Annotated in this window: 54 protein-coding genes (2 of these 54 running past the window's edge); 22 read left to right on the plus strand and 32 right to left on the minus strand. The window is 59.1% G+C overall.

The features are described 5' to 3' along the window. The 3 genes from AC6CWS_RS11300 to AC6CWS_RS11310 form a co-directional block, all read right to left on the minus strand. On the minus strand, positions 1-801 hold the beginning of the coding sequence (locus AC6CWS_RS11300; protein WP_102004476.1) for a CBM35 domain-containing protein. Its footprint begins 1,392 nt before the window's first position; the window shows 801 of its 2,193 coding nt (coding positions 1-801); the start codon lies at positions 799-801; its stop codon lies beyond the left edge, outside the window. A 12-nt stretch (positions 802-813) separates the two neighbouring features. Then, entirely contained in the window at positions 814-2,151 is a 1,338-nt protein-coding gene (locus AC6CWS_RS11305) for a maltoporin (protein ID WP_065881959.1), read from the minus strand. 262 nt (positions 2,152-2,413) lie between these two features. Next, a complete protein-coding gene (locus AC6CWS_RS11310; protein WP_004151052.1) occupies positions 2,414-3,685 on the minus strand; it encodes a PTS sugar transporter subunit IIC in 1,272 nt (423 codons plus the stop codon). 177 nt (positions 3,686-3,862) lie between these two features. On the opposite strand from AC6CWS_RS11310, the gene AC6CWS_RS11315 reads away from it, so the two are divergent. The 9 genes from AC6CWS_RS11315 to AC6CWS_RS11355 all read left to right on the plus strand — a co-directional run bounded on the left by AC6CWS_RS11315 (position 3,863) and on the right by AC6CWS_RS11355 (position 11,346). Beyond that, positions 3,863-4,177 carry a PTS sugar transporter subunit IIB gene (locus AC6CWS_RS11315; RefSeq protein WP_048335108.1) on the plus strand — a complete coding sequence of 105 codons (315 nt, stop codon included), beginning with the start codon at positions 3,863-3,865 and terminating at the stop codon, positions 4,175-4,177. Positions 4,178-4,186: 9 nt separating this feature from the next. Then, positions 4,187-5,509, plus strand: coding sequence for a PTS sugar transporter subunit IIC (locus tag AC6CWS_RS11320; protein WP_065881961.1), 1,323 nt, complete (start codon positions 4,187-4,189; stop codon positions 5,507-5,509). 23 nt (positions 5,510-5,532) lie between these two features. Beyond that, a complete protein-coding gene (locus AC6CWS_RS11325; protein ID WP_002914983.1) occupies positions 5,533-5,847 on the plus strand; it encodes a PTS lactose/cellobiose transporter subunit IIA in 315 nt (104 codons plus the stop codon). Positions 5,848-5,897: 50 nt separating this feature from the next. After that, positions 5,898-6,716: an ROK family protein gene (locus AC6CWS_RS11330; protein WP_102004477.1), complete on the plus strand. Its 819-nt coding sequence runs from the start codon at positions 5,898-5,900 to the stop codon at positions 6,714-6,716. 56 nt (positions 6,717-6,772) lie between these two features. Further along, a complete protein-coding gene (locus tag AC6CWS_RS11335; RefSeq protein WP_065881965.1) occupies positions 6,773-7,735 on the plus strand; it encodes a LacI family DNA-binding transcriptional regulator in 963 nt (320 codons plus the stop codon). Between the two features lie 182 nt (positions 7,736-7,917). After that, positions 7,918-8,835, plus strand: coding sequence for a metal ABC transporter substrate-binding protein (locus AC6CWS_RS11340; protein ID WP_065881967.1), 918 nt, complete (start codon positions 7,918-7,920; stop codon positions 8,833-8,835). Then, positions 8,832-9,653 (plus strand): manganese/iron ABC transporter ATP-binding protein, encoded by an 822-nt coding sequence (locus AC6CWS_RS11345; RefSeq protein WP_044524512.1) that lies wholly within the window; start codon positions 8,832-8,834, stop codon positions 9,651-9,653. The genes AC6CWS_RS11340 and AC6CWS_RS11345 overlap by 4 nt, the downstream gene beginning before the upstream one ends. Beyond that, the gene (sitC, locus tag AC6CWS_RS11350; protein ID WP_023290804.1) at positions 9,650-10,498 is read left to right on the plus strand and encodes an iron/manganese ABC transporter permease subunit SitC; all 849 of its coding nucleotides are present in this window, start codon (positions 9,650-9,652) and stop codon (positions 10,496-10,498) included. The genes AC6CWS_RS11345 and sitC overlap by 4 nt, the downstream gene beginning before the upstream one ends. Beyond that, positions 10,492-11,346 carry a metal ABC transporter permease gene (locus tag AC6CWS_RS11355; protein ID WP_065881970.1) on the plus strand — a complete coding sequence of 285 codons (855 nt, stop codon included), beginning with the start codon at positions 10,492-10,494 and terminating at the stop codon, positions 11,344-11,346. Before sitC ends, AC6CWS_RS11355 begins: the two co-directional genes overlap by 7 nt. A 60-nt stretch (positions 11,347-11,406) precedes the next feature. On the opposite strand, the gene AC6CWS_RS11360 is transcribed toward AC6CWS_RS11355, so the two are convergent. Both AC6CWS_RS11360 and AC6CWS_RS11365 read right to left on the minus strand, forming a co-directional pair. Then, entirely contained in the window at positions 11,407-11,748 is a 342-nt protein-coding gene (locus AC6CWS_RS11360; RefSeq protein ID WP_023290806.1) for a nitrous oxide-stimulated promoter family protein, read from the minus strand. A 77-nt stretch (positions 11,749-11,825) separates the two neighbouring features. Continuing rightward, the gene (locus AC6CWS_RS11365; protein ID WP_004205627.1) at positions 11,826-12,119 is read right to left on the minus strand and encodes an Rdx family protein; all 294 of its coding nucleotides are present in this window, start codon (positions 12,117-12,119) and stop codon (positions 11,826-11,828) included. A 215-nt stretch (positions 12,120-12,334) separates the two neighbouring features. Here AC6CWS_RS11365 and AC6CWS_RS11370 point away from each other — a divergent pair, with 215 nt between their 5' ends. The 6 genes from AC6CWS_RS11370 to mutS all read left to right on the plus strand — a co-directional run bounded on the left by AC6CWS_RS11370 (position 12,335) and on the right by mutS (position 21,103). Next, positions 12,335-14,704 carry a TonB-dependent receptor domain-containing protein gene (locus AC6CWS_RS11370; protein ID WP_065881974.1) on the plus strand — a complete coding sequence of 790 codons (2,370 nt, stop codon included), beginning with the start codon at positions 12,335-12,337 and terminating at the stop codon, positions 14,702-14,704. Between the two features lie 70 nt (positions 14,705-14,774). After that, positions 14,775-15,806 (plus strand): hemin-degrading factor, encoded by a 1,032-nt coding sequence (locus AC6CWS_RS11375; protein WP_065881976.1) that lies wholly within the window; start codon positions 14,775-14,777, stop codon positions 15,804-15,806. After that, positions 15,803-16,621, plus strand: coding sequence for a heme/hemin ABC transporter substrate-binding protein (locus AC6CWS_RS11380; RefSeq protein WP_498256401.1), 819 nt, complete (start codon positions 15,803-15,805; stop codon positions 16,619-16,621). The genes AC6CWS_RS11375 and AC6CWS_RS11380 overlap by 4 nt, the downstream gene beginning before the upstream one ends. Further along, positions 16,621-17,616: a FecCD family ABC transporter permease gene (locus AC6CWS_RS11385; protein ID WP_065881981.1), complete on the plus strand. Its 996-nt coding sequence runs from the start codon at positions 16,621-16,623 to the stop codon at positions 17,614-17,616. The genes AC6CWS_RS11380 and AC6CWS_RS11385 overlap by 1 nt, the downstream gene beginning before the upstream one ends. Continuing rightward, positions 17,609-18,388, plus strand: coding sequence for a heme ABC transporter ATP-binding protein (locus AC6CWS_RS11390; RefSeq protein WP_065881983.1), 780 nt, complete (start codon positions 17,609-17,611; stop codon positions 18,386-18,388). Before AC6CWS_RS11385 ends, AC6CWS_RS11390 begins: the two co-directional genes overlap by 8 nt. A gap of 153 nt (positions 18,389-18,541) precedes the next feature. Then, positions 18,542-21,103, plus strand: a complete 2,562-nt coding sequence (gene mutS / locus AC6CWS_RS11395; RefSeq protein WP_065881992.1) for a DNA mismatch repair protein MutS — start codon at positions 18,542-18,544, stop codon at positions 21,101-21,103. 119 nt (positions 21,104-21,222) lie between these two features. On the opposite strand, the gene AC6CWS_RS11400 is transcribed toward mutS, so the two are convergent. The 4 genes from AC6CWS_RS11400 to AC6CWS_RS11415 all read right to left on the minus strand — a co-directional run bounded on the left by AC6CWS_RS11400 (position 21,223) and on the right by AC6CWS_RS11415 (position 24,074). Then, on the minus strand, positions 21,223-21,375 hold the full coding sequence (locus tag AC6CWS_RS11400) for a Hok/Gef family protein (protein ID WP_065882135.1): 153 nt from the start codon (positions 21,373-21,375) through the stop codon (positions 21,223-21,225). Between the two features lie 431 nt (positions 21,376-21,806). Further along, positions 21,807-22,043 (minus strand): non-oxidative hydroxyarylic acid decarboxylases subunit D, encoded by a 237-nt coding sequence (locus AC6CWS_RS11405; protein ID WP_032453899.1) that lies wholly within the window; start codon positions 22,041-22,043, stop codon positions 21,807-21,809. A gap of 10 nt (positions 22,044-22,053) precedes the next feature. Beyond that, positions 22,054-23,481, minus strand: a complete 1,428-nt coding sequence (locus AC6CWS_RS11410; protein WP_004205612.1) for a non-oxidative hydroxyarylic acid decarboxylases subunit C — start codon at positions 23,479-23,481, stop codon at positions 22,054-22,056. Beyond that, positions 23,481-24,074, minus strand: a complete 594-nt coding sequence (locus tag AC6CWS_RS11415) for a non-oxidative hydroxyarylic acid decarboxylases subunit B (protein WP_065881994.1) — start codon at positions 24,072-24,074, stop codon at positions 23,481-23,483. The genes AC6CWS_RS11410 and AC6CWS_RS11415 overlap by 1 nt, the downstream gene beginning before the upstream one ends. Before the next feature lie 172 nt (positions 24,075-24,246). On the opposite strand from AC6CWS_RS11415, the gene AC6CWS_RS11420 reads away from it, so the two are divergent. Further along, entirely contained in the window at positions 24,247-24,654 is a 408-nt protein-coding gene (locus AC6CWS_RS11420; protein WP_023290815.1) for a MarR family winged helix-turn-helix transcriptional regulator, read from the plus strand. Between the two features lie 8 nt (positions 24,655-24,662). Here the strand turns inward: AC6CWS_RS11420 and AC6CWS_RS11425 are convergent, their stop codons facing one another. Next, complete coding sequence (locus AC6CWS_RS11425; protein WP_065881996.1) at positions 24,663-25,550, minus strand: LysR family transcriptional regulator; 888 nt, start codon at positions 25,548-25,550, stop codon at positions 24,663-24,665. 108 nt (positions 25,551-25,658) lie between these two features. On the opposite strand from AC6CWS_RS11425, the gene AC6CWS_RS11430 reads away from it, so the two are divergent. Further along, positions 25,659-26,861, plus strand: a complete 1,203-nt coding sequence (locus AC6CWS_RS11430) for an MFS transporter (protein ID WP_065881998.1) — start codon at positions 25,659-25,661, stop codon at positions 26,859-26,861. Beyond that, on the plus strand, positions 26,858-27,235 hold the full coding sequence (locus AC6CWS_RS11435; protein WP_065882002.1) for a DUF4440 domain-containing protein: 378 nt from the start codon (positions 26,858-26,860) through the stop codon (positions 27,233-27,235). The genes AC6CWS_RS11430 and AC6CWS_RS11435 overlap by 4 nt, the downstream gene beginning before the upstream one ends. A gap of 52 nt (positions 27,236-27,287) precedes the next feature. Here the strand turns inward: AC6CWS_RS11435 and rpoS are convergent, their stop codons facing one another. The 13 genes from rpoS to cysG all read right to left on the minus strand — a co-directional run bounded on the left by rpoS (position 27,288) and on the right by cysG (position 38,513). Beyond that, a complete protein-coding gene (rpoS, locus tag AC6CWS_RS11440) occupies positions 27,288-28,280 on the minus strand; it encodes an RNA polymerase sigma factor RpoS (protein WP_002915106.1) in 993 nt (330 codons plus the stop codon). A 158-nt stretch (positions 28,281-28,438) separates the two neighbouring features. Continuing rightward, positions 28,439-29,569: a murein hydrolase activator NlpD gene (gene nlpD / locus AC6CWS_RS11445; RefSeq protein WP_023290819.1), complete on the minus strand. Its 1,131-nt coding sequence runs from the start codon at positions 29,567-29,569 to the stop codon at positions 28,439-28,441. A 125-nt stretch (positions 29,570-29,694) separates the two neighbouring features. Continuing rightward, positions 29,695-30,321, minus strand: a complete 627-nt coding sequence (locus AC6CWS_RS11450) for a protein-L-isoaspartate(D-aspartate) O-methyltransferase (RefSeq protein ID WP_023290820.1) — start codon at positions 30,319-30,321, stop codon at positions 29,695-29,697. Further along, a complete protein-coding gene (surE, locus tag AC6CWS_RS11455) occupies positions 30,315-31,076 on the minus strand; it encodes a 5'/3'-nucleotidase SurE (RefSeq protein WP_065882003.1) in 762 nt (253 codons plus the stop codon). Before surE ends, AC6CWS_RS11450 begins: the two co-directional genes overlap by 7 nt. Continuing rightward, positions 31,057-32,106, minus strand: a complete 1,050-nt coding sequence (gene truD / locus AC6CWS_RS11460) for a tRNA pseudouridine(13) synthase TruD (protein ID WP_065882005.1) — start codon at positions 32,104-32,106, stop codon at positions 31,057-31,059. Before truD ends, surE begins: the two co-directional genes overlap by 20 nt. Beyond that, the gene (gene ispF, locus AC6CWS_RS11465) at positions 32,103-32,582 is read right to left on the minus strand and encodes a 2-C-methyl-D-erythritol 2,4-cyclodiphosphate synthase (RefSeq protein ID WP_004181093.1); all 480 of its coding nucleotides are present in this window, start codon (positions 32,580-32,582) and stop codon (positions 32,103-32,105) included. Before ispF ends, truD begins: the two co-directional genes overlap by 4 nt. Continuing rightward, positions 32,582-33,292 carry a 2-C-methyl-D-erythritol 4-phosphate cytidylyltransferase gene (ispD, locus tag AC6CWS_RS11470; RefSeq protein WP_017899180.1) on the minus strand — a complete coding sequence of 237 codons (711 nt, stop codon included), beginning with the start codon at positions 33,290-33,292 and terminating at the stop codon, positions 32,582-32,584. Before ispD ends, ispF begins: the two co-directional genes overlap by 1 nt. A 19-nt stretch (positions 33,293-33,311) precedes the next feature. Next, the gene (ftsB, locus tag AC6CWS_RS11475; RefSeq protein WP_002915156.1) at positions 33,312-33,629 is read right to left on the minus strand and encodes a cell division protein FtsB; all 318 of its coding nucleotides are present in this window, start codon (positions 33,627-33,629) and stop codon (positions 33,312-33,314) included. Between the two features lie 140 nt (positions 33,630-33,769). Next, positions 33,770-34,096, minus strand: a complete 327-nt coding sequence (locus AC6CWS_RS11480) for a DUF3561 family protein (RefSeq protein ID WP_004205590.1) — start codon at positions 34,094-34,096, stop codon at positions 33,770-33,772. A gap of 50 nt (positions 34,097-34,146) precedes the next feature. After that, entirely contained in the window at positions 34,147-34,752 is a 606-nt protein-coding gene (cysC, locus tag AC6CWS_RS11485; protein ID WP_002915158.1) for an adenylyl-sulfate kinase, read from the minus strand. Further along, positions 34,752-36,179, minus strand: coding sequence for a sulfate adenylyltransferase subunit CysN (gene cysN, locus AC6CWS_RS11490; RefSeq protein WP_065882007.1), 1,428 nt, complete (start codon positions 36,177-36,179; stop codon positions 34,752-34,754). The genes cysC and cysN overlap by 1 nt, the downstream gene beginning before the upstream one ends. A gap of 9 nt (positions 36,180-36,188) precedes the next feature. Further along, complete coding sequence (gene cysD, locus AC6CWS_RS11495; protein WP_002915160.1) at positions 36,189-37,097, minus strand: sulfate adenylyltransferase subunit CysD; 909 nt, start codon at positions 37,095-37,097, stop codon at positions 36,189-36,191. 9 nt (positions 37,098-37,106) lie between these two features. Next, positions 37,107-38,513: a siroheme synthase CysG gene (gene cysG / locus AC6CWS_RS11500; RefSeq protein ID WP_074442586.1), complete on the minus strand. Its 1,407-nt coding sequence runs from the start codon at positions 38,511-38,513 to the stop codon at positions 37,107-37,109. Positions 38,514-38,759: 246 nt separating this feature from the next. Here cysG and AC6CWS_RS11505 point away from each other — a divergent pair, with 246 nt between their 5' ends. After that, positions 38,760-39,806, plus strand: a complete 1,047-nt coding sequence (locus AC6CWS_RS11505) for an aminopeptidase (RefSeq protein ID WP_032453906.1) — start codon at positions 38,760-38,762, stop codon at positions 39,804-39,806. Positions 39,807-39,874: 68 nt separating this feature from the next. Here AC6CWS_RS11505 and cysH read toward each other — a convergent pair whose 3' ends face one another. From cysH to cysJ, 3 genes are all read right to left on the minus strand, one after another. Continuing rightward, entirely contained in the window at positions 39,875-40,609 is a 735-nt protein-coding gene (gene cysH, locus AC6CWS_RS11510; protein WP_065882011.1) for a phosphoadenosine phosphosulfate reductase, read from the minus strand. A 98-nt stretch (positions 40,610-40,707) separates the two neighbouring features. After that, entirely contained in the window at positions 40,708-42,420 is a 1,713-nt protein-coding gene (cysI, locus tag AC6CWS_RS11515) for an assimilatory sulfite reductase (NADPH) hemoprotein subunit (protein ID WP_004205585.1), read from the minus strand. After that, a complete protein-coding gene (gene cysJ, locus AC6CWS_RS11520) occupies positions 42,420-44,219 on the minus strand; it encodes an NADPH-dependent assimilatory sulfite reductase flavoprotein subunit (protein ID WP_023290824.1) in 1,800 nt (599 codons plus the stop codon). The genes cysI and cysJ overlap by 1 nt, the downstream gene beginning before the upstream one ends. A 315-nt stretch (positions 44,220-44,534) precedes the next feature. Between cysJ and queD the strand changes: the two genes are divergently transcribed. Further along, the gene (gene queD / locus AC6CWS_RS11525; RefSeq protein ID WP_074442587.1) at positions 44,535-44,900 is read left to right on the plus strand and encodes a 6-carboxytetrahydropterin synthase QueD; all 366 of its coding nucleotides are present in this window, start codon (positions 44,535-44,537) and stop codon (positions 44,898-44,900) included. Between the two features lie 40 nt (positions 44,901-44,940). Here queD and queE read toward each other — a convergent pair whose 3' ends face one another. Further along, positions 44,941-45,612 (minus strand): 7-carboxy-7-deazaguanine synthase QueE, encoded by a 672-nt coding sequence (queE, locus tag AC6CWS_RS11530; protein ID WP_023290825.1) that lies wholly within the window; start codon positions 45,610-45,612, stop codon positions 44,941-44,943. Positions 45,613-46,090: 478 nt separating this feature from the next. Here queE and AC6CWS_RS11535 point away from each other — a divergent pair, with 478 nt between their 5' ends. After that, complete coding sequence (locus AC6CWS_RS11535) at positions 46,091-47,200, plus strand: SDR family oxidoreductase (RefSeq protein WP_023290826.1); 1,110 nt, start codon at positions 46,091-46,093, stop codon at positions 47,198-47,200. Between the two features lie 63 nt (positions 47,201-47,263). Here the strand turns inward: AC6CWS_RS11535 and eno are convergent, their stop codons facing one another. The 5 genes from eno to rlmD all read right to left on the minus strand — a co-directional run bounded on the left by eno (position 47,264) and on the right by rlmD (position 55,128). Next, positions 47,264-48,562 carry a phosphopyruvate hydratase gene (gene eno / locus AC6CWS_RS11540; protein ID WP_002915213.1) on the minus strand — a complete coding sequence of 433 codons (1,299 nt, stop codon included), beginning with the start codon at positions 48,560-48,562 and terminating at the stop codon, positions 47,264-47,266. A gap of 81 nt (positions 48,563-48,643) precedes the next feature. Then, positions 48,644-50,281 (minus strand): glutamine hydrolyzing CTP synthase, encoded by a 1,638-nt coding sequence (gene pyrG / locus AC6CWS_RS11545; RefSeq protein ID WP_023290827.1) that lies wholly within the window; start codon positions 50,279-50,281, stop codon positions 48,644-48,646. Between the two features lie 280 nt (positions 50,282-50,561). Continuing rightward, positions 50,562-51,353, minus strand: a complete 792-nt coding sequence (gene mazG / locus AC6CWS_RS11550; protein WP_032453910.1) for a nucleoside triphosphate pyrophosphohydrolase — start codon at positions 51,351-51,353, stop codon at positions 50,562-50,564. Positions 51,354-51,464: 111 nt separating this feature from the next. Beyond that, positions 51,465-53,702 (minus strand): GTP diphosphokinase, encoded by a 2,238-nt coding sequence (relA, locus tag AC6CWS_RS11555; RefSeq protein ID WP_023290829.1) that lies wholly within the window; start codon positions 53,700-53,702, stop codon positions 51,465-51,467. Positions 53,703-53,823: 121 nt separating this feature from the next. Beyond that, positions 53,824-55,128, minus strand: coding sequence for a 23S rRNA (uracil(1939)-C(5))-methyltransferase RlmD (gene rlmD / locus AC6CWS_RS11560; RefSeq protein ID WP_065882013.1), 1,305 nt, complete (start codon positions 55,126-55,128; stop codon positions 53,824-53,826). Between the two features lie 112 nt (positions 55,129-55,240). On the opposite strand from rlmD, the gene barA reads away from it, so the two are divergent. Then, positions 55,241-56,693, plus strand: the 5' portion of a protein-coding gene (gene barA / locus AC6CWS_RS11565) for a two-component sensor histidine kinase BarA (protein WP_065882018.1). It continues 1,298 nt past the right edge of the window; 1,453 of the gene's 2,751 nt are visible here — the first part of the coding sequence; it begins with the start codon at positions 55,241-55,243; its stop codon lies off the right edge, out of view.

Genomic DNA, 56,693 nt, shown 5'->3' on the forward strand with positions numbered 1-56,693 from the left:
CAGCGCAAAGGAATTGATTTTCTTATAGGTACCATCCACCACTAACTGGTGAGGGGCCCACTTTTTAATCCACGCCGCGGTCTGATGCAGGAAATCGGCGTTGGTATCCTCCAGCTCGTTACCGGTTTCCCAGGCCATGATCGCCTTTTCATCATAGTAGGCGCGACCGGTGACGGTATTTGTCCGGGTGATAACCTGGCGGATCACATCCAGATAGGCTTTGAAGGTCTTGCTATCGGTCCGATAAAAGTCTTCCGCTTTTTCATGATAGAACGCCGCCAGCTGCTCGCGCCCGCCCCACCACCACCAGTGGTCGATAAACGGCAGGATCAGACGCAATCCCTGTTTGTCCGCTTCGGCAATCATGTTGTCATACACCCGCATGGCTTTCTCATTCAGCCGCGGCATGCCGTCCGCCGTTTCCGGCGCCAGAATATGGGTCTCGCGCCCGCAGGCTTTATCAAATTCCTGCTGCACCGACAGCACGTAGACGCGCTGGGCTTTCGCCCCGGTTTGCACCATCGCCTGGATCCAGTTTTGCTGCTCCTGCGCAGTTGGCCATTTAAAGTATTGTCCCCAGCCGCGCGGGTCTGCTCTGCAGGGGCCGCGGGCGTCGTCTTCAATGCGGTGCAGCTCCGGCGCGTGGATCCCGGCGAAACGAAACACCTTGTCGCCGTCCTTGAGGGTGGCGCCGTCGCGAGTGATAAAGTGCGTAAAGTGCGAGCGCTCGGCGGCCAGCGCCCCGCCGGCTCCCAGCGCGGACAGCAGCCCCATCAGCAGCAGGTTTTTCATCGGCTTCATCGTTGTCTCTCCTTAGAACCAGACCTCGGCCTGTACGCCGAAGTTAACGGTGTCGGTAGAGCCACTGCGGGAATACCCGCCGGCGGTGATGGTATTGGTATCCCAGTTGTAGTTGCCGTCCAGCGCATCGGAGACACCTTTATCCCACTTCGCGTAGGTGACGAAGAAGCGCAGCTGCGGGCGTGCCCAGAAACCGGAGTCAAAGGTCAGGGTTGGCGCAACGGTGACTTTGGTCAGGCCGCCTTTGCCTTTGCCGTTGACCCCTTTGTAGTTTTTGTCATCCAGGTATTCGTAGCCCAGCTCGTACTGCATGGCAAAGTTGCGGGTGATCTGATGATAAGGGCGGATACCGGCGACCCACATCGAGCGTCCCCAGCCACGGTCATCTTCCGTCCACCAGCGGTAGTTTTTATCTTTCTGCCAGAAAGCGAAGGTCGAGATCTCCAGGTCGCCCATCGAGGCCACGCTATCCAGCACCACTCGCCAGGACTGAGTGTTTTCCAGATTGGCCCAGCCCCAGCCGTTTTTACCCAGCGAGTCACCCGCCGCCAGCCCTTTCCCGTACTGCAATGCGAGGCGGGAGTAGCCTCCGGTCAGGCCATAGAAACCGTCAAAGTTATAAATACCGGTCACGCCATAACCCTTCTCGGCGGAAGTCGGGTGGTTTTCGTTACGGTTCATATGGTGGCCGATCAGCTCCAGATCGAAGCCTGTCCCGGCGATCTTTTTCAGCCACAGGTTGAGGGAATAGTCATCCGGGTAGCCCTGATCTCCCTTATCCACCGGGTAGGCTTTGGTTTCATCGGTGGGTGAAAAGGCGTAGACCCCGGCGTCGAAGCGGGCGAAGCCGAGATCCATGTTGTCGAAGCCGCCGCCGGTGCCGTTGTACTGAATGTACTCCCAGTCGAACTGATGGCTGGAGGTGTTGGAGCTGCTGTAGCGCTTACCGGCCCAGAAGGTCATCTCCGGCGCAAAATCCAGATTGCTCAGCTCGGCGAACCCTTCGCGAAACTGTACGTCATGGCCATCGTCATCCTGACAGTTCCAGTCGGAGGTGCATTTCGACTGGTGAGTGAGGTTGGCCTGCACTTTCGCCACCACGCCGCTGTCCGCCGTCAGCGTCACGGTGGGGATCAGTTCGATCTTGGTGTCTTCTTCGTTGCCCAGTCGCCACTTACCGTCCGGCATCAGGCCGACGGAGTCCGCGCGGTTGCCATCGGAGTTCGCCAGGATCCCGGAGCGGATATAGCCATGCAGCGCAAAATCATACTTCGGATCGGCGCAGGCCAGGCTGCTGGCCCCTGCCAGCGAGAGGAGAGCCAGAGGTATTGAATGTTTCAGCTTTATCATTATTTTTTTCCCACGTTATGTTTGTTAACACGAACCGATAACGGAGGGGAAATTTACGGATCAAAAATGGAAATGTACATCCGTTAATGGAAAGCGCTTTCCATAATTGCCTATCTGGTTCACAAAATTCGCTCTGCGACGAATATATTCGTGAGACTGATCACATAAAATAACAAGAATGCCGCCGGGAGCCGGCAGCAGAGCGGAAGGAGGAGCAGGTGAATGAGTGCCGCCGGGGGATAAGCCGCCGACGGCGAGGGGGTCAGCGTTCGGTTTCCGCGAGCTGGCGTTCGTACACTTTGAAGAAGGGGCGATAGAGCATCCAGGCGTTAAACATCGCGAACAGGCTCATGCACAAATTTTTCCAGCTACCGTTCGCCGACCATGCTGCCCCCAGCGGGGAAGGCATCGACCATGGCAGCATCGCCACCGCGCGGTCGAGGATACCCAGCTGAGTTAAATACCATGCGATACAGGCATTTATCAGCGGAACAAAGAGAAACGGCAGTAAAAAAACCGGGTTCATGATTACCGGAAAACCAAACAGTATTGGCTCGTTGATATTAAACAGCGACGGCAGCAGGCCAATTTTTGCCACGCTTTTCAGCTGCCGCGAGCGGCTGCGCATCGCCATCAGCACCAGCGGCAAAGTGGAGCCAATACCGCCGATCAGCAGGTAAAAATCCCAGAACCCCTGCAGATAAATATGCGGCAGCGTTGGCGAACCCGCCGCCAGCGCCTGCTGATTTTCAAACAGATAGGTCATCCAGAAGGGGTTCATGATCCCGGTGATGATCAGCGCGCCATGGATACCGATAAACCAGAGTAAGTTACAGATAAATAAAGAGATCAGTACCGCCATCAGCGTGTCGGACGCCAGCACCAGCGGCCGCACCGCTTCGCTGATCAACTCCGGTACGATGCGTCCGGTGGTCTGCAGCAGTATGGCATTCATCACGCTTATCGACAGCATCACCACCAGCAGCGGGATCAGCAGTTGAAAGCCATTGCGGGTCATCAGCGGCACTTCATCAGGCAAGCGAATACACCAGCCTTTTTTGTAGAAAAAGCGAATTATCTCAATGGAATAGGTGCTGGATATCAGGGCGGTAAATATCCCCATACCGCCGAGATAAACATTGCTCACCGCAGTCTCGCGAAAGCCGATAAACAGCAGAAAAGCCAGACACCCGGTTAAACCGCAGAGCCGTTCCGGCAGACGGTACTGCTTGGCGAGACTGGCGCTGGCGCCGAAGGCGACAATCAGCGCCACCAGGCCAATGGTTAGCTGAAAGGTCGGCAGCAGGATAGGCCGCAGCAGCAAATAGACCTGGCCGAAACGCGAGGCGCCGTCTATGGAAACGGGCGGAAACAAAATGGGCACCAACAGGCTGCCAACAATCACAAAGGGCATCGCCAGCGCAAAGCTATCGCGCATCGCCGTAATGTGGTTGTTGCGCGTCAGAACATTCGCCAGCGGCGCCAGCCGCTGCTCGATGATATCCACGGCCACATTCATTAACTGAATGTTCATACTCCTACCTTTGCGAATGGTTGTCTCGCCGGGATGATCGCCCACAACACCGGAAAGTGAAAGCCTGCCATAGGTGATCATGGTCACAATTAATAAATCCACAAACGGAAAGCGCTTTCCGTAATGCATCCATTTTGACTATAGTCCGCTCATCCAACCTCATCAGGAGCGGTACTTATGAAAAAAATAATGTTGTGTTGTTCGGCAGGCATGTCCACCAGCCTGCTGATGAAAAAAATGATTGCCGAAGCCGAACAGCGGGATCTGCCGGTAGAGATCAATGCCTATGGCGTAGCGGAGTTCGCCGAACAGGTTGGCCATTATCAGGTGGTGCTGCTGGGGCCGCAGGTGAAATACATGCAGCAGGATCTGCAAAAACAGGCGGATAAATACGGTATCCGCGTCGAACCCATCAATATGATGGACTACGGCATGCAAAAAGGCGCCGCGGTCCTCGATTTCGCCCTTTCCCTCATTGAAAACAAGAACTAAGGAAAGAACATGAGCTCTCTGTACGCTAAACTGATCGATGTGATCGAACGGCAGATCACGCCTATGGCGGGGGCGATCGGCCAGCAAAAATACATCACCTCGATCCGCGACGGTTTTATTACCGCCCTGCCCTTTATGATCGTAGGCTCGTTTTTGCTGGTATTTATCTTTCCGCCGTTTTCTCCGGATACGACGTGGGGCTTTGCCCGCGCCTGGCTGCAATTTTCGCTCGATCATCGCGATGCGCTGATGCTGCCGTTCAACTTCAGCATGGGGGTGATGACCCTGTTCATTGCCGTCGGGATCGCCGCCAGCCTCGCCAAACACCATCACCTGGACTCGCTGACCGCCGGGATGCTGTCGCTGATGTCTTTTCTGCTGGTGGCCGCGCCGCTGAAAGATGGCCAGATCTCTACTGCCTACTTCTCCGGTCAGGGGATTTTCACCGCCATTCTGGTGGCCATCTATTCCACCGAGCTGTACGCCTTCCTCAAGCGGCATAACATCACCATTCGTCTGCCGCCGGAAGTGCCTGCCGGGGTGGCGCGCTCGTTCGAGATCCTGATCCCGGTGCTGGCGATCATTCTGACGCTGCATCCGCTGAACCTGTTTATCGAGGCTCAGCTGGGGATGATCATTCCGGAAGCGATCATGTCGCTGGTCAAACCGCTGGTCGCGGCTTCCGATACGCTGCCGGCCATTCTGTTGTCAGTGCTGGTCTGTCAGGTGCTGTGGTTCGCCGGGATCCACGGCGCGCTGATCGTCACCGGGATCATGAACCCGTTCTGGATGGCCAACCTGTCGGTCAATCAGGCGGCCATGGCGGCAGGTACCGCTATCCCGCACATCTATGTCCAGGGCTTCTGGGATCACTATCTGCTGATCGGCGGCGTCGGCTCCACCCTGCCGCTGGCGCTGATGCTGCTGCGCAGCAAGGCCGTGCATCTGAGGACGATTGGCCGGATGGGGGTCGTGCCGGGGGTATTCAATATTAACGAACCGATCCTCTTCGGCGCGCCGATCATCATGAACCCACTGTTTTTCCTGCCGTTCGTGCTGGTGCCGATGGTCAACGCGACCCTGGCGTACTTTGCGCTGAAGCTGGATCTCGTCAGCCGCGTAGTATCGATGACGCCGTGGACAACGCCGGCGCCCATCGGCGCCTCGTGGGCGGCGAACTGGAGCTTTAGCCCGGTGATCCTGTGCCTCATTTGTATGGCCACCGCCATGGTGATGTACCTGCCATTTCTCAAAGCTTACGAAAAACAGCTGCTGGCCCAGGAGCGTGAAAACGCCGTCGGCCAGGCTGACAACGCGGCGCAAACCGCTTAACGCTAACGATTCAGAGGATAATCATGGAATTAGAAGAACAGGTGATGGGGATCATCATCAACGCCGGCCAGTCACGTAGTCTGTGCTACGAAGCGCTGCACGCTGCTAAAGCGGGTGATTTCGCCACCGCCGACGCCAAAATGCAGGAAGCGGCGCACTATTCCCGCGAAGCTCACCTTGTACAGACCCAGCTTATCGAAGCTGACGAAGGCGAGGGAAAAACCAAAATGACGCTGGTAATGGTCCATGCTCAGGATCACCTGATGACCTCCATTCTGGCGAAAGAGCTGATTGCCGAACTGATTGCGATTTACCGCGCGCAACCACTTCACGCCTAGCGCGTTCCCCGGCCAGGCGCGCTGGCCGGGTCTGATTCCCCGAGGTCACTATGTTACATCTTGGAATAGATATTGGCGGCACCAAAATGGAAGCCGTACTGCTGGACCCGGCAGGCGAATGCGTCCAGCGCCTGCGCCGGCCGACCCACAAAGAGAGCTATGACGCCTTTATGCGTCAGCTGCTGACCCTGATTGCCGATATTCGCGCGGTCAGCCCCCAGCCATTCACCCTGGGGATCGGCCTGCCTGGGGCAATCGATCCGCAAAGCGGACGCATTAAAAACTGCAACTGCCTGGTGCTCAACGGCCACGATCTGCGCCGGGATATCATGCAGCAGCTTGGCCAGCCGGTGTGGATGGCAAACGATGCCGACTGCTTCACCCTTTCGGAGGCGGTAGATGGCGCCGGCGCCGGGGAGTGGGGGCATAATCCGCTGCCGGGCTATACTTCTGAGCGGGATGGCCCGCCGCAGCCCTGCTACTGCGGCAAAACGAACTGCATCGAAAGCTTTCTCTCCGGCACCGGCTTCGCCCGCCGCTACGGGGAACAAGCCCGTGCGGAAGCCATTGTCGCCGCGGCGCAAAACGGCGATCCGCGCGCGCTGGCCCACTGGCGACACTTTATCGATGCCTTTGCCCGTAGCCTGGCGTCGGTGATCAATATTCTCGACCCGCAGGTGATTGTGCTGGGCGGCGGTCTGTCCAACGTCAGCCAGATCTATCGCGATCTGCCTGCCGCCATCGTTCCGTGGATCTTCTCCGACAGCTGCCGCACGCAGATCAAACCGGCCCGCTTCGGCGACGCCAGCGGCGTGCGCGGCGCGGCCTGGCTGCCCCGTCTGCCCGGCGCCGTGGACGGGCCACGGTAGACACTTTTTTCAGCAGGTATGTTAAGCTAGGCGAAAATGTCCAGACAGAAAAAGCCATGCCAACGATTGATGATGTTTCAAGATTAGCGAATGTCTCAAGAGCGACGGTTTCCCGCGTGCTGACCGGCACCCGGGGCGTGCGCGAAGAGAGCCGGGAAGCTGTGCTGCGGGCCGTTGAAGAACTCAACTATCGCCCGAGCTTTGCCGCGCAAAACCTCGCCAGTCAGACATCCAGCCACGTTGGTCTGGTGATTTCCGCGCAGGACGAGAGCAACGGCGCGCGTCTGCTGCCGCTCCTCTCGCAGGCGCTGAAAGGGCTGAATAAAAGCCTGCTGGTCCAGTATGTCAGCGATCCGGTAGAGCAGGCGGCGGCGATCGACGATCTGCAGCGCCAGTGCGTGGCGGTGGTGGTGCTGGGCGCCGTTGCTACCGACGCGCCGCGCAACGTTATCGCCTTTGACCGTTTCGGCGTCGCCGGGAGCAACAGCCAGGGCTATGACTTCGCCTTCGCCACCGAAAGCGCCTGCCGCTATGTGATTGGCAAGGGACACCGCAACATCGCCCTGCTGGTGGACAGCGATAGCGACGATGCCAGCCGCCAGATGATGGAAGGCTACCGCAACGTTCTGCAGAACTACTCCATTCCTTTTAACCGCCAGCTGGTGCTGACGGCCAACGATGATGTCGAACAGGCGCTGCTGACCTTAATTAACAGCTTCAGTAAATACTCAGTCATTATCGTTAAACGCGACCGCTACGCGGCTGAGGCAATGCGCCTGCTGCGCGAATTCACCATCGCCGTCCCGCAGGAGGTCTCCCTGCTGAGCCTTGAGGATTCCCCGCTCGCCTCGCTGCTCTACCCACCGCTGACCTGCATCTCCTGGCCACTGGAAGCGCTGCTGGATAACTGTATTCAGCGTATCCGCAGCCTGATTGACGACCGGCCAACCTTCACCGCCGAGGGCCGCTCGCTGGCTGGCCGCCTGATCCCGCGCCAGTCGGTCGCCGATATCTCTTGATCTTCGCCCGGTTCGCGCCGGGCCAGCCTTATCTCTCCACTTTCTTATCGCTTTCGTTTCCCGGCTCATTATTAACCACGTATGCAAATAAGAATTATTTTCATTTATAAATAGCTTGTGCTATATAACATAGCAATGGCTATAAACGCTGGGAAATTAACCACATCATTGCGAGGGATCCTATGCTGCACCTGACACCGCTGAAATCATGGCTGCTGGCCAGCGCGCTGGCCCTGCTGGCCGCGGCGCCGGCCTCGGCGCAGGAGAAATTCAGGGTTATCACCACCTTCACGGTTATCGCCGATATGGCGCAGAACGTGGCCGGCGATGCCGCCGTCGTCAGCTCCATCACCAAACCGGGCGCGGAGATCCACGACTACCAGCCTACTCCCGGCGATATCAAACGCGCGCAGGGGGCGCAGCTGATCCTCAGCAACGGTCTCAATCTCGAACGGTGGTTTGCCCGCTTTTATCAGCACCTGCAGGGCGTCCCGGAGGTGGTGGTCAGCGAGGGGATCCAGCCGATGGGCATCAGCGCAGGCCCCTATAGCGGGAAGCCCAATCCCCATGCCTGGATGTCGGCAGATAACGCCCTGATCTATGTCGATAATATTCGCGATGCGCTGGTGAAATACGATCCGCCTCACGCCGACACCTATCGCCGCAACGCCGAGGCCTATAAAGAGAAGATCCGCCAGACGATGGCGCCGCTACAGGCCAGACTGGCGCAGCTGCCCGAGGATAAGCGCTGGCTGGTCACCAGCGAGGGAGCCTTCTCCTATCTGGCCCGCGACTATGACCTGCGCGAACTGTATCTGTGGCCGATTAACGCCGACCAGCAGGGCACTCCGCAACAGGTGCGCAAGGTTATCGACACCATGAAGAAAGAACAGATCCCGACCATCTTCAGCGAAAGCACCATCTCCGATAAACCGGCGCGTCAGGTGGCGCGCGAAGCCGGCGCCCACTACGGCGGCGTGCTGTATGTCGATTCGCTGAGCGCCGCCGACGGCCCGGTGCCGACCTGGCTCGACCTGCTGCGCGTCACCACCGAAACCATCGTCAACGGTATCCAGGACGGGATGAGGAAACAGCCATGAATACTGCGCAAGCGGGTCTGTATGTCGACCAGCTCACCGTCACCTGGCGCAACGGCCACACCGCCCTGCGCGACGCCTCGTTCAGCGTACCGCGCGGCTCTATTGCCGCGCTGGTGGGGGTTAACGGCTCGGGTAAATCCACACTGTTTAAAGCGCTGATGGGCTTTGTGCGCGTCGGTCACGGCGAGATCGCCATCCTCGGCCAGCCGGTCAACCGCGCGCTGCGCCAGAACCTGGTCGCCTATGTCCCGCAGTCGGAAGAGGTGGACTGGTCCTTCCCGGTGCTGGTGGAGGATGTGGTGATGATGGGCCGCTACGGCCATATGGGCTGGCTGCGGCGGGCAAAGCCGCGCGATCGCGAGATTGTCGATGCCGCGCTGGCCCGCGTGGGCATGAGCGAGTACCGCCATCGGCAAATTGGCGAGCTCTCCGGCGGGCAGAAAAAGCGCGTCTTCCTTGCCCGCGCCATCGCTCAGCAGGGCCAGGTGATCCTGCTGGATGAGCCTTTTACCGGCGTCGATGTGCAGACCGAAGCGCGGATCATCAGCCTGCTGCGCGAGCTCCGCGATGAGGGCTGTACCATGCTGGTCTCCACCCATAATCTCGGGTCCGTAAGTGAATTTTGCGATTACACGGTGATGGTAAAAGGCACCGTGCTGGCCAGCGGCCCGACAGAAACCACCTTCACCGCCGAGAATCTGGAGCGGGCTTTCAGCGGCGTACTGCGCCACGTCGCGCTCACCGGTGCGGAAGCGCAGATTATCACCGATGACGAGCGGCCGTTTATCAGCCGGCGCGCGGCGGGAGGCCCACGATGAGCTGGCTGCTGGAGCCGTTTGGCTATCACTATATGCTCAATGCGATGTGGGTGGCGGCGCTGGTGGGCGGCGTCTGCGCCTTTCTCTCCTGCTACCTGATGCTGAAGGGCTGGTCGCTGATTGGCGACGCCCTTTCCCACTCGATTGTGCCCGGCGTCGCCGGGGCCTATATGCTCGGCCTGCCGTTTGCCCTCGGCGCGTTTCTCTCCGGCGGCCTGGCGGCGGGCAGTATGCTGTTTTTGCAGCAGCGGTCGCGGCTGAAAGAGGATGCGATTATCGGCCTGATCTTCTCCTCCTTCTTCGGGATCGGGCTGTTTATGGTGTCGCTGAACCCGACGTCGGTGAATATCCAGACTATTATCCTCGGCAATATTCTGGCCATCGCCCCGGAGGATATTATCCAGCTGGCGGCGATCGGCTTTATCTCGATGGCGATCCTGCTGTTGAAGTGGAAAGATCTGATGGTGACCTTCTTCGATGAGCACCACGCCCGCTCGATTGGTCTGAACACCCGCGGCCTGAAGCTGCTGTTCTTTACCCTGCTGGCGGCCTGCACCGTAGCGGCGCTGCAGACCGTCGGCGCCTTTCTGGTTATCTGCCTGGTGGTCACCCCCGGCGCCACCGCCTGGCTGTTAACCGACCGCTTCCCGCGCCTGCTGGCCATCGCCGTCGCCATCGGCAGCCTGACCAGCTTCTTCGGCGCCTGGCTCAGTTACTACCTCGACGGCGCCACCGGCGGCATTATCGTGGTGGCGCAAACGCTGCTGTTCCTCATCACCTTTATCTTCGCGCCGAAGCATGGCCTGTTGGCCAACCGTCGCCGCGCCGGGGAGGCCGCATGCTGAATCTGATCCTGGCCCCGTTCCAGTTTCCTTTTATGGTCAACGCGATAACAGTATCGATGGTCGTTGCCGTGCCCTGCGCGCTGCTGTCGGTCTTTCTGGTACTAAAAGGCTGGGCGCTGATGGGCGACGCCATGAGCCACGCGGTCTTTCCCGGCGTGGTGCTGGCCTACATTATCGGCATCCCCTTCGCCATCGGCGCGTTTATCGCCGGACTGCTCTGCGCCGTGACGACCGGTTTTCTCGACGACAACAGCCGCCTCAAACGCGATACCATCATGGGGATTGTCTTCTCCGGCATGTTTGGCGCCGGGCTGGTGCTGTACGTAGCGATCCAGTCCGACGTCCATCTCGACCATATTCTGTTCGGCGACATGCTCGGGATCTCCCTCAGCGATATTGGACAAACGGCGGCTATCGCGCTGGTGATTGCGCTGATTATCGGGCTGAAATGGCGGGATTTTTTGCTGCACGCCTTCGATCCGACGCAGGCCAAAGCCAGCGGCCTGCGCGGCGGACTGCTGCACTACGGCATGCTGTGCATGATCGCCCTGACCATCGTCGCGACGCTGCAGTCGGTAGGGATTATTCTGTCGATTTCGCTGCTGATTGCCCCCGGGGCGATCGCGCTCCTGCTGGTACGGCGCTTTATCCACGCCCTGCTGCTGGCGGTGGCGGTAGCGGTCTGCTGCTCGGCGGGAGGGGTGTGGCTGGCGTTTTATCTCGATAGCGCGCCGGCGCCGACTATCGTGGTGCTGTTCAGCGCGCTGTTTGTGGTCGCCTTTGTGACAAGCACGATCCGGGATAGTCAGAAACAGAAGGCTTCATCACCCATCCCCGGTGGCGGCTAACGCCTTACCGGGGCTGCGCTTGTCCCCCGGCTGCGCGCAGCCCAGGCCGGGGAAAGGCCGCTATTTTTTCGGTCGATATTTTTCCGGCAGCGGCGGCACCGGCCGCCTGTCATCCAGCAGATGGCGAAGGGTCAGGATCGGGTGGCGCCAGAGCATTCGTGGCCCGGCCCAGCGCATAATCTGCTTCATCTCTTCGCGCTTCGCCGGCTGATAGCAGTGTACCGGACACTGCTTGCAGGCCGGTTTATTGTCGCCAAACACGCACTTATCAAGCCGCTTGTCGGCGTAGGCGTTCAGCGCCTGATAGTGTTCGCCGTCGTCGCGGGCATCCGGACAGCGGCGCTGATAAAGCCCAATCATCCGACCGATCGTCTGCTTTTCACGTTCGATGCGTTTGCCCACCGTCAACTTCCCTCTCCACAAAAAGATGCATCAATAATACACCTTTTAAACGGGCCACGCAGCCGCTTTCCTAACGATTAGGTCGGGTTAGCGGGTTTATCAACATGCCCCAATGCTTTTTCCGGGAAGCAGACATCGCGCACCCGGCGTTTCAGCTCTGCCGCATCCGGAAAGCCGCCATCCTGCTTGCGCTCCCAGATCTGCTGGCCGTCGATATCGATAGTGAAGATCCCGCCGGTGCCCGGCACCAGCGTCACCGAGGCGATATCGGTGCTGAAGGTGTGTAACAGCTCCTGCGCCATCCAGCTGGCGCGCAGCATCCAGTTGCACTGGGAACAATAGGTGATAGTGATAGCCGCTTTTGAATTCATCGTCATCTCGCTCAGGCTGAAAGGGCACAGTGTAAACAAAGTGCAGTTTAAATGAGGAATACATGAATATTTTGTTGCAAACGATAATACCTATCATTACCATTCGCAATCAACAAATGGAGTAAGACCCTATCCGCAACGGAAAAGACGGAGCAACCTGCAACTCTGGAAGTAACGCGTGAGCCGATACTAATAACGATCAAGGCGTGGCGACTATGTACAAATCGACTCCGTCAGCAGCAGGGTGTAAAAAACGCCTGCTGGTGACCTCTTTGCTTGCAGCAATTTATCAAACTTCTGCCATCGCAGCAGGCACTTCCGCCATCGGCGGCGAGGCGGTGGATGACACCTCGGAACAAATGACCGTCACCGCTCCCGCGCCGGCGCCGGCGCAAAAAGCCGGTAACGAGCACAGCATCAGCGCCCGGGAGCTGGAGGACAAAGGCGCTAACGACTTCGGCTCGATCATGCGCTATGAACCGCTCATCAGCGCCACCGGGGCCAGCGGCGGATCCGGCAACGGCAAAAGCGGCTTCGACCGCGGGGGCTACACCGGCTACAACATTCGCGGCATGGAGAGCAACCGCGTCGGTATCGACGTGGACGGTATCGCCCAGCCCAACGCCACCGGCCGCGGCTACGTCGGCCGCTCGGGGCTCAATACCTTCGGCATCGGCCGCGATTATATCGACCCGTATATGTACGGCAGCGTGGATATCCAGTCCGGCGCCACCTCGACGGAAACGGCCAACAGCGCCATCGGAGGGAATGTCTCCTTCCGCCCGAAATCGGCGGATGATTACCTGCGCCCGGGCAAAACCAGCGCCTTCGGCTATCGCAGCGGCTACGACTCCGCGGATCGCAGCTGGCACAACGGGGTGACCGTCGCCGGCGGCGATGAGTTCCTGCGCGGCATTTTGGTCTACAGCCGCCGCGACGGCCAGGAAACCGAAAACAACAGCGGCACCGTCGACGCCTACCCGGCGAACTGGCACTCCGATGCCTTTCTGGCCTCCGGGATCTGGCAGCCCAACGACGAGCACAAGCTAACCAGCACCTTCGACTATTACCATAAAACCAACCACACCCACTACGATACCTGGGACTCCAGCGGTAACAGCACCATCGGCACCGCCAACCAGACCAGCCAGACCCGACGCTGGGGCCTGAGCCTGAAGGATGACTGGACGCCGATGAATGACTACCTCGACAGCGTCTCCACGAAAATCTACTACCAGCATACCGAAGCCCATGACTGGACGTATATGCCGGACAGCATCACCCGCAGAATGCAGACGGTGAACTCCAACTACGACACCGACACCTGGGGCCTGCAGACCGCGCTGGCGAAAACCCTGGGCCGCCACGATCTGAGCGCCGGCTTTAACGCCAGCACCAGCAAAACCCAGCGGCCCTTCAGCCAGTCGCCGATCCCCAACGTTTACAGCGAGATCATGCAGCCGGAGGCGGACAGCCGCAGCTACACTCTCGGCGGCTTTGTCCAGGATAAGATCAACTTCGACCTTGATAGCCACAACTTCGCCATCATTCCCGGCGTGCGCGTGGTGCATCAATCGACGAAGCCGGAAAATCTGTCCGACCTTGCCGCCAACAGCAGTGCGCTGACCGAATCGTCGGTGGCGAATCTGTACGGTAAAAACAGCGATACCCAGGTTCTGCCGTCGTTGACCTTCCAGTACGACCTCACCCCGCGCCTGATGACCTACCTGCAGTACCAGCGCGGCGCGCAGTTCCCCAACGCCAGCCAGCTGTATGGATCCTGGAACCTTGGGTCCAGCTACGCCGGCAGCCAGCAGTATGCCCTGATCGGCAATACCGATCTGAAGACGGAAACCAGCGATAATCTCGAGTGGGGGCTGAAGGGGGAAGTTACCGAAGGCATCACCCTGCGCACAGCGCTGTTCTACAACAGCTATAAGAACTTTATCGCCTATACCCGCTATACCCGGGCGAATAATCCGGGCCAGTTCACTAACGTGCCGTCGAACATCTACACCATTTATCAGGCGGAAAACCGCGATAAAGCCTATATCTACGGCGGTGAGATCAGCACCAAATTTAACTTTGGCACCTGGTATGAGCAGGTGAACGGCCTGAGCGCCACCCTCGCCCTCGGCTATAGCGAAGGGAAATCGAAATCCAGCTACAGCGGCGATAAATACGTCGACCTCGACAGCGTAGCGCCGATGAAAGCTATCGTCGGCGTGGCGTGGGACGATCCGGCGAAACGCTACGGCACCGCCCTAACGGCGACCTTCGTCAAGGGGAAACAGGCGACCGCCACCAACCGCGAAAGCTACAGCAACAGCGGGTCCGCCATCGCCGATGCCAGCAGCGACTATATGCGCGTGCCGGGCTACGGCATGCTGGACTGGACCGCGTACTGGCAGGTAGCGAAAAACGTGCGCCTCAATGGCGGGGTCTACAACCTCACCGATCGTAAATACTGGGATTACCTGAGCAGCCGCAATATCGAGACCGGCACCAACCAGGACGCCAATGATAAAGCGCTGGCGGTCATGCCGGGCCGCACCTGGCAGCTTGGGGTCAACGTCGACTTCTGATTGCCCGAATAACAACTCACCTGCCCCGGCCCGCCGGCCGGGGATATTGAACATTGAGAAGGATATGATTATGCCCAATGCCCACCCCGATCTGTGGCAGCGCTACCAGGCCACCAAAGCGTCCAGCACCGCGAAATATGCCCGCGATATCGCCGCGGAAATGGGGATCAGCGAAGCCGAGCTGACCGCCGCCCGCCTCGGTCACGATGCCGTGCGCCTGATCGATGACGCCCGGGCGCTGATTGCCGCCCTGGAGCGCGTCGGTGAAACCAAATGCATCTGTCGCAACGAGTATGCCGTCCATGAGCAGGTGGGCCAGTTCACGCACCAGCACCTCAGCGGCCACGCCGGGCTGGTGCTCAACCCGCGCGCGCTCGATCTGCGTCTGTTCCTCAGCCAGTGGGCCAGCGCCTTCCATTTGAACGATAACGGTCGCCAGAGCATTCAGTTTTTCGACCACCACGGCGACGCCCTGCTGAAAGTCTATGCGACCACGCAGACCGACATGGCGGCCTGGGACACCCTGATCGCGGAACATCGGGTGGCGGCCCCGGCGCCGCTGGCCCTGCGCCCGCTGGAGCCGGTGAAATATGCCGAGAGCGCCGACGGCGCCGCCCTGGAGAACGACTGGCGCGCGATGACCGACGTACACCAGTTCTTCGGTCTGCTGCGTAAATATCAGCTTTCCCGCCAGCAGGCCTTCCGCCTGGTGAGCGACGACCTCGCCTGCCGCGTTGATCGCCATGCGCTGCCAGCGTTACTGGAGACGGTGCGCCAGGAGGGCAATGAAATCATGATCTTCGTCGGCAATCGCGGCTGCGTGCAGATCTTCACCGGCGCCCTGGAAAAGCTGGCTCCCATGCGCGGCTGGCTGAATATCTTCAATACCACCTTTACCCTGCATCTGCGCGAAGAGAGCCTCGATGAAGTGTGGGTGACCCGTAAGCCGACCTCAGACGGACACGTCACCAGCGTCGAGCTGTTCGCCAAAGACGGCACCCAGATCGCCCAGCTCTATGGCCAGCGCAGCGAGGGCCACCCCGAGCAGGCGCAATGGCGCCAGCAGGTGGATCGTCTGACCCGCGAAGGACTGCCCGCATGATGCGCTGGTTACTGCTTCTCATCGCCTTCCCGTTGCTGAGCCACGCCGCTGTGGAGCGGCTCGTCACCCTCGGCGGCGATGTCACTGAGATCGTCTATGCCCTTGGCGCGCAACAGAGCCTGGTCGCCCGGGACAGCACCAGCAGCTGGCCCCCGGCGGCGCAAAAGCTGCCGGATGTCAGCTACCTGCGGCAGCTGAACGCCGAGGGGATCCTCGCATTACGTCCGCAGCTGGTGCTAGCGAGCGCCCAGGCGCAGCCCTCGCTGGTCTTACACAAGGTGCAGGCGAGCGGCGTGAAGGTGGTTAACGTGCCGGGCGGCGAAAGCCTGGCCGCGATCGATAACAAAGTGGCCGTCATTGCCGAAGCGTTAGGCAAAACCCCGGCAGGCGACGCGCTGCGCCAGCAGCTTCAGCAACAGATCGCCGCCATTCCAACGCAGCCGGTTACTAAGCGGGTGCTGTTTATTCTCAGCCACGGCGGAATGAATACCCTGGTGGCCGGGCAACGCACCGCGGCCGATGGCGCCATTCGCGCCGCCGGGCTGCAGAACGCGATGCAGGGCTTCGACCACTATCGGGCGATGTCGCAGGAGGGGGTGGCCGCCAGCCAGGCGGATCTGGTGGTGATCTCCGCCGATGGTCTCAAAGGGATGGGCGGCGAAGCCGGGCTGTGGAAACTGCCCGGTCTGGCGCAGACCCCGGCGGGGCGTCATAAGCAGCTGCTGACGATCGACGATATGGCCCTGCTCGGTTTTGGGCCGCGCACCCCGCAGGCGATTATCGCGCTGCGTGAAAAAGCGGAGCATCTGCCCTGATGCGCCCTGCCCTCGCCCGCCGTTTGCTGTTGATGACGCTGCTGCTGATCCTGCTGACGCTGTTCGCCACCACCCTTGGCGCGATGCGTTTGCCGCTGGCCAGCCTGCTGCCCGCCGGGGATGAGATGCTGCGCCACATCTGGCTGACCATCCGTCTGCCGCGGGTGCTGCTGGCCCTGCTGGTAGGCGCGGCGCTGGCCCTCTCCGGCTGCGTGATGCAGGGGTTGTTTCGCAACCCGCTTGCCGACCCGGGCCTGCTGGGCATCAGCAGCGGCGCCGCCCTGGCGGTGGCCTGCTGGCTGGTGCTCCCGCTCTCCGCAACGGGGCTGATCGCCTTGTATATGCCGATGCTGGCGGCGTTTATCGGTAGCCTGGCGGTGATGGTGGTGATTTTTATCCTCAGCCGGGCGGAGGAGGGGTCGCTGTCGCGCCTGCTGCTGGTGGGGATCGCCATCAACGCGCTGTGCGGGGCGCTGGTCGGCGTGCTGGCCTGGCTGAGCAACGACGCCCAGCTGCGCCAGCTGTCGCTGTGGGGCATGGGCAGTCTGGGCCAGGCCGAGTGGCCGACACTGTTGGTGGCTGCGACCCTGATCATCCCGGCGGCGCTGGCGGTGTGGTGGATGGCCTCCCGCCTGAATTTGCTGCAGCTCGGCGATGAAGAGGCGCACTATCTCGGGGTCAACGTGCGGGCGCTGCAGCGCTGGCTGCTGCTGTGCAGCGCGGTGCTGGTGGCCGCGGCGGTGGCCATCAGCGGCGTCATCGGCTTTATTGGCCTGGTGGTGCCGCACCTGATGCGCCTGTGGCTGGGGCCGGACCATCGCGGGCTGATCCCCGGCTCGCTGCTGGCCGGCGCGATCCTGCTTCTGCTGGCCGACACCCTGGCCCGCACCGTGGCGGCGCCGGCGGAGATGCCTGTCGGTCTGCTCACCAGTCTGCTGGGCGCCCCCTGGTTTCTGTGGCTGGTCTTTCGTCGGGAGAACCCCAAACATGGCTAATGAATATTGCGCGCAGGGGCTGGCGCTTCGCCTCGGCCAGAGGCAGATTATCGACAACATCTCCGTCGCGCTGCGCGGCGGCGAAATGACGGCGCTTATCGGGCCGAACGGCGCTGGCAAATCCACCCTGCTGCGGCTGCTGACCGGGTACCTGACCCCGGATAGCGGCACCCGCCATCTGGCGGGCACGCCGCTGGAGGCGTGGTCACCCGAGGCGCTGGCGCGCCGGCGGGCGGTCATGCTACAGCGTACGGCCCTGCAGGCCGACTGGACGGTGGAAACGGTCATCGCCATGGGGCGCTCGCCGTGGGGCCCGACCGCGGACCCGGCGGAGCTGGCGGCGGTAATGGCCGTCACCGGCTGCGATGACCTTGCCGGCCGCCGCTATCCCGCCCTTTCCGGCGGCGAGCAGCAGCGGGTGCAGCTCGCCCGCTGTCTGGCGCAGCTGTGGCGCGACGGCACGCCGCAGGGCTGGCTGTTTCTCGATGAGCCCACCTCGGCGCTGGACCTTTACTATCAACAGCATCTGCTGCGCTTGCTCAAACGGCTCACCGCCGGCGGGCAACTGCACGTGTGCGTGGTGCTGCATGACCTTAACCTCGCCGCCCTGTGGGCCGACCGCATCCTGCTGCTTCACCAGGGCCGCCTGGTCGCCCAGGGGACGCCGCAGGAGGTGATCCAGCAGTCGGTTATCCATCGCTGGTACGGGGCGGATGTCCGCCTCGGCCAGCATCCGGACAACGCGGCCCCCCAGGTCTATCTGGCGCCGTAACCCCCGCGCGGCGCAACTGGAATCCGGATCGCGCCGCGCGCGTTCGTCAGTTTCCCTCGCCTGCCCATCTCCGTTATCATGTCTCATCCATGTGATAACGACGAAAACAACAAAATCGCAGCCATTTCAAATCAGGGATCTGGATAACACCCCATGAGCACAATTGACAATCTCGACGCCCATACGCCGATGATGCAGCAGTATCTCAAGCTGAAGGCGCAACATCCTGACATTCTGCTGTTTTACCGGATGGGGGATTTTTACGAGCTGTTTTATGACGATGCGAAACGCGCGTCGCAGCTGCTCGATATCTCGCTGACCAAACGCGGCGCCTCCGCGGGCGAACCCATTCCCATGGCCGGCATCCCCCACCACGCGGTGGAAAACTATCTTGCGAAACTGGTTAATCAGGGCGAGTCGGTAGCTATTTGCGAGCAGATAGGCGACCCGGCCACCACCAAAGGGCCGGTCGAGCGTAAAGTGGTGCGTATCGTCACGCCGGGCACCATCAGCGATGAAGCGCTGCTGCAGGAGCGTCAGGACAACCTGCTGGCCGCCATCTGGCAGGACAGCAAAGGCTTTGGCTACGCAACGCTGGACATCAGCTCCGGCCGCTTCCGCCTGAGCGAACCGGCCGACCGCGAAACCATGGCGGCAGAACTGCAGCGCACTAATCCGGCGGAGCTGCTGTATGCGGAAGATTTTGCCGAATCGTCGCTGATCGAAGGCCGCCGCGGCCTGCGCCGTCGCCCGCTGTGGGAATTTGAAATCGACACCGCGCGCCAGCAGCTTAACCTGCAGTTCGGCACCCGCGATCTGGTCGGCTTCGGCGTGGAAAACGCCCCCCGCGGCCTGTGCGCCGCCGGCTGCCTGCTGCAGTATGTCAAAGACACCCAGCGCACCTCGCTGCCGCATATTCGCTCCATCACCATGGAGCGCCAGCAGGACAGCATCATTATGGATGCCGCCACCCGCCGTAACCTCGAGATCACCCAGAATCTCGCCGGCGGCACCGATAACACTCTGGCCTCGGTACTCGACTGTACGGTGACGCCGATGGGCAGCCGGATGCTCAAGCGCTGGCTGCATATGCCGGTCCGCGATACCGCCGTGCTGGTGGAGCGCCAGCAGACCATCGGCGCGCTGCAGGAGCGTTATACCGAGCTGCAGCCGGTGCTGCGCCAGGTTGGCGATCTGGAACGTATTCTGGCGCGTCTGGCGCTGCGTTCCGCCCGTCCTCGCGATTTAGCCCGCATGCGTCATGCCCTGCAGCAGTTGCCCCTGCTGCGCGAGCAGCTGGCTGACGTTGACAGTCAGCCGGTGCAAAAATTGCGCGAAAAAATGGGCGAGTTTAGCGAACTGCGCGAACTGCTGGAGCGCGCGGTGATCGACGCCCCGCCGGTGCTGGTCCGCGACGGCGGGGTCATCGCTCCAGGCTACAGCGAAGAGCTGGACGAGTGGCGGGCGCTGGCCGATGGCGCCACCGATTATCTCGATAAGCTGGAGATCCGCGAGCGCGAGCGGCTGGGCCTCGACACCCTGAAGGTCGGCTACAACGCCGTCCACGGCTACTACATCCAGATCAGCCGCGGCCAGAGCCACCTCGCGCCGATCCACTACGTGCGACGCCAGACGCTGAAAAACGCCGAACGCTATATTATTCCTGAGCTGAAGGAATACGAAGATAAGGTGCTGACCTCCAAGGGCAAAGCGCTGGCGCTGGAAAAGCAGCTTTATGACGAACTGTTCGACCTGCTGCTGCCGCACCTTGCCGACCTGCAGGCGAGCGCCAGCGCGCTGGCCGAGCTGGACGTGCTGGTCAACCTGGCGGAACGCGCGGAAACCCTCAACTACTGCTGCCCGACCTTTAGCGATAAGCCGGGCATTCGCATCAGCGAAGGCCGCCATCCGGTGGTCGAGCAGGTGCTGAAAGAGCCGTTTATCGCCAACCCGCTGCAGCTGGCGCCGCAGCGGCGGATGCTGATCATCACCGGGCCGAACATGGGCGGTAAAAGTACCTATATGCGCCAGACCGCGCTGATTGCGCTGCTGGCCTATATCGGCAGCTACGTCCCGGCGCAGAAGGTGGAGATAGGCCCCATCGATCGCATCTTTACCCGCGTCGGCGCGGCGGATGACCTGGCCAGCGGCCGCTCGACCTTTATGGTGGAGATGACTGAAACCGCCAATATCCTGCACAACGCCACCGAACACAGCCTGGTGCTGATGGATGAGATTGGCCGCGGCACGTCCACCTACGACGGTCTGTCGCTGGCATGGGCCTGTGCGGAAAATCTCGCCAACAAAATCAAGGCGCTGACGCTGTTCGCCACCCACTACTTCGAGCTCACTCAGCTGCCGGAGAAAATGGAAGGCGTCGCCAACGTCCATCTCGACGCGCTGGAGCATGGCGACACCATCGCCTTTATGCACAGCGTGCAGGATGGCGCGGCCAGCAAGAGCTACGGCCTGGCGGTCGCCGCGCTGGCCGGGGTGCCGAAAGAGGTGATCAAGCGCGCGCGGCAGAAACTGCGCGAGCTGGAGAGTATCTCGCCCAACGCGGCGGCGACCCAGGTCGACGGCACGCAGATGTCGCTGCTCGCCGCTCCGGAAGAGACCTCGCCTGCGGTTGAGGCGCTGGAGAATCTTGATCCGGACTCCCTGACCCCGCGTCAGGCGCTGGAGTGGATCTATCGCCTGAAGAGCCTGGTGTAGGTCTCTTTTAACGTGAAAAAACGGCAGCGCCCTGCGGTGCTGCCGTTTTAACAAATGCAAAATGGGTGCGAGAGGATGCGTCCTGACAACCAATACGCGGGGTTTCCCCCGCGCTGATGCTATTTCTTCGATTCGTAAGCGAGAACAGCTTTAAACTCCATACTACGCTCTTTAATACTGAGTTCGCACAGCGAGCTGCGCACCAAAAGCGTAAATCCCAGTACCTTAATACACAGTACGACGATTGCCACAAGGGCATATTTTGTTAGCATGTCTTGCCTCCCTGCAAAGAAGAGACTAACATCTGAATTGTTCAGGTTCATCCGTCAGCCTCAGTTGATAGAAATATCTCCTGGGGCTTTCGTCTGTCTGGGGTCCTGGTCTTGCTCAAGGCCAGACAGCCTCAAGCACCCGCCGCTATTCTATACTCGTCATGGCGTGAAATTTATCTGCAAGGAATTAATCAGACGGATTTTATATTAATCTGGAAGCCGACTCGCAAAGTCGCCCCATTATATTACCCCTTTACATAATTTCTGGATTTAATGAGTAAATAACTTTTATCATTTTGCGAAATATAAAAAAGCCGACGGAGAGATTATCCCAGTCGGCGTGATGGTCGCAGGCAGTTTGCGCACGACCCAGTTTTAAAATGGCAGGTAAAATAACCTTAACAGGATAAGCCCTTAGCGGGCTCTTTTCATTAACGCTTATCTTCCGACAATAGCGGCGGGACGTGCGGCACCTGCGGCGCCTCATCAATATCTTTCTGCGTCATCCGGAACGCTTCAGGATAGTGCTCACGGCTGGTGCGGCGCAGCGGCTCGGTATCCCGCCAGGTATACAGACAGTGCTGGCACTGATACACGGTCCAGACTCCTTTCACCGGCGATTTCGCCATGACGTCAATCTTTTCATCGGCGCAACGTGGACAAATCATCTTCTTCTCCTTATTTACGGTTGGCCAGCATAGCGGTCAGTTTTTCAGCCCAGGCTTTGGTTTCCGGCAGATCCTGCACCGGCTGGCTGTAGTGGCCGCGAAGGTCCGGCGCAACCGGGGTGGTGGCGTCGATAATTAGCTTGTCGGTGATGCCCGCCGGGCTGGAGCCTGGGTCAAGTTCAAGGACCGACATGTTCGGCAACTGCACCAGGTCTCCCGCCGGGTTAACCTTCGAGGAGAGCGCCCACATCACCTGCGGCAGGTTGAACGGGTCAACGTCTTCATCAACCATGATCACCATCTTCACATAGCCGAGGCCGTGGGGAGTGGTCATCGCCCGCAAACCCACCGCGCGGGCAAAACCGCCGTAGCGTTTTTTGGTGGAGATAATCGCCAGCAGACCGTGGGTGTACATAGCGTTGACCGCCTGCACTTCCGGGAACTCTGCCTTCAGCTGCTGATACAGCGGCACGCAGGTGGCCGGGCCCATCAGATAGTCGATTTCGGTCCACGGCATACCGAGATAGAGCGATTCAAAAATCGGTTTGCTGCGATACGAGACTTTGTCGATGCGCACTACCGTCATGTTACGACCGCCGGAGTAGTGGCCGGTAAACTCACCGAACGGCCCCTCTATCTCACGCTTACGGCCTTCAATCACCCCTTCGAGGATCACTTCCGAACCCCAGGGCACGTCAAAGCCGGTCAGCGGCGCGGTGGCGATGGGATACGGGCTCTCGCGCAGCGCGCCGGCCATTTCATATTCTGACTGATCGTATTTCAGCGGCGTGGCGCCCATCAGGGTGATAATCGGGTCGTTACCGAGGGTAATGGCGATCGGCAGGTCTTCCCCGCGCTCTTCCGCTTTATGCAGATGCAGGGCGATATCGTGCATCGGCACCGGCTGCAGGCCAAGCTTGCGCTTGCCTTTCACTTCCATACGGTAGATACCGACGTTTTGCTTACCGAAGTTGTCAGGGTCAAGCGGATCGCGCGAAACGACACAGGCTTTGTCGAGGTAGAACCCGCCGTCGCCATCGTTGAGGCGGAACAGCGGCAGAATATCGAACAGGTTGATATCATCGCCATCCACGGTGTTTTCCGCCCAAGCCGGGTTGGCGCGGCGCTCTGGCGTCACCGGGAAGTTATCCCAACGGCGGATGAATTCATCAATCTGCTTTTTCACCGGCGTGTTGGGCGGCAGGCCCAGCGAGATGGCATGGTTCTGCCACGAGCCGATGGTGTTCATCGTCACCCGGGCGTCGGTAAAGCCGCGAATATTATCGAACCACAGCGCCGGGGCGCCGTCGCCGATGCGTCCGGTGGCATTGGCTGCCGCCGCCAGGTCTGGCTCAGCGTTCACCTCCTCACTGATTTTCAGCAGTTGTCCCTGGTCATCCAGCGCCTGCAAAAAGCTGCGCAAATCATCAAAAGCCATTATTCGATCTCCTGTGCTAATTGTTCTGCCGTGCGCAAGCCGTTCCAGCGGCGCGCTTTGTGATAGTCGAGGCCAAACTGATCCAGCACCCGGGTCACAATATGGTTGGTGATATCGTCAACCGTCTCCGGGTGGTTATAGTAAGCCGGCATCGGCGGCACCATCGCCACGCCCATACGGGACAGCGCCAGCATGTTCTCCAGATGGATCGTGCTGAGCGGCATTTCCCGCGGGACCAGCACCAGCTTGCGCCCCTCTTTAAGCACCACGTCCGCCGCGCGTCCCACCAGCCCCTCGGCATAGCCTGCGCGAATGCCTGCCAGCGTTTTCATACTGCAGGGAATCACGATCATGCCGTCGGTACGAAATGAACCTGATGAGATGGTGGCGGCCTGGTCGGCCGGGCTGTGGGAAAAGTCCGCCAGCGCGGCCACTTCCCGTGCCGTCCAGGGCGTTTCCAGCTCGATGGTGGTTTTGGCCCACTTCGACATCGCCAGATGGGTTTCCACCTCCGGCATATCGCGCAGCGCCTGCAGTAATGCCACCCCAAGCGGAGCCCCGGTGGCCCCCGTCATCCCAACAATCAGTTTCATTCCAGACCTCATTCAATTTGTTCGTACACGAACTTTATGCTTAAATTACCCTCTCCTGAGTCGAATGACAAGATCGTTCGTATACGTGCGCATTTTTAATCAAACAGGGAAAAGGTATAAAAAGGCGTACGAACGGCTATCATAGAGGTGACAGTTTTGTTACGGAGTATCCATGGAGTTACGAAACGAAGCATTCCACCTGCTGCGCCAGCTTTTTCAACAACATACCGCCCGCTGGCAGCAGGCGTTACCGGACCTGACTAAGCCTCAGTATGCGGTGATGCGCTCGGTTGCGGAGCAGCCGGGGATCGAACAGGTGGTGCTGATTGAAGCGGCGGTCAGTACGAAGGCCACGCTGGCGGAGATGCTCAGCCGGATGGAAGCGCGCGGCCTGGTGCGCCGGGAGCACGATCCGGCCGATAAACGCCGCCGTTTTGTCTATCTGACCGACGAAGGCGAGGCGCTGCTTAACCGTTCCATTCCGCAAGGCAATGAGGTCGATGACGAGTTTCTTGGCCGCCTGAGCGATGATGAACGCGAACAGTTCTCCCGGCTGGTGCGTAAAATGATGGTTCCCTGAGCAAGCGCCTAGCCGAGCTGCTCGCGCAGGAAGTCGATAAACGTCCGCACCCGGGTCGGCATATGCTGCGCATCGGGATAAAGGGCATACACTCCCTGCGGCGGGAAATGGTATTCCGGCAGGACAGCCACCAGCTCCCGCTGCGCCAGTTTACCGGCCACCAGCCAGGCTGGCAGCAAAGCGATGCCGCATCCGGCCAGAGCAAAGCTCATCAGCGCCGTGGCGCTGTCGGCTGAAAACCGTGGCGCGTTGACTATCGTAAAATCCACCTCTGCCTGTTCATCCGTTCGCAGCTGCCAGCGCAGCGGGGCCGGCAGACGCTCGTGAATAATCCAGTCAGCTTGCGCCAGATCGGACAGCGTCAGCACCGGATGGCTCGCCAGCCAGGCCGGGGAGGCGACGGGCAGGATCGCGAAACTGGCTATCCGCGTCGCCCGATAGCGGGAATCGGCCAGCGTACCGAGGCGTATCGCCACGTCAAATCGTTCGGAGATAAGATCCGCATGATGGGAGGACGAGACGTGCCGCACCCGTAGCGCCGGATGATGACGGGAAAACGCCGCCAGCGCCGGGATGATGACCTGCGCGCCATACTCCGGCGTGGTGGTGATCCGCAGCTCTCCGCTTAAACCGCTATGGCTGGCCCGGACCTCATCCTGCAGATTTTCCGCCGCTTTGAGCAGCGCCACCCCACGCTGATAGAACAGCGCCCCGGCGTCAGTGAGCCGCAGACGGCGCGTCGAGCGCAGCAGCAGCGTCACCCCCAGCTCATTTTCCAGTTGCCGTACGTTAAAGCTGACCACCGCCTTGGTCTGCCCCAGCGCCGCGGCGGCCTGGGTAAAGCTGCCGGCGTCCACCACGGCGATAAACATGGTCACGTGCTGAAGGTTTAGCATCGTCGTCCGGATGATTGTCAAAAATATTCAGACAGTATATCCCGATTCGCCCCGTTTATCCCCCGCGGCGCCGGGTTTACAGTAGCCGCCTGTCTGAGGGAGTGAATCATGACCTATCGCCACCGCGTTGCCACCGTTTTTCTGTTCGGCTTTTTTCTCGACCTAATCAATATGTTTATCGCCAGCATTGCCTTCCCGGCTATCAGCCACGAGCTGGCGGTGTCCGTCTCGCAGCTGGCGTGGGTCAGCAATGCCTATATTCTTGGCCTGACGGCCGTCGTACCGTTCAGCGCCTGGCTCAGCCAGCGCTGTGGGCCAAAACGGCTGTTTTTACTCTCGCTGGGGCTGTTCAGCCTCGGCGCGCTGGCATCGGGGCTGGCCCATAGCCTGGGTGAGCTGATTTTCTGGCGTACGCTGCAGGGGATGGGCGGCGGGCTGTTAATCCCCCTCGGCCAGGCGCTGACGTGGCCGCTGTTTCAGCCGCAGGAGCGGGCGAAGCTGTCGGCGGCGGTGATGCTGGTCGGCCTGCTGGCGCCCGCCTGCTCGCCGGCGATCGGTGGCCTGCTCGTCCAGGCGTTCAGCTGGCGCTGGGTCTTTTTCGCCAGCCTGCCTGTCGCCCTGCTTACCTTTATATTGGCGGCGCGATGGCTAAACGACAGCCCCGCTCCCGTCCGGCCGACCCGCTTTCTCCCGCTGTCATTGCTGGCCGATCCTCTCCTGCGCTTCGCCATGCTGATATATCTCTGCGTACCGGGGATGTTTATTGCCGTCAACGTGGTGGGAATGTTCTACCTGCAACGCGTCACCGGGATGGCGCCGGGGGCCACTGGCGCCCTGATGGTGCCGTGGTCGCTGGCCTCGTTTGCCGCCATCACCTTTACCGGCAGGTATTTCAACCGCTTCGGGCCGCGGCCGCTGGTGATGGTCGGCTGCCTGCTACAGGCGGCGGGGATGCTGCTGCTGCTGCAGGTCGATGCGCACAGCCCGCTGGCGCTGTTGATTCTCGCCTTTACGCTAATGGGCGGCGGAGGCAGCTTATGCAGCAGCACCGCGCAAAGCAGCGCTTTCCTGCATACGCCTGGCGAAGAGATGCCTGACGCCAGCGCGCTGTGGAACCTTAACCGCCAGCTCAGCTTCTTTGCCGGCAGCGCGCTGCTCGCCCTGCTGTTGAGGGTATTCCCGCCGGCCTACGCCTGGCAGGGCGCGTTTAGCTGCGCCGCCGCCATAACCCTGTTGCCGCTGCTGTTTTGCCTGCGGCTGAATAATCGGGCGATTATCCATCGCCTGCACACTACTCTGGAGAAGTCATGAACCCTTATCTGCAGGAAGTCGTCGACGCCCATGTCCTTATCGAACGCTGGTTAAGCCACGGGGAAGGAAGCGCTGAGGCGCTGATGAGCCGTTTTGCCGCCGAATTCACCATGATCCCTCTGAGCGGCGAGAAGATGGACTACCCGACGGTGAGCCGTTTTTTCCACCAGGCGGGCGCAAGCCGTCCGAAATTACACATTGTGGTGGATCAGGCGAAAATCATCAGCGAGTGGCACGACGGCGCCGCCGTGCTGTACCGTGAACGCCAAACGCTGGCGAATGGCAGTGAGAACGTACGCTGGTCGACGGCGATTTTTCAGCAAGCGGAAGGGAAAATTGTCTGGCGCCATCTGCAGGAAACCCGCCTCGGCTAGCGCAAAGAAAAAGGCCCCGTCTTTCGAGGGGGCCTTTTTGAGAGAAAAGATCTTATTCGCGGAAGAGCGCTTCGATATTCAGTCCTTGCCCCTGCAGAATTTCCCGCAGGCGACGCAGACCTTCCACCTGGATCTGACGCACACGCTCGCGAGTGAGGCCAATTTCACGGCCCACATCTTCCAGGGTGGCGGCTTCATAACCCAGCAGACCGAAACGACGCGCCAGAACCTCACGCTGCTTGGCGTTCAGTTCGAACAGCCATTTAACGATGCTTTGTTTCATATCATCGTCCTGCGTGGTGTCTTCCGGGCCGTTCTCTTTCTCATCGGCCAGAATATCCAGCAGCGCTTTTTCTGAATCGCCACCCAGCGGGGTATCAACCGAGGTGATGCGCTCGTTCAGACGCAGCATACGGCTGACGTCATCGACCGGTTTGTCCAGCTGTTCGGCAATCTCTTCCGCGCTCGGCTCGTGGTCCAGCTTGTGGGACAACTCGCGCGCGGTACGCAGATAGACGTTCAGCTCTTTGACAATATGGATCGGCAAACGGATCGTACGGGTTTGGTTCATGATCGCCCGTTCAATGGTCTGGCGGATCCACCAGGTCGCATAGGTCGAAAAACGGAACCCACGTTCCGGGTCAAACTTCTCAACGGCGCGGATCAGGCCGAGGTTACCTTCTTCAATCAGATCCAGCAGCGCCAGACCACGATTGCTGTAACGACGGGCAATCTTCACCACCAGACGCAGGTTGCTTTCAATCATGCGACGGCGTGAAGCGACATCACCACGCAGTGCGCGACGCGCGAAATAGACTTCCTCTTCCGCGGTCAGCAGTGGGGAATAACCAATCTCTCCAAGATAAAGCTGAGTGGCGTCAAGCACGCGTTGCGTTGCGCCTTGCGACAGCAGCTCTTCCTCAGCCAGATCGCTATCACTGGGTTCCTCTTCTACTAAGGCCTTCTCGTCGAAAACCTCAATTCCGTTCTCATCAAATTCCGCGTCTTCATTTAAATCATGAACTTTCAGCGTATTCTGACTCATAAAGGTGGCTCCTACCCGTGATCCCTGAGCAAAGCACCTTCCACGGCGCATCAACAAAAGACGCCAGGACGATTTCCCCTACTCCTCTCAGCGAGAGGCGCATAGACACCGCCCTGGCGCCTGTTAGCTAATGCTTCGCTTATCCGTACTTTGCCAAATTATCGCTGCGGTAAGTACTGCAGCGGGTTGACGGATTTCCCCTTGTAACGAATTTCAAAATGTAATCTTGTTGAGCTGGTTCCGGTGCTACCCATGGTAGCGATTTTCTGCCCCGCTTTGACTTCCTGTTGCTCCCGAACCAGCATGGTATCGTTATGAGCGTAGGCACTCAGGTAATCATCGTTGTGTTTGATGATAATAAGATTACCGTAGCCGCGCAGTGCGTTACCGGCATAGACGACGCGCCCATCGGCGGTCGCGACAATAGCCTGTCCCTTACTGCCTGCAATGTCGATACCTTTATTGCCGCCTTCCGCGCCACTAAAGTTCTCGATAACTTTGCCATCAGTCGGCCAGCGCCATGATGAGATCGGCGAACTGGTTGACGTACTGCTTGCAGTCGGCTGGGTTGTGCTCACCGTTGTAGGTGCCGTCACCGGCGCGACGACCGTCGAGGTCGTGGTCGCTGGTTTATTATTAGGCAACATCTTGGTAGCACTTTGTTCACCTGAGGATTCAGAATACGTAATAGTCGGTTGTGAAGCAACCACCGCGGTCGATTTTTGTGCAGAAGTTGTGGTGGCCGTCGCACCGCCGCTCGCCCTTGCGCTGGCCTGAGAAACGGCGTTTTCACCGGTGATCGGCTGGCCTGAAGCGTTGCCGACCTGCAGCACCTGACCGACGTTCAGGGCGTACGGGGCCGGGACATTGTTGCGTTGCGCCAGGTCACGGAAATCGTTGCCGGTGACCCAGGCGATATAGAACAGGGTGTCGCCGCGTTTGACCGTATAGGTACTGCCGCCGGTATAGCTACCTTTCGGAATATCGCCATATTTGCGGTTGTAAACGATCTTGCCATTCACCGTCTGCACCGGCTCCTGCGCCATTGGCTGCGGCTGAATGGTCTGGGTCTGCACCGGCTGGATCGGCTGCGCCTGAGGAGCAGACTGGACGCCGGAGGATGGCGGCGTAATCAACATGCCGGAATTGGTGCTGGAAGAAGCGGCACCGCCGGCAGAGCTAACCGGCGCAGGCGGATTATTGGTGTTGGTACATCCGGCCAGCCAGAGTGAAACCAGTGAAAGAGCCGCAATACGGCTGACGGTAAATTTGGTGCTTCCCGCGCTCATTTATCCCCCAGGAATATGTTAACTGCCAATATCTTGCTTACCGGGCGACGCCCGGCCAGGACACTGAAAAATGTGTCCACCCTACGCCTAAAGTCAGGCAAAAAAAACCTGGAATAATCCGGGTCTCAGGCCAGCTCCCCTTTCACCAGGGGAACAAAGCGAACGGCCTCGACGGTATCAATGATAAATTCGTTGCCCCGGCGACGGATCCGTTTGAGAAACTGATGCTCCTCGCCGACCGGCAGTACCAGCACGCCGTCGTCATCCAGCTGCGCCAGCAGCGCGGTCGGTATTTCCGGCGGCGCCGCCGTCACAATGATGGCATCAAACGGCGCCCGCGCCTGCCAACCTTGCCACCCATCGCCATGACGGGTTGAAACATTATGTAAATCAAGTTGTTTCAGGCGACGACGCGCCTGCCACTGTAAACTCTTAATTCGCTCTACCGAGCAAACGTGATGCACCAGGTGCGCCAGGATGGCCGTCTGGTAACCGGAACCGGTGCCGATCTCCAGCACCCGCGACTCCGGCGTCAGCGCCAGCAGCTCGGTCATCCGCGCCACCATGTACGGCTGGGAGATGGTTTGCCCCTGGCCAATCGGCAGCGCGGTGTTTTCCCACGCTTTATGTTCAAAGGCTTCATCAACAAATTTTTCGCGCGGGACGCGCGCGATCGCCTCGAGGACACGTTCATCGACGATGCCCTGCGTGCGCAGTTGATTCAACAAACTTTCAACACGTTTACTTACCATTGCCTGTCAACCCCGACACGTTCCAGCCAATCGGTGACCACCTCATGCGCCTGATGGGCGGTTAAATCGACGTGCAATGGCGTAACGGAAACATAGCCTTCATCCACTGCCGCAAAATCGGTGCCCGGCCCGGCGTCGCGCTTATCGCCCGGCGGGCCAATCCAGTAAAGGGTATTGCCGCGCGGATCCTTTTGCGGGATCACCTGGTCGGCAGGATGGCGGTTGCCGCAGCGGGTCACGCGGATACCTTTGATCTGGTCAAGGGGCAGGTCCGGGACATTGACGTTGAGGATCCGCCCGGTGCGCAGCGGTTCACGGCTGAGTCCGCGCAGGAGAGTGCAGGTCACCGCCGCGGCGGTGTCGTAGTGTTGATAGCCATTGAGCGACACGGCCAGCGCGGGGAACCCCAGATGGCGGCCTTCCATCGCCGCCGCCACGGTGCCGGAGTAAATGACGTCATCGCCCAGGTTGGGCCCGGCGTTGATTCCGGAAACGACGATGTCCGGACGCGGGCGCATCAGCGCGTTCACGCCAAGGTAGACGCAGTCCGTCGGCGTCCCCATCTGGACGGCGATATCGCCATTTTTATAGGTAAAGGTGCGCAGTGACGATTCCAGCGTCAGCGAATTCGAAGCCCCGCTGCGGTTACGATCGGGTGCAACCACCTGGACCTCGGCAAACTCCCTTAAGGCCTTCGCCAGGGTCTGTATCCCCGGCGCATGGATCCCGTCATCGTTACTCAGCAATATTCGCATAGTCACCCGTTGTATTGATAAGCTCCCTGACCACGCTGGTGGCGAAGCTGCCCGCCGGCAGCCCGAAACGCAGTTCAACGGTTACATCATCCCACCAGTTCCAGCTCAGCTGCTGCGGATAGAGGAGCATCGCCCGGCGCGCCGCCTCGACTTTCTCCCGCACCAGCAATGTCTGCAGCAAGGTTTCCTCGGCGATGGCGGCCTGCTCGGCGGCCAGAGCGTCGCGCTGGCTTCCCCAGTCGCCGCTGCCCGGCAGCGCAGCCGTGATCATCAGTTCGCGGTTATGCACCCGCGCCTGCGAAACCTCGAGTTCTTCCGGTGTGACGACAAACCAGCTCCCACGCCCCGCTAATTGTAGCGCATCGCCATCAACAACCTGATTAAATTCCGTTTTTTTTAATCTAATACTGACTTGCTGATTAAACAACGCGCTGCGGGCCGCCGACAACCAAAAACTGCGCTTATTGCGATCGCGCACCGGCGCGCCGCTCTCCGCCCAGCGCAGCGCGCCCTGCAGATTGCTGCCGCCGATGCCAAAGCGCTGAGCGCCGAAATAGTTCGGCACGCCCCGTTCAGCGATGGCCTGCAGACGCGTCTCCACCTCCTGGCGATCGCTTACCTCGCGCAGGATCAGGGTAAACTGGTTGCCCTTCAGCGCGCCTAATCGCAGCTTACGCTTATGGCGGGCATATTCCAGTACCTGGCAGCCCTCGAGCTGAAATTTGCTCAGATCCGGCATCTCTTTGCCGGGCACCCGGGCGCACAGCCACTGCTCGGTGACGGCGTGCTTATCTTTTTGCCCGGCGAAGCTCACTTCACGGGCATGGATTTTGAGGAATTTCGCCAGCGCATCGGCGACAAAGCGCGTATTACAGCCGTTTTTGAGGATCCGCACCAGCACGTGCTCGCCTTCGCCGTCCGGGGCGAAGCCCAGGTCTTCCACCACCAGGAAATCTTCCGGATTGGCTTTCAGCAGCCCGCTGCTCTGCGGCTTGCCGTGCAGCCAGGTCAGTTGGTCAAAGGCGATCATTTGTCGGCCTTACGCAGCAGCGCGACCGCTTCGCAGGCGATCCCTTCCCCGCGGCCGGTGAAGCCCAGCTTCTCGGTGGTGGTCGCTTTCACGTTGACGTCGTCCATATGGCAGCCGAGATCTTCAGCGATAAAAACGCGCATCTGCGGGATATGCGGCAGCATTTTCGGCGCCTGGGCGATAATGGTGACGTCGACGTTGCCGAGCGTATAGCCTTTGGCCTGGATGCGGCGCCACGCTTCGCGCAGCAGTTCGCGGCTGTCGGCGCCTTTAAACGCCGGATCGGTATCCGGGAACAGCTTGCCAATATCGCCGAGCGCCGCGGCGCCCAGCAGCGCATCGGTCAGCGCATGCAGCGCGACGTCGCCGTCGGAGTGGGCCAGCAGCCCTTTTTCATAAGGAATGCGTACCCCGCCAATGATGATTGGGCCTTCACCGCCAAAAGCGTGTACGTCAAAACCATGTCCAATTCGCATTAAGCTTTCTCCTGGTGTCGGGAACGGGTGAGGTAAAATTCCGCCAGCGCCAGATCTTCCGGGCGCGTCACTTTAATATTATCAGCGCGTCCGGCGACCAGCTGCGGATGGAAGCCGCAGTACTCCAGCGCCGAGGCTTCATCGGTGATGGTGGCCCCCTCGTTCAGCGCCCGGGTGAGGCAATCCACCAGCAGCTCGCGAGGGAAAAATTGCGGGGTGAGCGCGTGCCACAGGTCATTACGATCGACGGTATGGGCGACGGCGGTTTTGCCCGGCTCGGCGCGCTTCATGGTGTCGCGCACCGGCGCTGCGAGGATCCCGCCGACGCGGCTGGTTTCACAGAGTGCCAGCAGGCGGCTGAGGTCATCCTGATGCAGGCAGGGGCGCGCGGCGTCATGCACCAGCACCCACTGCGCCTCCGGCAACGCCTGCAGGCCGGCGAGCACCGAATCGGCGCGCTCGGCGCCGCCATCCACGACGGTAATTTGCGGGTGCTGGGCCAGCGGCAGCTGGCTGAAGCGCCGATCGCCGGGGCTGACGGCAATCACCACGCGCTGGACGCGCGGATCCGCCAGCAGCGCGGCGACCGCATGTTCGAGAATCGTTTTGTTACCGATTGAGAGATATTGTTTCGGGCATTCCGTTTGCATGCGGCGGCCGAAACCGGCTGCCGGCACCACGGCGCAAATGCCCGGAAAAGTGGCTGCCATGTTGTAATCCTGGGCCTGGTTATCGATTGTTCTGCTGTTGCCCCGATGCCTGGTTGCGTTTAGACGCATCCGGTACCAGACGATAGAAGGTTTCGCCCGGGCGGGTCATGCTGAGTTCATTGCGCGCACGCTCCTCGATCGCTTCCTGACCGCCGTTGAGGTCGTCAATTTCGGCAAACAGCTGATCGTTGCGTGCTTTTAATTTGGCGTTAGTCGCCTGCTGGGCGGTGACGTCGTCGTTAACCCGCGTGTAGTCATGCAGGCCGTTTTTACCGAACCACAGCGAATACTGTAGCCAGACCAGCAAAGCTAATAATAGCAGCGTTAGTTTACCCATCCTGCCCCCTGAAAAACGGCATCATCATCCCAAAACTCGCCCGGGTACGCTACCGGGGCGCGCGGACGATGCCGCGTAACGCGGGGACTGTACCATATTTTTGCTGCTGATACCCATGCTTGATTCATACCAGAAACGGGTTATCCCAACAGCCAGAGGAAGAGGAGCGCAAACATCAGCCCGACGGTCAGGATGGTCGCGCTGGCGCTATAGAGCAGTTTGCCATTGAGCAGAGAGTGCAGCGCAATACCGACCACCACCGCCACCGGCATCAACGCAAGGAAGAATGGCCAGGTGTAGAGGAGGAAGAAAAGTGTATTACTGCCATAGAGAAGGAAGGGAATACCCAGCGCCAGCAGCCATGAAATAAAGCCCACGGCAGCGCCCGACAAAGACCAGGTGGTCTCGTCGCCGGTCGCCGGAGGCGGTTCTGAACGAATAATACTGAGGTTCTGGGTATTGCGCATATCGAATCCTGTAGACCGGGCAACCGGCACCCCTCGATGCCGCTGCCGTTTCAGGATCTGATAATATCGCTCTGTTGCAGCAGGTCTAATAGTTGGTGCACCAAATTTGTTACCAATTGTTCACCATCCAGATGAATTTCCGCCTTTTCCGGTGCCTCATAGACCGAGTCTATACCGGTGAAATTGCGTAATTCCCCTGCCCGCGCCTTCTTATACAATCCTTTCGGATCCCGCGCCTCGCAGATGGCCAGCGGGGTATCGACGAACACTTCGATAAAGCGTCCCTCCCCCAGGCGCTCGCGCACCATCTGTCGCTCCGCGCGGTGCGGAGATATAAATGCCGTCAATACAACCAGCCCGGCATCGACCATCAGCCTGGCCACTTCACCGACGCGGCGAATGTTCTCTTTGCGATCCTCATCACTGAATCCCAGGTCGCTGCACAAGCCATGACGTACGTTATCGCCGTCCAGCAGATAGGTGCTGACGCCGCGCTCATGCAAGGCTTCCTCCAGCGCCCCGGCGACAGTGGATTTACCCGACCCCGAAAGGCCGGTAAACCACAGCACCACGCCGCGATGGCCGTGATGCTGTTCCCGCTGCTGCTGGGTCACAGGATGGGCATGCCAGACGACGTTTTCGTCATGCTGGGCCATTATTTGCCTCCCAGCAGGTCGCGGGCGTCCCAGTGCGGGAAGTGTTTGCGGATCAGCTGGTTCAGTTCCAGCTCGAAAGCGCTGTACTGCGATGCCGACGTCGACGCCTGCAGGTGCGGCTCGTTGACCATCCCGGCGCCGACGGTGACGTTGGTCAGACGATCGATAAAGATAAGCCCGCCGGTCACTGGGTTTTGCTGATAGGGATCCAGCACTAAAGGTTCGTCAAAGGTCAGCTCCACCAGCCCGATGCCGTTCAGCGGCAGAGCCTCGACTTCACGCTGGGTCAGGTTGTTAATATCCACCTGGTAACGGATAGCATCCACGCGGGCGCGGGTCTTCTTACCGGCGATTTTGATGTCGTAGCTCTGCCCCGGGGTCAACGCCTGCTCGGCCATCCACACCACGTCGATGCTGGCGCTTTGCACCGCCGGCAGCGTGGCTTGCGCGTCAACCAGCAGGTCGCCGCGGCTGATGTCGATTTCATCTTTCAGCACAATGGTAATGGCTTCCCCGGCGGCGGCTTCCTGCAGATCGCCGTCGAAGGTGACGATACGCGCCACGCTCGACTCGACGCCCGACGGCAGCACCTTCAGACGCTGGCCGACCTGCACGGTGCCGGAGGCAACCGTACCGGAGAAGCCGCGGAAATCGAGGTTCGGACGGTTAACATACTGCACCGGGAAGCGCAGCGGTTGGCTCTCCACTACCCGTTGGATCTCCACCGTTTCGAGGACTTCCAGCAGAGTCGGGCCGCTGTACCACGGCATGTTCGCGCTCTGGCTGGCGACATTATCGCCCTCCAGCGCCGACAGCGGCACAAAGCGAATATCGAGGTTGCCCGGCAGCTGCTCGGCAAAAGTCAGGTAAGCTTCACGGATCTCGTTGAAGCGCGCTTCGCTAAACTCGACGAGATCCATTTTGTTGACCGCCACCACCAGGTGTTTAATGCCCAGCAGGGTGGAGATAAAGCTGTGACGGCGGGTCTGGTCGAGCACGCCTTTACGCGCGTCGATCAGCAGGATCGCCAGATCGCAGGTGGACGCGCCGGTGGCCATATTGCGGGTGTACTGCTCGTGCCCCGGGGTGTCGGCGATGATAAATTTGCGTTTTTCCGTCGAGAAGTAGCGATAGGCCACGTCGATGGTGATGCCCTGCTCGCGCTCGGCCTGCAGGCCATCCACCAGCAGCGCCAGGTCCAGTTTTTCGCCCTGGGTGCCGTGACGCTTGCTGTCGTTGTGCAGCGAAGAGAGCTGATCTTCATAGATCTGGCGGGTATCGTGGAGCAGACGGCCAATCAGGGTGCTTTTACCGTCATCGACGCTGCCGCAGGTCAGAAAACGCAGCAGGCTTTTGTGCTGTTGCGCGTGCAGATAAGCTTCTACGCCGCCTTCATTGGCAATTTGTTGGGCAATGGTCGTGTTCATGGCGGCTCCTTAGAAATAACCCTGACGTTTCTTCAGCTCCATCGAGCCGGCCTGGTCGCGATCGATGACGCGCCCCTGACGTTCGCTGGTGGTGGATACCAGCATCTCTTCAATAATTTCCGGCAGCGTCTGCGCTTCAGACTCCACCGCGCCGGTCAGCGGCCAGCAGCCGAGGGTACGGAAACGCACCATCCGTTTTTCAATCACTTCGCCCGGCTGCAGATCGATACGGTCGTCGTCGATCATCATCAGCATGCCGTCGCGCTCCAGCACCGGACGCTCAGCGGCCAGATACAGCGGCACGATTTCGATGTTTTCCAGATAGATGTACTGCCAGATATCCAGCTCGGTCCAGTTGGAGAGCGGGAAGACGCGGATGCTTTCGCCTTTGTTAATCTGGCCGTTGTAGTTGTGCCACAGCTCCGGACGCTGGTTTTTCGGGTCCCAGCGGTGGAAGCGGTCGCGGAAGGAGTAGATGCGCTCTTTAGCGCGGGATTTCTCCTCATCACGCCGCGCGCCGCCGAATGCGGCGTCAAAGCCGTATTTGTTCAGCGCCTGCTTCAGCCCTTCGGTTTTCATGATATCGGTATGCTTGGCGCTGCCGTGGACGAACGGGTTGATGCCCATCGCCACCCCTTCCGGGTTTTTATGCACCAGCAGCTCGCAGCCATAGGCTTTGGCGGTACGGTCGCGGAACTCATACATCTCACGGAATTTCCAGCCGGTATCGACGTGCAGCAGCGGGAACGGCAGGGTTCCCGGATAAAACGCTTTGCGCGCCAGATGCAGCATTACGCTGGAATCTTTCCCGATGGAGTACATCATCACCGGGTTAGAAAATTCGGCGGCCACCTCACGAATAATATGGATGCTTTCCGCCTCCAGTTGCCGCAGGTGAGTGAGTCGTTTTTGGTCCATAACCGTTCCTTAAGCCAGATTGACCACCGAAGAGTTAAACCCCTCGGCGGATGATGTATGTTGAAACCAGGCGAGCTGCTGATGCAGCTGCACCACTTCGCCGACCACCAGCAGGGCGGGCATCGGGGCGTCTTTCGCCAGGTGTTCGAGTTGTTGCAATGTGCCGGTTATCGTCTGCTGATCGTCGCGGGTACCGCGGGAAATCACCGCTACCGGCGTATTGCTGTCGCGACCGTGGGCGATCAGCTGGGCGCTGATTTCCGCCGCCTTCATGGTGCCCATGTAAATAGCCAACGTCTGTTGGCTCTTCGCCAGCAGCGCCCAGTCGAAGGGAGCGCTGTCCGGCTTATAGTGCCCGGTGACAAAGACGGCGCTTTGCGCATAATCGCGATGGGTCAGTGGAATACCGGCGTAGGCCGTCGCGCCGGCGGCGGCAGTGACGCCAGGCACCACCTGGAACGGGATGCCCGCGGCGGCGGCAGCCTGCAGCTCTTCTGCGCCGCGGCCAAAAATAAACGGATCCCCGCCCTTCAGACGCACGACGGTTTTTCCTGCCTTCGCCGCCTCCACCAGCAGCTGATTGGTTTCATGCTGCGGCACCGAGTGCTCGCCGGCGCGCTTACCGACGCAAACCAGCTCGGCATCGCGGCGCACCAGTTCGAGAACCGGCTGGGTCACCAGATGGTCGTGGAAAACCACGTCCGCCTGCTGGATCGCCTGCAGGCCACGCAGGGTCAGCAGCCCGGCATCGCCCGGTCCGGCCCCCACCAGAATAATTTCACCTGTTTCGCGTTCAGGCTTATCCAGCTCATCCTGCAGCGCTTTTTCCGCCTCCGCAGCGTTGCCCGCCACCATCAGGCTGGCGAAGCGGCCGGTAAAGACCCGCTCCCAAAAGCGGCGACGCGCTTCGGTGGTCGTCAGACGGGTTTTCAGATGATTGCGCCAGTAGCTCGCCGATTCCGCCAGACGCCCGAGGTTCGTCGGCAGCAGCGCTTCGATTTTTTCGCGCAGAATACGCGACAGCACCGGCGCTTTCCCGCTGGAGGAGATCGCCACCAGCAGCGGCGAACGGTCGACGATAGAAGGGAAGACAAACGAGCAGAGCGCCTGGTTATCCACTACGTTGACCAGCCGGTAGCGCGCGTTAGCCGCCGTAAACACCCGCTGGTTAAGCGCCTCGTCCTCCGTGGCGGCAATCACCAGAAAGACATCATCCACCAGAGCGTCGCTAAATTCCGTCGCCCGCCAGCTAAGCGCCTGGCGCGCCGCCAGATCGGCCAGCGCCGGAGACAGCGTCCCGGCGACCACCTGCACCTGCGCCTGGGCGCGCAGCAGAAACTTGATCTTGCGTTCGGCAATCTCACCGCCGCCGATCACCAGCACGGGCCTTTGTTTCAGTTCGGCAAAAAGGGGCAAGTAATCCACGGGGTAACAACTCTCTTACAATCAGCGATACTGCGACTATAGGGTGCGCCTTAGAGCAAATGAAATTACGAAATGGAATGAGTTGTGACACAAAGGAATAACGCGGTGGAAATCTAAATATCAAAAAGTGCTTAACACGCTATTTTTCCGCTATTTAAGAGCAATTGAAATTGTTTAACCGCGGTCACAGTTTCATACTGTACGCGTCAAATTGTCTCGTTCGTGTAAGGACCCCTTATGTTTTCCGCGTTGTGCCGCCGTCTGCTTCCGCTGGCGCTCGGCACCGGTTTTGTTTTCGCCGCCGCCCCCGCATTCAGCGCGCTGGGCGACACCGCCAGTAGTCAGGCTCGCCATATCGCCACCGTCTTCCCGGGACGAATGACCGGAACGCCCCCGGAAATGCTCTCAGCTGACTATCTGCGCCAGCAGTTCGCCCGGATGGGCTATCAAAGCGACGTGCGGAGCTTCAATACCCGCTACATCTATACCGACAGCAACCAGCGTAAAAACTGGCATAACGTCACCGGCAGTACGGTGATCGCCGCCCATGAAGGCCAGTCTCGCCAGCAAATCATCATCATGGCGCACCTCGATACCTACGCGCCGCAGAGCGATAAAGACGTCGAAAACAACCTCGGCGGCCTGACGCTGCAGGGAATTGACGACAACGCGATGGGGCTCGGGGTGATGCTGGAGCTGGCGGAGCATTTAAAGAACGTCCCCACCCGCTATGGCATTCGCTTTATCGCCACCAGCGGTGAAGAGGAAGGTCGTCTCGGCGCGCAAAACCTGCTGCAGCGGATGAGCGAAGCGGAAAAGAAAAATACCCTGCTGGTGATCAATCTCGATAACCTGGTGGTGGGCGATAAGCTTTACTTCAACAGCGGCCGCCGCACGCCGGCCTCGGTGCGCAAGCTGACCCGCGATCGCGCGCTGGCTATCGCCCGCAGCAAAGGCATTGCCGCCTACACCAATCCGGGACTCAATCCGGCTTACCCGAAAGGCACCAGCTGCTGTAATGACGCCAGCGTCTTCGACAACGCGGGGATCCCGGTGCTGTCGGTCGAAGCGACCAACTGGTCATTAGGCAAGAAAGATGGCTATCAGCAGCGGAGCAAATCGCGCAGCTTCCCGCAGGGAATCAGCTGGCATGACGTTCAGCTGGATAATCAGCAATATATCGACAACGCGCTGCCGGGACGGATCGAGCATCGCGGGCGCGATGTCGTGAAAGTGATGCTGCCGCTGGTGAAAGAGCTGGCGAAGGTGGAGAAGAAAAGCTGACGGGTGCAAATGAACACGCGGCATCACCCGCGTGTTCTCTTTCACACTATTCCCTGAGGAAGCGCTAATCAACCCTCGTGCAATCCGCACTCGCGTTTAAGCCCGAAGAACCGGGTCTCTTCTTCTGCCATGCCCGGCTCCCATTTGCGGGTGGTGTGGGTATCGCCTACCGACAGATACCCCTGCTCCCACAGCGGATGGTATTTCAGCCCATGCTTTTGCAGATACTGATACACCGTCCGGTTATCCCAGTCGATAATCGGCAACACCTTGAACACCCCGCGCTGGACCGCCAGCACCGGAAGCGTCGCCCGACTGCCCGACTGCTCGCGGCGCAGACCGGCAAACCACGTCTGCGCGTTTAGCTCTTTCAGCGCCCGGTTCATCGGTTCAACCTTGTTGATCTCATTGTATTTCTCAATGCCCTCAACGCCCTGCTCCCACAGCTTGCCGTAGCGCGCCTCCTGCCAGGCCGCGCTTTCAGCCGCGCGGTAGACCTTCAGGTTCAGCTTGAGCTTGTCCGTCAGTTCGTCAATAAACTGGTAGGTTTCCGGGAACAGGTAACCGGTATCGGTGAGGATCACCGGAATGTCCGGGCGGATTTGATTTACCAGGTGCAAACTCACCGCCGCCTGAATACCAAAGCTTGACGACAGCACATAGTCTCCCGGCAGGTTTTCCAGCGCCCAGGCCACACGCCCTTCGGCGTCGAGCTTTTCCAGTTGGGCGTTGGTTTCCGCGAGAGCCAGAATACGTTCCACTTTCGGCAATGCATTAAGCGCGTTTAGATCGAGTACGGACATAAGAACCTCGTTTGCCTGTTTTGCCGGGCGGCACTGCGATTGCCCGGCCTACGGGTTTTACAGGCCCGGATCGCTACGCGCCACCGGGCACCAGGATGTTACTCCCAGAAATCGCGGGCTGGATCGAGCACCGGGCGAATGATGCCCGCACGCACCGTAAAGTCGCCGAAGCCTTCACCCGCTTCGCGCTCTTTCGCCCAGCGCCCTACCAGTTGGTCTAGCGAGTCGAGAATTTCCGACTCGGTAATGTTCTCACGGTACATCCGCGGGATGCGGGTGCCGCTGCGGTTACCGCCGATGTGCAGGTTATAGCGGCCTGGCGCTTTCCCCACCAGCCCCACTTCCGCCAGCATCGCGCGGCCGCAGCCGTTCGGACAGCCGGTGACGCGGGTGACGATATGCTCATCGCTCACGCCATGCTTGCTCATCACCCCTTCCACCTTGTCGATAAACGACGGCAGGAAACGCTCGGCTTCCGCCATCGCCAGCGGGCAGGTCGGGAAGGAGACGCAGGCCATTGAGTTTTCGCGCTGCGGGGTGACGGCATTCATCAGACCATGATCCCGCGCCAGCTTCTCGATCCGCGCCTTCTGATCTTCCGGTACGCTGGCGACGATCAGGTTCTGATTGGCGGTGATGCGGAATTCGCCCTGATGGATCTTAGCAATCTCCAGCAGACCGGTTTTCAGCGGGCGCCCCGGATAATCCAGAATGCGGCCGTTTTCAATAAACAGCGTCAGGTGCCATTTATCATCAATCCCCTTCACCCAGCCGATGCGGTCGCCGCGGCCGGTGAATTCGTACGGGCGGATCGGCTCAAACTTAATGCCTGCCCGGCGCTCCACTTCCGCCTTAAAGGTTTCAACGCCAACGCGCTCAAGGGTGTACTTGGTTTTCGCATTCTTACGGTCGGTACGGTTACCCCAGTCGCGCTGGGTAGTCACGACCGCTTCCGCCACCGCCAGAGTATGCTCCAGCGGCAGATAACCGAATTCGCTCGCCGTGCGGGCGTAGGTTTTTTTGTTACCGTGTTCGATAGAAAGACCGCCGCCCACCAGCAGGTTAAAGCCCACCAGCTTGCCGTTTTCGGCGATCGCCACAAAGTTCATGTCGTTGGCGTGCAGATCGATATCGTTCTGCGGCGGGATCACCACCGTGGTTTTAAACTTACGCGGCAGATAGGTCTGACCGAGGATCGGTTCTTCGTCAGTGGTGGCGACCTTTTTCTGATCCAGCCAGATCTCGGCATAGGCGCGGGTGCGCGGCAGCAGATGCTCGGAGATCTTTTTCGCCCACTCGTAGGCCTCAGCGTGCAGCTGCGATTCGTACGGGTTGGAGGTGCACAGCACGTTACGGTTCATATCGTTGGCGGTGGCCAGCGCGTCCAGCCCCACCGAGTGCAGCATCTGATGCACCGGCTTGACGTTCTTTTTCAGAATGCCGTGAAACTGGAAAGTCTGCCGGTTGGTCAGGCGAATACTGCCGTAAATGGTGTTCTCGGCGGCAAACTTATCGATCGCCTTCCACTGGGTGGTGGTGATCACCCCGCCCGGCAGACGGCAGCGCAGGAGCATCGCATGACGCGGCTCCAGCTTCTGAGCGGCGCGCTCCGCGCGGATATCGCGATCGTCCTGCTGGTACATACCGTGGAAACGGATCAGCAGGAAGTTATCACCTTTAAAACCGCCGGTCAGACCGTCGTTTAAATCTTCCGCAATGGTGCCGCGCAGGTAGTTGCTCTCGAGCTTCATACGCTCGGCATCGGTCAGTTTACCTTCGACCACTAAAGGCCCCGGATGTTTTTCGCTCATTAGTAGACATCTCGCTGATAACGGCGCTCAACGCGCAGCTCACTTAAAAATTCGTCCGCCGCTTCGGCGTCCATCGCGCCGTATTCGGCAATCACTTCCAGTAAAGTCTGTTCCACGTCTTTCGCCATACGATTGGCGTCGCCGCAGACATAAATGTGGGCGCCATCATTGATCCAGCGCCACAGCTCAGCCCCCTGCTCACGCAGTTTGTCCTGCACATAGATTTTTTGTTGTTGATCGCGGGACCAGGCCAGATCGATACGGGTCAGCAGACCCTCTTTCACATAGCTCTGCCACTCCACCTGATAGAGGAAATCTTCGGTGAAGTGCGGGTTGCCGAAGAACAACCAGTTCTTACCTGGCGCCCCGTCCGCTGCGCGCTGCTGCATGAAGGCGCGGAACGGCGCAATACCGGTGCCCGGGCCAATCATGATCACCGGCGTCTCCGGGTTAGCCGGCAGACGGAAGTTGTCGTTGTGCTCGATAAAGACGCGGACTTCGCCATCCTCTTCCACGCGGTCGGCGAGGAAGCTGGAGGCGCCGCCAGCCCGGGCGCGGCCTTCGATGTCATAGCGCACCACGCCCACGGTGACATGCACTTCGCTCTCCACTTCCGCCTGCGAGGAGGCAATAGAGTACAGACGCGGCGTCAGCGGGCGCAGCAGACCGATTAACGCCTCGGCGTCCAGCTGCGCGGGGGAGAAACGGACCATATCGACGATTGGCGTCGCGGCGGCATACTGCTGCAGTTGAGCTTTATCGCCCACCAGCGGCAGCAGCGATTCGCTGCGGGTCAGGGTGGCGTAGTTTTCGACGATAGTCGCGGTGTTAACCGTCAGCTCAAAATGCCACTGCAGGGCTTCCGCCAGCGGCAGGGTTTTGCCCTCGACGGTCACCGGCTCGTCGCCTTTCAGCCACAGCAGCTCCACCAGCTCTTTCACCAGCTGAGGATCGTTTTGATACCAGACGCCCAGGGCGTCGCCCGGCTGATAGCGCAGACCGGAATCACCGAGGTCAATTTCGATATGGCGTACATCTTTTTCTGAATCGCGGCCGGTGATTTTCTGGTTGACCGACAGGGTCGCCGTCAGCGGAGCCTCTTTGGTGTAGGGACTGGTGTGAATGTCGTTCACTGCGCCGCTGGCGGACAGCTGAGCGGGCGCGGCGACCGGCGCACGGGCCTTCAGCACCTCAACGACGCGCGCGCGCCATTCAGCGGCCGCGGCCTGATATTCAACGTCGGCGTCGACGCGATCGAGCAGGCGTTCCGCGCCAAGTTCGGCCAGCTTGCTGTCGAAATCTTTGCCGGACTGGCAGAAGAATTCATAAGAGGTATCGCCGAGGCCAAAGACGGCGAATGCGGTCCCGTCCAGCTTCGGCGCTTTCTTCGAGAACAGGAACTTATGCAATGCGACCGCTTCTTCCGGCGGCTCACCTTCCCCCTGGGTGGAGGTCACGACCACCAGCAGTTTTTCAGCAGCAATTTGTTTGAATTTATAATCGCCTGCATTCACCAGCTTCACGTTCAGCTTCGCCGCCAGCAGATCGTCGCGCAGCGCTTCGGCGACGCGGCGAGCGTTGCCGGTTTGCGAGGCGGAAATCAGCGTGATCGTCGGGACCTCGGCGGCCGGGGCGGGAACGGCGGCTGCCGCGCCGGACTGCTGATTCAGCACGCCCCAGAAATAGCCAGACACCCAGGCGAGCTGAGTGGGCGTGAAGTCAGTGGTGGCCGCCTGAAGGCGCGCCAGTTGCTCCGGGTTGAGCGGCAGCAAGTTGGAAGGTGGGGCCTGTGTCGTCATGCGTCGTTTGTTCCAGTAAGCAAAGCTGTTATTCGCACCTGTCAGCGCGACAAAAACAGAAGAGAATAGAAGGTTAACGGCGGGCATAGTAACAATTAAAGAAGGGATGGAAATAATAAATAACCAAATGGACTAACCTGTTTTAGTTGTAGTTATTAACAACAAAATCGATTAAATAACTATTTGAAATATCACAACTTAATTCACTTAACCCAGATAAATGTGTCGATTTTCTGTTCAGGGCCGTTTTAGTTAATGCGAAAAAATGTACTTTCCGGTACCCTACGGCGGTTTTTTTCGTCCTGTTGAGAGTCAATGATGTCCACCACGCTGTTTAAAGATTTCACCTTCGAAGCCGCCCACCACCTGCCGCACGTCCCGGAAGGACACAAATGCGGTCGCCTGCATGGCCACTCCTTTATGGTGCGTCTGGAGATAACCGGTGAAGTCGATCCCCATACCGGGTGGATCATGGATTTTGCCGAGCTGAAGGCTGCCTTCAAGCCGACCTACAATCGCCTGGACCACTATTATCTGAACAATATCCCCGGTCTGGAAAACCCTACCAGCGAAGTGCTGGCCAAATGGATCTGGGATGAGATGAAACCGCGGGTACCGCTGCTGAGCGCGGTGATGGTGAAAGAGACCTGCACCGCCGGCTGCGTCTATCGCGGCGAGTAAGCGAAAAAAAGCCCGGTCAGTACGCTGCCGGGCTTTTTTATCAGGCGATATTCAGATATTTATGCGTCTGCATGGACAGGCGCCAGTTACGGGCGATGCAGGTGTCGATACACAGGCGCGTCGCGTCTTCTTTCTGGCTGATTGGCTGCAGGGCGATGATCCGCGGTTTGTCATCGCTCAGCGTTTCCAGCAGCTCGTCCAGCGCTTCGATGTCGCGGACGCGCCCTACCGGATGTTTGATCTCATCCGCCCGCTGCAGGGCCTGAGACAGCACGTCATACCCGCCGCGCATATTCACCTTCGGCGATACCGTCACCCAGGTATGAGGCGTACAGCGAACTTCGTGAGTGCCGCTGGTTTCAATCTGGCAGCTAAAGCCGTTTTGCTCCAGCAGCGAGGTTAACGGCGTTAAATCATGAATGCAGGGCTCACCGCCGGTAATGACCACGTGGCGGGCAGTCCACCCCTGACGACCGATAATCGCCAGCAGATCTTCACTGCTTGCCGGCCCCCACTTATCGCTCTCTTTGGTTTTCGCCAGGATGCTGAACAACGACACTTCCCGATCGGCCAGTTTGTCCCAGGTATGCTTGGTGTCACACCACGCGCATCCTACCGGGCATCCCTGCAGACGAATAAAAATGGCAGGCACGCCGGTGAAGTAACCCTCGCCTTGCAGGGTCTGGAACATCTCGTTAATCGGGTACTGCATAGTCATCTCTGTTTAGGGTGATAAACGCTTATTATCGCAGATTTCACTGTCCAGGTCTTGTCCTGCGCTGCGATCGTTTTTTCCCTCACGGCGTCGCTTACTCTCCCCGGAGGTTATTCATTGTTAATTAGAAGCATGCCTCTGTTTTCGTTTATTTCATTAGTGTGGTAAGGATTAAAATAAACGGCGCGCCATGCCACCGTAAAGAAAGATGTAACAGAAGATGTTTTTCGCGTTATAAACCAGAATATATTAAATGTCAGTATAAACACAAAAATACCTTTAAATACAGCAGTGTACAAACTGATACATGAAAGAGTGAATTATTTATCTGGTCTGAGAGTCGAATCCAATCCACCGCCGAAAATAAGCTTAAGCCCCTCTTAATAAAGTCCTGTTGCCCGCCATTTTTTATTTAATCGTCGTTTACTTTGTCCCTCCTAGAATCCCGCAGACCAACCATAATGAGATAGCGTTTATGACCACATTATTCATTACCGGCGTCACCGGTTTTCTGGGCGGCGCGGCGTTAGAGAAAATACTCCATCAGGATAGCCAGTTAGATCTGCTGCTGCTGGTGCGTGCCGACAGTCCCGACGCAGGCCTGGAGCGGGTCAAGGAGAACATGCGTAAGTTCAACATCGCCGAGGAGAAACTGGCGATGCTGCGCCCGCAGCAGATCCTGCTGGGCGATCTCGCCTCTCCGGAGCATTTTCTTAACGACCCGCGGCTTGAGCAAGTCACCCATGTCCTCAACTGCGCCGCTGTCGCCTCGTTTGGCAGCAACCCGCTCATCTGGAAGGTTAACGTTGCGGGTACGCTGCGTCTGGCGCAACGGATGGCGCAGGTGGCGGGTCTGCAGCGTTTTCTGCACGTCGGCACCGCAATGTCCTGCTCACCGGAGCCGGATTCGCTGGTCGCCGAGAGCGCGGAGTTTCGGCAGCGCGCCGAGCATCTGGTGGAATATACCCACTCGAAATCGGCCATCGAGCAACTGATGCAGCAGCACTGCCCTACGCTACCGCTGGTCATTGCCCGCCCTTCTATTGTGGTGGGCCATACCCATCATGGCTGCCGGCCTTCCAGCAGTATTTTCTGGGTGTTCAGCATGGGGCTGATGCTGCAGAAATTTATGTGCGCGATGGAGGATCGGATCGATGTTATTCCGGTGGACTACTGCGCCGATGCCCTGCTGATGCTGCTTAACCAGCCGCTGGCCCGCGGCGAGGTGGTGCATATCTCTGCCGGCGAGGAGAACAGCGTGAAGTTTGCCGAAATCGACCGGGCGATGGCCCTGGCGCTGGAGCAGGCGCCGGTGGGAGACAAGTACGCCCAGGTGAGCTATGAAACGCTGGTCAAAATGCGTCGCGAACTGAAAGGAATTTTTGGGCCATGCAATGAGCGACTGATGCTGAAAGCGATGCGTTTATATGGCGCGTTCGCCACGCTGAACGTGCGCTTTAGCAACGACAAGCTGCTGAGCATGGGGATGCCAAAACCGCCGCGCTTTACCGATTACATCGACCGCTGCGTGGAAACCACTCGCGGGCTGTCGATCCCTCAGCAAATGGCCGTCGACTTTAAATAATAGCCGCAGGCATAAAAAAAATGCCAGCCCGAAGGCTGGCATGGTTATTTCACAAAGACAGGATTAAGCCTGGCCTTTGATCTCTTTACGACCGTTGAACGGCGCTTGCTCACCCAGCGCTTCTTCGATACGAATCAGCTGGTTGTATTTAGCAACGCGGTCAGAACGGCTCATAGAACCAGTTTTGATCTGGCCTGCAGCGGTACCCACAGCCAGGTCGGCAATGGTCGCGTCTTCAGTTTCGCCAGAACGGTGAGAGATGACAGCGGTGTAGCCAGCGTCTTTCGCCATCTTGATAGCCGCCAGAGTTTCGGTCAGAGAACCGATCTGGTTGAATTTGATCAGGATGGAGTTAGCGATGCCTTTTTCGATGCCTTCTTTCAGGATCTTGGTGTTGGTTACGAACAGGTCGTCACCAACCAGCTGGATTTTGTCGCCCAGTACTTTGGTCTGGTAAGCGAAACCTTCCCAGTCAGATTCGTCCAGGCCATCTTCGATGGAGACGATCGGGTACTGTTTGGTCAGCTCTTCCAGGAAGTGAGTGAACTCTTCAGAGGTGAACGCTTTGTTGCCTTCGCCGGCCAGAACGTATTTACCGTCTTTGTAGAATTCAGACGCTGCGCAGTCCATCGCCAGGGTGATGTCTTTGCCCAGCTCGTAGCCTGCAGCTTTAACCGCTTCAGCGATAACAGCCAGCGCTTCGGCGTTGGAACCCAGGTTCGGCGCGTAGCCGCCTTCGTCACCAACGGCAGTGTTCATGCCTTTGGACTTCAGCACTTTCGCCAGGTGATGGAACACTTCAGAACCCATGCGTACTGCTTCTTTCAGGGTCGGCGCGCCAACCGGCTGAATCATGAATTCCTGGATGTCGACGTTGTTGTCAGCGTGCTCACCGCCGTTGATGATGTTCATCATCGGAACCGGCATGGAGTATTTGCCCGGAGTGCCGTTCAGTTCAGCGATGTGCGCGTACAGCGGCAGGCCTTTGGAGGCAGCTGCTGCTTTGGCGTTCGCCAGAGAAACGGCCAGGATTGCGTTCGCACCGAAGTTAGATTTGTTTTCAGTACCGTCCAGGTCGATCATGATCTTGTCGATGCCAGCCTGATCTTTGGCATCTTTGCCCAGGATTGCCTGAGCGATCGGGCCGTTTACCGCAGCAACAGCTTTGGTTACGCCTTTACCCAGGAAACGGGATTTGTCGCCATCGCGCAGTTCCAGCGCTTCGCGGGAACCAGTAGAAGCACCTGACGGAGCAGCTGCCATACCGACGAAACCACCTTCCAGGTGTACTTCGGCTTCAACAGTCGGGTTACCACGGGAGTCGATGATTTCACGACCGATGACTTTAACGATTTTGGACATTAGGTTTTCCTCAGTACAAGTTAAACTAAAACTCCAGACAAACAATGCACCCGGATGGGTGCATTGCCGTTCTAACTCTTTTTACTTCGCCTGGCGTTTCTGGTACTCGCTGGCGGCTTTCACAAAGCCGGCAAACAGCGGGTGTCCATCACGCGGCGTCGAAGTAAACTCCGGGTGGAACTGGCAGGCCACAAACCACGGATGGTTCGGCACTTCGATGATCTCGACCAACTGATCATCCCCGGAACGGCCCGCAACGCGCAGACCGGCAGCTTCAATCGGTTTCAACAACATGTTGTTGACTTCGTAGCGGTGACGATGGCGCTCGGTGATGGTCGGCTCGCCGTACAGCTGGCGTACCAGAGAATCATCATCCAGCTGGCACTGCTGCGCGCCCAGGCGCATGGTGCCGCCCAGATCGCTCTTCTCGGAGCGGACTTCGACGTTGCCATCTTCGTCACGCCATTCGGTAATCAGGGCCACAACCGGGTATTTACAGTCTGGCACAAATTCCGTCGAGTTGGCGTTTTCCATACCCGCTACGTTGCGCGCGAACTCAATCAGCGCAACCTGCATACCCAGGCAAATGCCCAGATAAGGAATATTGTTCTCACGCGCATAGCGCGCGGTGGCGATCTTACCTTCCACACCACGGTAGCCGAAGCCGCCCGGGATAAGGATAGCATCTAAATCCTTGAGGATTTCGACGCCGCGCGTTTCCACATCCTGCGAATCGATCAGCTTGATGTTGACGGTAACGCGGTTTTTCAGACCACCGTGTTTCAGCGCTTCAATCACCGACTTGTAGGCGTCCGGCAGTTCAATGTACTTACCGACCATACCGATGGTGACTTCGCCTGCCGGATTGGCTTCTTCATAGATTACCTGTTCCCATTCGGCCAGGTTTGCTTCCGGACAAGTTAAGCTGAATCGTTTACAAATATAATCGTCCAGCCCCTGAGATTTCAACAGGCCTGGAATTTTATAAATGGAATCGACGTCTTTCAGAGAAATAACAGCCTTTTCCGGAACGTTACAGAACAAAGCAATTTTCGCCCGTTCGTTGGCCGGAACAGCGCGATCGGAGCGGCAGATCAGGATGTCAGGCTGAATACCGATGGAGAGCAGCTCTTTCACGGAGTGCTGAGTCGGTTTGGTTTTGACTTCGCCCGCGGCGGCCATGTACGGCACCAGAGTCAGGTGCATAAACAGGGTATGCTCGCGGCCAATCTCTACCGCCATCTGACGAATGGCTTCGAGGAACGGCAGGGATTCGATATCGCCGACGGTACCGCCAATCTCCACCAGCACCACGTCATGGCCTTCGCCGCCCGCCAGCACACGCTCTTTGATAGCGTTGGTGATGTGCGGAATAACCTGAACGGTCGCGCCCAGGTAGTCGCCACGGCGCTCTTTGCGCAGCACGTCAGAGTAGATACGGCCGGTGGTGAAGTTGTTGCGGCGAGTCATCTTGGTACGGATGAAACGCTCGTAGTGGCCCAGGTCCAGATCGGTTTCTGCGCCGTCTTCAGTAACGAACACTTCCCCATGCTGGATTGGGCTCATGGTGCCCGGATCGACGTTGATATACGGATCCAGTTTCATGATGGTCACGTTGAGACCACGGGCTTCAAGAATGGCTGCCAGGGAGGCTGCGGCAATGCCTTTACCCAGAGAGGATACGACCCCGCCGGTCACAAAAATATAGTTCGTTGTCATGCTGAACCTGAGAAGTTAGGGTAAAACGATGGAATAACCAGGACGGGAAAGTAGTATACCCGAACATGCGTGACGCCACAAACTTTCATTCTTCCCCTCCCCTTCGTTCTTCAAGTTGCACCTGTGTTGCGACCCGAACAACTCGAAGAGGCAGGCTACATGGTGTTTCAACGACATAACGGAAAGAGAAAATAGACGCTTTTGGCGAAATGTTTTTGACGTAAATCAAGCGCTTGTTATTTATAAAATCACACAAATCGCGCTTGATCACGAAAACTCGTTAGAGATCAGTTTCCTGGCGTTTTACCTGTTGCCATACTTCTTCCATGGTATCGAGGTCGACGCCGGTCATTTCCAGGCCGCGGGCAGCGACAATGCGCTCGACTTCGCGGAAGCGGCGCTCGAATTTGAGGTTCGCCTTCTGCAGCGCCACCTCGGCTTTGACCCCTAAATGGCGGGATAAATTCACCGTGGCGAACAGCAGATCGCCCACTTCCTCTTCCAGTTTCGCTTCATCCACCACCGCCTGCTGCGCTTCATGCATCACTTCATCAATTTCTTCGTGCACCTTGTCGAGCACCGGGCCCAGCGAGGTCCAGTCAAAACCGACCGCCGAGCAGCGACGCTGGATTTTATGTGCGCGCATCAGCGCCGGCAGGCTATGCGGAATGTCGTCCAGCGCCGAGTGCTGGGCTTTTTCCGCCCGCTCCGCGCTTTTGATCTGCTCCCAGCGGGCCAGGACTTCGCTGCTGTTTCCCGCGGTGGCATCAGCGAAGATATGGGGATGGCGGCGCTCCAGCTTGTCGCTGATGGCGGCGCAGATATCGTCAAAGTTAAAACGTCCCTCTTCCTGCGCCATCTGCGCATAGAACACCACCTGGAACAGCAGATCGCCCAGCTCACCGCGCAGGTCGTCAAAATCCTCTCGCGAAATGGCGTCCAGCACTTCATAGGTTTCTTCGAGGGTATAGGGGGCGATGGTGGCAAAGGTCTGCTCTTTATCCCACGGGCAGCCGTTTTCCGGGTCGCGCAGGCGGCGCATGATGCCGAGCAAGCGGTCGATTTGGGTCATGTGACAATCCTGGAAATGTAAAAAATAGTCGGCCGGATAAGGCGTTTCGACCTTATCCGACGTGGCGAAATTGCCGGATGGCGGCTTCGCCTTATCCGGCCTGGAGACGAATTAACCGCCGTGCAGACGGCGCGCGTCAATGACATCAGGCACCTGGTTCAGCTTACCGAGCACCCGGCCCAGCACCTGCAGGTTGTAAATCTCGATGGTCATATCGATGGTGGCCAGCTGCTGACGGGTATCGCTGCGGCTGGCAACGCCCAGCACGTTCACCTTCTCATTGGCGAGGATGGTGGTGATATCGCGCAGTAACCCGCTGCGATCGTTCGCCTCCACCCTGACCACCAGCGAATATCCGGCCGAGTAGCTTTCGCCCCATACCGCATCGACGATGCGCTCCGGGGCATGCGACTGCAGTTCAGCGAGCTGATCGCAGTCGGCGCGATGCACGGAAATCCCGCGCCCCTGGGTGATAAAGCCGACGATCTCATCGCCCGGGATCGGCTGGCAGCAGCGGGCAATATGGTGCATCAGATTGCCAACCCCTTCCACCACCACCCGGCCATTGTCCTTGGTGCGGTTCTGCGGAGCATAGGTTTTCTGCTGCAACTGCTTCAGCGCTGCCGCATCCTGCTCGGCGGCGCTCGGTTTATTGAACTGCGCCTGCAGGAAGTTGACCATCTGGTTGAGACGGATATCGCCGCCGCCGATGGCCGCCAGCAGTTCATCGAGCTCGTTGAAGTTGTAGCGCGGCAGCAGGTGCTTTTCCGCATCCTTCAGGCTGATGCCCAGATGCTCCAGCTCGTCGTCAAGGATCTGTCGGCCGGCAAGAATGTTCTTGTCGCGGTCCTGCTTACGGAACCAGGCGTGAATTTTGGAGCGTCCGCGGCTGGTGGTGACATAGCCGAGGTTAGGGTTGAGCCAGTCGCGGCTCGGGTTCGGCTGCTTCTGGGTAATGATTTCGATCTGATCGCCCATCTGCAGCTGATAGGTGAACGGCACGATGCGGCCGCCAATTTTGGCGCCGATGCAGCGATGACCGACGTCGCTGTGGATATGGTAGGCAAAATCGAGCGGCGTCGACCCCGCCGGCAGGTCCACCACGTCGCCTTTCGGCGTAAAGACATACACCCGGTCGTCAAAGACCTGGCTGCGCACTTCGTCGAGCATTTCGCCGGAGTCGGCCATCTCTTCCTGCCAGGCAATCAGCTTGCGCAGCCAGGCGATACGGTCCTCATAGCCGCGGCCGCCGCTGGTCCCCGCTCCCGCGCCCTCTTTGTACTTCCAGTGCGCGGCCACGCCCAGCTCGGCGTCTTCATGCATCTGCCGGGTGCGGATTTGAATCTCCACGGTCTTGCCGCTCGGCCCCAGCACCACGGTATGGATAGACTGGTAGCCGTTGGGTTTCGGGTTGGCCACATAGTCATCGAACTCATCCGGCAGGTGACGGTAGTGGGTATGAACGATCCCCAGCGCGGCATAACAATCCTGCAACCGCTCGGCCACGATGCGCACCGCGCGTACGTCAAACAGCTCGTCAAAGGCGAGGTGTTTTTTCTGCATTTTGCGCCAGATGCTGTAGATATGCTTCGGCCGACCATAGACCTCGGCCTTGACCCCTTCGGCTTTCATTTCTGCCCGCAGGTGGCCGACGAACTCGTCGATATAATGCTCGCGGTCGATACGGCGTTCGTGGAGCAGTTTGGCAATGCGCTTGTACTCTGCCGGGTGCAGGTAGCGGAAGCAGTAATCTTCCAGCTCCCACTTCAGCTGGCCGATACCTAAGCGGTTAGCCAGGGGAGCATAGATATTGGTGCACTCTTTCGCCGCCAGCACCCGCTCATCTTCCGGCGCGTCCTTGACCTCGCGCAGATGCGCGATACGTTCGGCAAGCTTGATAACCACGCAGCGGAAATCGTCAACCATCGCCAGCAGCATGCGGCGAATGTTATCCACCTGCTCGGAAGATACCGAGTCGGTATGAGTGGCTTTCAGCTGACGGATGGCGGCCATGTCCCGTACCCCGTGAATCAGGGTCACGACCGATTTACCCACGCTCTCCTGCATGACCTCTTCGCTGACGACTTCGCCATCGGCCAGCGGGAACAGCAGCGCCGCGCGCAGGGTATCGATATCCATACTCAGGGTGGACAGGATCTCCACCATTTCGACGCCCCGCCACAGCAGCAGGTCCGCCAGCGGGTGTCCTTGCGTTTTTTCGCGACAATAATCCCAGGTTTCGGCTAAGCGCTCACACGACTGCTGGCTGGAAATCCCCAGACTCGCGATCCATTTCTTCGGGTCAAATTCACCAGCTTTATTAAGATGTGCACTTCTTACCGCAACCATTGTCCTCTCCTTAAGGGACCGGCCTGCCGAAGTCGGCAAGCCTCAACTTTCTACATGTCATCCTGCAGGTCGCGTCAGCATTGATGGCCGGGGCGGCTCTTCTGCGACGTTGTGAATGACCTTATGTAAGCCTGCGCTCAAACAACACTATTGATTCCAGATGACCGGTATGCGGGAACATATCCAGCATCGCCAGGCGTTGAATCTGATATCCAGCCTGCAACAGGGTTTCGCTGTCTCGCGCCAGCGTCGCCGGGTTGCAGGAAACATACACCACCCGCCGCGGCGCCAGTTTTATAATATGCGGCATCACGCCCGGCGCGCCGGCGCGGGCCGGGTCCAGCAGCACTTTATCAAAGCCATGCTTCGCCCAGGCCTGGCGGGTGACATCCTCTTCCAGATTTTCATGGAAGAAGGTGACATTTGATAAACCATTGAGGGCGGCATTTTCCCGCCCCTTCTCCACCAGCGCCGGCACCCCTTCCACCCCAACCACGTGGGCGGCGCGAGTCGCCAGCGGCAGGGTAAAATTGCCCATCCCGCAGAACAGATCCAGCACCCGGTCCTCCGGCTGCAGATCCAGCCACGCCAGCGCGGTACGCACCATCTGCTGATTCACGCCGTCGTTGACCTGGATAAAATCCCGCGGACTGAACACTAAGCGTAATCCGTCTGAGGTATACCATGGCGCTTCGCCGTGAATATGTTCCAGTATCTCGCTTTGCGGCGCGAGGTACAGGGAAAGACCGTGAGTTTGCGAAAAACGTTCCAGTTTTTCCCGGTCAGCCGCCGGCAGCGCAGCGGTATGGCGCAGCACCATCAGTGGGCCGTTGTCCGCCAGCACCAGCTCGACGTGGCCAAGATGGCGTAATGCGCTCAGCGCGCTTAAGCACTCGCGCACGGCGGGCAGCAGCGCCTCAAGCTGGGGCACCAAAACAGGGCACTGCACCACATCGACGATCGCTTTATCGCTGGCCTGACGAAAACCCATCTGCAATTGTTGGGTCTTTGGCTGATAATTCAAGCTTAAGCGCGCGCGCCGGCGATAGCCCCACGGCTCGCCGGCGATGATCTCATCCACCTCGCGCTTCATCAGGCGCGCCAGCGCGGCGCGTTTACTTTGCTGCTGAAGCGTGATGCTGGCATGCTGCTGTTGGCAGCCGCCGCAAACGCCAAAATGGGGGCAGCGCGGCGCCTGGCGCTGCGGGCTGTCGGTCAGACGGCGTTTCACCTGGGCGCGGGCGTACTGCTTTTTGTCTTCCACCAGCACCACCTCTGCCTGCTCCTGCGGCAGCACGCCGCCGACGAACAGCGCTTTCCCCTGGTGGCGGGCCACGCCCTGGCCAAAGGGATCGAGGTCGTTGACTGTAACGGTTATGATCTGGCGCGTCGTCACACGCCGTTTTGCAGAGTAGAATTGCGCCATCGTAGAGAGTTGTCTCAATCAAATAAAACGAGCTCGTTCAGAGCGGCAGCGCCGCGAGGCGCACCGACGCGCACCGAACGATGATGTCTATATTCTCCCATAATGGAACCACATGACCAACTACAGCCTGCGTGCTCGCATGATGATTCTGATTCTGGCGCCAACCGTCCTGATAGGGCTGTTGCTCAGTGTTTTCTTTGTCGCTCACCGTTATAACGACCTGCAACGTCAGCTGGAAGACGCCGGCACCAGCATTATTGAGCCGCTGGCGGTCTCCAGCGAATATGGCATGAATCTGCAAAACCGCGAATCTATCGGCCAGTTGATCAGCGTTCTGCATCGTCGCCACTCGGAGATCGTGCGGGCCATCTCGGTGTACGATTCGCATAACCGCTTGTTTGTCACCTCCAATTACCAGCTCAACCCCAGCGACCTGCAGATCCCGAAGGGCGAAGCGTTTCCCCGTCGTCTCAGCGTCATCCGCGACGGCGACATGATGATCCTGCGCACGCCGATCGTCTCGGAAAGTTATTCGCCGGATGAATCCCCTGAATCCGATGCCAAAATGCCGGGCAATATGCTGGGCTACGTCGCGCTGGAGCTGGATCTGAAATCGGTGCGCCTCCAGCAGTACAAAGAGATTTTTATCTCCAGCGTGATGATGCTGTTCTGCATCGGCATCGCGCTGATCTTCGGCTGGCGCCTGATGCGCGACGTCACCGGCCCTATCCGCAATATGGTCAACACCGTCGACCGCATCCGCCGCGGACAGCTGGACAGCCGCGTCGAGGGCTTTATGCTCGGCGAACTGGATATGCTGAAAAACGGCATTAACTCGATGGCCATGTCGCTGGCGGCGTACCATGAGGAGATGCAGCACAACGTCGACCAGGCGACCTCCGATCTGCGGGAAACCCTTGAGCAGATGGAGATTCAGAACGTCGAGCTGGACCTGGCGAAAAAGCGCGCCCAGGAGGCGGCGCGCATTAAGTCTGAATTCCTGGCCAATATGTCCCACGAACTGCGCACCCCGCTCAATGGGGTGATCGGCTTTACTCGTCTGACGTTGAAAACCGATCTCAACGCCACGCAGCGCGACCACCTGACCACCATCGAACGCTCGGCCAATAATCTGTTGGCGATCATCAACGACGTGCTCGACTTTTCCAAGCTGGAAGCCGGGAAGCTGATCCTGGAGAGCATTCCGTTCCTGCTGCGCACCTCGCTTGATGAGGTGGTCACCCTGCTGGCGCATTCCGCGCACGATAAAGGGCTCGAGCTGACGCTGAACATTAAGAACAACGTGCCGGATAACGTCATCGGCGACCCGCTGCGTCTGCAGCAGATTGTGACCAACCTCGTAGGCAACGCCATCAAATTTACCGAGCACGGTAATATCGATGTGCTGGTGGAGCAGCGGGCCATCAGTAATTCGCGGGTGCAGATCGAAATTCAGATCCACGATACCGGCATCGGCATCCCCGAGCGCGACCAGTCCCGGCTGTTCCAGGCCTTCCGTCAGGCCGATGCCAGTATTTCACGCCGCCACGGCGGCACCGGGCTCG

The sequence above is a fragment of the Klebsiella sp. M041 genome (assembly GCF_059759695.1).

Bases quoted from the DNA above. Each gene is read 5' to 3' on its own strand.
- AC6CWS_RS11305 (WP_065881959.1), bottom strand. From the start codon at position 2,151: ATGATAAAGCTGAAACATTCAATACCTCTGGCTCTCCTCTCGCTGGCA.
- AC6CWS_RS11310 (WP_004151052.1), bottom strand. From the start codon at position 3,685: ATGAACATTCAGTTAATGAATGTGGCCGTGGATATCATCGAGCAGCGG.
- AC6CWS_RS11315 (WP_048335108.1), top strand. From the start codon at position 3,863: ATGAAAAAAATAATGTTGTGTTGTTCGGCAGGCATGTCCACCAGCCTG.
- AC6CWS_RS11320 (WP_065881961.1), top strand. From the start codon at position 4,187: ATGAGCTCTCTGTACGCTAAACTGATCGATGTGATCGAACGGCAGATC.
- AC6CWS_RS11325 (WP_002914983.1), top strand. From the start codon at position 5,533: ATGGAATTAGAAGAACAGGTGATGGGGATCATCATCAACGCCGGCCAG.
- AC6CWS_RS11330 (WP_102004477.1), top strand. From the start codon at position 5,898: ATGTTACATCTTGGAATAGATATTGGCGGCACCAAAATGGAAGCCGTA.
- AC6CWS_RS11335 (WP_065881965.1), top strand. From the start codon at position 6,773: ATGCCAACGATTGATGATGTTTCAAGATTAGCGAATGTCTCAAGAGCG.
- AC6CWS_RS11340 (WP_065881967.1), top strand. From the start codon at position 7,918: ATGCTGCACCTGACACCGCTGAAATCATGGCTGCTGGCCAGCGCGCTG.
- AC6CWS_RS11345 (WP_044524512.1), top strand. From the start codon at position 8,832: ATGAATACTGCGCAAGCGGGTCTGTATGTCGACCAGCTCACCGTCACC.
- sitC (WP_023290804.1), top strand. From the start codon at position 9,650: ATGAGCTGGCTGCTGGAGCCGTTTGGCTATCACTATATGCTCAATGCG.
- AC6CWS_RS11355 (WP_065881970.1), top strand. From the start codon at position 10,492: ATGCTGAATCTGATCCTGGCCCCGTTCCAGTTTCCTTTTATGGTCAAC.
- AC6CWS_RS11365 (WP_004205627.1), bottom strand. From the start codon at position 12,119: ATGAATTCAAAAGCGGCTATCACTATCACCTATTGTTCCCAGTGCAAC.
- AC6CWS_RS11370 (WP_065881974.1), top strand. From the start codon at position 12,335: ATGTACAAATCGACTCCGTCAGCAGCAGGGTGTAAAAAACGCCTGCTG.
- AC6CWS_RS11375 (WP_065881976.1), top strand. From the start codon at position 14,775: ATGCCCAATGCCCACCCCGATCTGTGGCAGCGCTACCAGGCCACCAAA.
- AC6CWS_RS11380 (WP_498256401.1), top strand. From the start codon at position 15,803: ATGATGCGCTGGTTACTGCTTCTCATCGCCTTCCCGTTGCTGAGCCAC.
- AC6CWS_RS11385 (WP_065881981.1), top strand. From the start codon at position 16,621: ATGCGCCCTGCCCTCGCCCGCCGTTTGCTGTTGATGACGCTGCTGCTG.
- AC6CWS_RS11390 (WP_065881983.1), top strand. From the start codon at position 17,609: ATGGCTAATGAATATTGCGCGCAGGGGCTGGCGCTTCGCCTCGGCCAG.
- mutS (WP_065881992.1), top strand. From the start codon at position 18,542: ATGAGCACAATTGACAATCTCGACGCCCATACGCCGATGATGCAGCAG.
- AC6CWS_RS11400 (WP_065882135.1), bottom strand. From the start codon at position 21,375: ATGCTAACAAAATATGCCCTTGTGGCAATCGTCGTACTGTGTATTAAG.
- AC6CWS_RS11405 (WP_032453899.1), bottom strand. From the start codon at position 22,043: ATGATTTGTCCACGTTGCGCCGATGAAAAGATTGACGTCATGGCGAAA.
- AC6CWS_RS11410 (WP_004205612.1), bottom strand. From the start codon at position 23,481: ATGGCTTTTGATGATTTGCGCAGCTTTTTGCAGGCGCTGGATGACCAG.
- AC6CWS_RS11415 (WP_065881994.1), bottom strand. From the start codon at position 24,074: ATGAAACTGATTGTTGGGATGACGGGGGCCACCGGGGCTCCGCTTGGG.
- AC6CWS_RS11420 (WP_023290815.1), top strand. From the start codon at position 24,247: ATGGAGTTACGAAACGAAGCATTCCACCTGCTGCGCCAGCTTTTTCAA.
- AC6CWS_RS11425 (WP_065881996.1), bottom strand. From the start codon at position 25,550: ATGCTAAACCTTCAGCACGTGACCATGTTTATCGCCGTGGTGGACGCC.
- AC6CWS_RS11430 (WP_065881998.1), top strand. From the start codon at position 25,659: ATGACCTATCGCCACCGCGTTGCCACCGTTTTTCTGTTCGGCTTTTTT.
- AC6CWS_RS11435 (WP_065882002.1), top strand. From the start codon at position 26,858: ATGAACCCTTATCTGCAGGAAGTCGTCGACGCCCATGTCCTTATCGAA.
- rpoS (WP_002915106.1), bottom strand. From the start codon at position 28,280: ATGAGTCAGAATACGCTGAAAGTTCATGATTTAAATGAAGACGCGGAA.
- nlpD (WP_023290819.1), bottom strand. From the start codon at position 29,569: ATGAGCGCGGGAAGCACCAAATTTACCGTCAGCCGTATTGCGGCTCTT.
- AC6CWS_RS11450 (WP_023290820.1), bottom strand. From the start codon at position 30,321: ATGGTAAGTAAACGTGTTGAAAGTTTGTTGAATCAACTGCGCACGCAG.
- surE (WP_065882003.1), bottom strand. From the start codon at position 31,076: ATGCGAATATTGCTGAGTAACGATGACGGGATCCATGCGCCGGGGATA.
- truD (WP_065882005.1), bottom strand. From the start codon at position 32,106: ATGATCGCCTTTGACCAACTGACCTGGCTGCACGGCAAGCCGCAGAGC.
- ispF (WP_004181093.1), bottom strand. From the start codon at position 32,582: ATGCGAATTGGACATGGTTTTGACGTACACGCTTTTGGCGGTGAAGGC.
- ispD (WP_017899180.1), bottom strand. From the start codon at position 33,292: ATGGCAGCCACTTTTCCGGGCATTTGCGCCGTGGTGCCGGCAGCCGGT.
- ftsB (WP_002915156.1), bottom strand. From the start codon at position 33,629: ATGGGTAAACTAACGCTGCTATTATTAGCTTTGCTGGTCTGGCTACAG.
- AC6CWS_RS11480 (WP_004205590.1), bottom strand. From the start codon at position 34,096: ATGCGCAATACCCAGAACCTCAGTATTATTCGTTCAGAACCGCCTCCG.
- cysC (WP_002915158.1), bottom strand. From the start codon at position 34,752: ATGGCCCAGCATGACGAAAACGTCGTCTGGCATGCCCATCCTGTGACC.
- cysN (WP_065882007.1), bottom strand. From the start codon at position 36,179: ATGAACACGACCATTGCCCAACAAATTGCCAATGAAGGCGGCGTAGAA.
- cysD (WP_002915160.1), bottom strand. From the start codon at position 37,097: ATGGACCAAAAACGACTCACTCACCTGCGGCAACTGGAGGCGGAAAGC.
- AC6CWS_RS11505 (WP_032453906.1), top strand. From the start codon at position 38,760: ATGTTTTCCGCGTTGTGCCGCCGTCTGCTTCCGCTGGCGCTCGGCACC.
- cysH (WP_065882011.1), bottom strand. From the start codon at position 40,609: ATGTCCGTACTCGATCTAAACGCGCTTAATGCATTGCCGAAAGTGGAA.
- cysI (WP_004205585.1), bottom strand. From the start codon at position 42,420: ATGAGCGAAAAACATCCGGGGCCTTTAGTGGTCGAAGGTAAACTGACC.
- cysJ (WP_023290824.1), bottom strand. From the start codon at position 44,219: ATGACGACACAGGCCCCACCTTCCAACTTGCTGCCGCTCAACCCGGAG.
- queD (WP_074442587.1), top strand. From the start codon at position 44,535: ATGATGTCCACCACGCTGTTTAAAGATTTCACCTTCGAAGCCGCCCAC.
- queE (WP_023290825.1), bottom strand. From the start codon at position 45,612: ATGCAGTACCCGATTAACGAGATGTTCCAGACCCTGCAAGGCGAGGGT.
- AC6CWS_RS11535 (WP_023290826.1), top strand. From the start codon at position 46,091: ATGACCACATTATTCATTACCGGCGTCACCGGTTTTCTGGGCGGCGCG.
- eno (WP_002915213.1), bottom strand. From the start codon at position 48,562: ATGTCCAAAATCGTTAAAGTCATCGGTCGTGAAATCATCGACTCCCGT.
- pyrG (WP_023290827.1), bottom strand. From the start codon at position 50,281: ATGACAACGAACTATATTTTTGTGACCGGCGGGGTCGTATCCTCTCTG.
- mazG (WP_032453910.1), bottom strand. From the start codon at position 51,353: ATGACCCAAATCGACCGCTTGCTCGGCATCATGCGCCGCCTGCGCGAC.
- relA (WP_023290829.1), bottom strand. From the start codon at position 53,702: ATGGTTGCGGTAAGAAGTGCACATCTTAATAAAGCTGGTGAATTTGAC.
- rlmD (WP_065882013.1), bottom strand. From the start codon at position 55,128: ATGGCGCAATTCTACTCTGCAAAACGGCGTGTGACGACGCGCCAGATC.